This is a genomic window from Pantoea brenneri (genome assembly GCF_038594305.1).
In the GTDB taxonomy this organism is placed as follows: domain Bacteria; phylum Pseudomonadota; class Gammaproteobacteria; order Enterobacterales; family Enterobacteriaceae; genus Pantoea; species Pantoea brenneri.
This window is the reverse complement of record NZ_JBCGBG010000002.1, coordinates 230686-287390: the sequence shown is the minus strand read 5'-3', so window position 1 is coordinate 287390 and position 56705 is coordinate 230686. Positions and strand designations below refer to the sequence as shown.

The 56705-nt window shown below is 58.2% G+C and carries 56 protein-coding genes, 1 pseudogene and 1 riboswitch (2 of these 58 only partly in view); of the genes and pseudogenes, 32 read left to right on the top strand and 25 right to left on the bottom strand.

Features of this window, described 5'->3' with window-relative positions; translation table 11 throughout:
- Window positions 1-637 carry the 5' portion of a LysR family transcriptional regulator gene (locus tag AABB92_RS12155; RefSeq protein WP_031377581.1) on the bottom strand. Its footprint begins 260 nt before the window's first position, so the window shows 637 of its 897 coding nt (coding positions 1-637); it begins with the start codon at window positions 635-637; the stop codon falls past the left edge of the window.
- A 100-nt stretch (window positions 638-737) separates the two neighbouring features.
- On the opposite strand from AABB92_RS12155, the gene AABB92_RS12150 reads away from it, so the two are divergent.
- Window positions 738-1568, top strand: coding sequence for an SDR family oxidoreductase (locus AABB92_RS12150; RefSeq protein WP_082097613.1), 831 nt, complete (start codon window positions 738-740; stop codon window positions 1566-1568).
- 145 nt (window positions 1569-1713) lie between these two features.
- Here AABB92_RS12150 and AABB92_RS12145 read toward each other — a convergent pair whose 3' ends face one another.
- Together AABB92_RS12145 and AABB92_RS12140 are read right to left on the bottom strand one after the other, a co-directional pair.
- The gene (locus AABB92_RS12145; RefSeq protein WP_046289292.1) at window positions 1714-4803 is read right to left on the bottom strand and encodes an efflux RND transporter permease subunit; all 3090 of its coding nucleotides are present in this window, start codon (window positions 4801-4803) and stop codon (window positions 1714-1716) included.
- Window positions 4800-5909, bottom strand: coding sequence for an efflux RND transporter periplasmic adaptor subunit (locus tag AABB92_RS12140; RefSeq protein ID WP_031377580.1), 1110 nt, complete (start codon window positions 5907-5909; stop codon window positions 4800-4802). Before AABB92_RS12140 ends, AABB92_RS12145 begins: the two co-directional genes overlap by 4 nt.
- Before the next feature lie 248 nt (window positions 5910-6157).
- Here AABB92_RS12140 and AABB92_RS12135 point away from each other — a divergent pair, with 248 nt between their 5' ends.
- The 10 genes from AABB92_RS12135 (at window position 6158) to AABB92_RS12085 (ending at window position 14431) form a co-directional block, all read left to right on the top strand.
- Window positions 6158-6370: a hypothetical protein gene (locus AABB92_RS12135; protein ID WP_031377579.1), complete on the top strand. Its 213-nt coding sequence runs from the start codon at window positions 6158-6160 to the stop codon at window positions 6368-6370.
- A gap of 271 nt (window positions 6371-6641) precedes the next feature.
- Window positions 6642-7829 (top strand): M20 metallopeptidase family protein, encoded by a 1188-nt coding sequence (locus AABB92_RS12130; protein WP_031377578.1) that lies wholly within the window; start codon window positions 6642-6644, stop codon window positions 7827-7829.
- 18 nt (window positions 7830-7847) lie between these two features.
- Window positions 7848-8696 carry an ABC transporter substrate-binding protein gene (locus tag AABB92_RS12125; RefSeq protein WP_031377577.1) on the top strand — a complete coding sequence of 283 codons (849 nt, stop codon included), beginning with the start codon at window positions 7848-7850 and terminating at the stop codon, window positions 8694-8696.
- 6 nt (window positions 8697-8702) lie between these two features.
- A complete protein-coding gene (locus AABB92_RS12120; RefSeq protein ID WP_031377576.1) occupies window positions 8703-9428 on the top strand; it encodes an ABC transporter permease in 726 nt (241 codons plus the stop codon).
- Between the two features lie 9 nt (window positions 9429-9437).
- Window positions 9438-10124: an ABC transporter permease gene (locus AABB92_RS12115; protein WP_031377575.1), complete on the top strand. Its 687-nt coding sequence runs from the start codon at window positions 9438-9440 to the stop codon at window positions 10122-10124.
- Window positions 10121-10900, top strand: a complete 780-nt coding sequence (locus tag AABB92_RS12110; protein WP_031377574.1) for an ATP-binding cassette domain-containing protein — start codon at window positions 10121-10123, stop codon at window positions 10898-10900. The genes AABB92_RS12115 and AABB92_RS12110 overlap by 4 nt, the downstream gene beginning before the upstream one ends.
- Window positions 10901-11306: 406 nt before the next feature.
- Window positions 11307-11426, top strand: a riboswitch (TPP riboswitch).
- Between the two features lie 140 nt (window positions 11427-11566).
- The gene (locus AABB92_RS12100; protein ID WP_031377572.1) at window positions 11567-12505 is read left to right on the top strand and encodes an FAD-dependent oxidoreductase; all 939 of its coding nucleotides are present in this window, start codon (window positions 11567-11569) and stop codon (window positions 12503-12505) included.
- The gene (gene thiS / locus AABB92_RS12095) at window positions 12495-12692 is read left to right on the top strand and encodes a sulfur carrier protein ThiS (protein WP_031377571.1); all 198 of its coding nucleotides are present in this window, start codon (window positions 12495-12497) and stop codon (window positions 12690-12692) included. The genes AABB92_RS12100 and thiS overlap by 11 nt, the downstream gene beginning before the upstream one ends.
- A 2-nt stretch (window positions 12693-12694) precedes the next feature.
- A complete protein-coding gene (locus tag AABB92_RS12090) occupies window positions 12695-13453 on the top strand; it encodes a thiazole synthase (protein WP_031377570.1) in 759 nt (252 codons plus the stop codon).
- A gap of 9 nt (window positions 13454-13462) precedes the next feature.
- Window positions 13463-14431, top strand: coding sequence for a HesA/MoeB/ThiF family protein (locus AABB92_RS12085; RefSeq protein WP_031377569.1), 969 nt, complete (start codon window positions 13463-13465; stop codon window positions 14429-14431).
- A gap of 20 nt (window positions 14432-14451) precedes the next feature.
- Here AABB92_RS12085 and AABB92_RS12080 read toward each other — a convergent pair whose 3' ends face one another.
- Together AABB92_RS12080 and AABB92_RS12075 are read right to left on the bottom strand one after the other, a co-directional pair.
- Window positions 14452-14865 carry an ASCH domain-containing protein gene (locus tag AABB92_RS12080; protein ID WP_031377568.1) on the bottom strand — a complete coding sequence of 138 codons (414 nt, stop codon included), beginning with the start codon at window positions 14863-14865 and terminating at the stop codon, window positions 14452-14454.
- Between the two features lie 15 nt (window positions 14866-14880).
- Window positions 14881-15084: pseudogene (locus AABB92_RS12075) on the bottom strand (sulfate ABC transporter permease); the annotation flags it as partial.
- Between the two features lie 569 nt (window positions 15085-15653).
- Here AABB92_RS12075 and AABB92_RS12070 point away from each other — a divergent pair.
- The 3 genes from AABB92_RS12070 to AABB92_RS12060 all read left to right on the top strand — a co-directional run bounded on the left by AABB92_RS12070 (window position 15654) and on the right by AABB92_RS12060 (window position 17742).
- Window positions 15654-15923, top strand: coding sequence for a hypothetical protein (locus AABB92_RS12070; protein ID WP_031377566.1), 270 nt, complete (start codon window positions 15654-15656; stop codon window positions 15921-15923).
- Window positions 15924-16087: 164 nt separating this feature from the next.
- The gene (gene ahr, locus AABB92_RS12065) at window positions 16088-17104 is read left to right on the top strand and encodes an NADPH-dependent aldehyde reductase Ahr (protein ID WP_031377565.1); all 1017 of its coding nucleotides are present in this window, start codon (window positions 16088-16090) and stop codon (window positions 17102-17104) included.
- Window positions 17105-17214: 110 nt separating this feature from the next.
- Window positions 17215-17742: a sterol desaturase family protein gene (locus tag AABB92_RS12060; RefSeq protein WP_031377564.1), complete on the top strand. Its 528-nt coding sequence runs from the start codon at window positions 17215-17217 to the stop codon at window positions 17740-17742.
- Here the strand turns inward: AABB92_RS12060 and crtB are convergent.
- The 6 genes from crtB to AABB92_RS12030 form a co-directional block, all read right to left on the bottom strand.
- On the bottom strand, window positions 17681-18610 hold the full coding sequence (crtB, locus tag AABB92_RS12055) for a 15-cis-phytoene synthase CrtB (protein ID WP_031377563.1): 930 nt from the start codon (window positions 18608-18610) through the stop codon (window positions 17681-17683). The genes AABB92_RS12060 and crtB overlap by 62 nt on opposite strands.
- The gene (locus AABB92_RS12050) at window positions 18607-20085 is read right to left on the bottom strand and encodes a phytoene desaturase (RefSeq protein WP_031377562.1); all 1479 of its coding nucleotides are present in this window, start codon (window positions 20083-20085) and stop codon (window positions 18607-18609) included. Before AABB92_RS12050 ends, crtB begins: the two co-directional genes overlap by 4 nt.
- Entirely contained in the window at window positions 20082-21242 is a 1161-nt protein-coding gene (gene crtY / locus AABB92_RS12045; protein WP_031377590.1) for a lycopene beta-cyclase CrtY, read from the bottom strand. Before crtY ends, AABB92_RS12050 begins: the two co-directional genes overlap by 4 nt.
- The gene (locus AABB92_RS12040; RefSeq protein WP_046289293.1) at window positions 21229-22521 is read right to left on the bottom strand and encodes a glycosyltransferase; all 1293 of its coding nucleotides are present in this window, start codon (window positions 22519-22521) and stop codon (window positions 21229-21231) included. The genes crtY and AABB92_RS12040 overlap by 14 nt, the downstream gene beginning before the upstream one ends.
- 9 nt (window positions 22522-22530) lie before the next feature.
- Window positions 22531-23439, bottom strand: coding sequence for a polyprenyl synthetase family protein (locus AABB92_RS12035; RefSeq protein ID WP_031377561.1), 909 nt, complete (start codon window positions 23437-23439; stop codon window positions 22531-22533).
- Window positions 23440-23670: 231 nt separating this feature from the next.
- The gene (locus tag AABB92_RS12030; protein ID WP_031377560.1) at window positions 23671-24201 is read right to left on the bottom strand and encodes a YtfJ family protein; all 531 of its coding nucleotides are present in this window, start codon (window positions 24199-24201) and stop codon (window positions 23671-23673) included.
- Window positions 24202-24372: 171 nt separating this feature from the next.
- Here AABB92_RS12030 and AABB92_RS12025 point away from each other — a divergent pair, with 171 nt between their 5' ends.
- Complete coding sequence (locus AABB92_RS12025) at window positions 24373-24600, top strand: hypothetical protein (RefSeq protein ID WP_031377559.1); 228 nt, start codon at window positions 24373-24375, stop codon at window positions 24598-24600.
- A gap of 52 nt (window positions 24601-24652) precedes the next feature.
- On the opposite strand, the gene AABB92_RS12020 is transcribed toward AABB92_RS12025, so the two are convergent.
- The 3 genes from AABB92_RS12020 to AABB92_RS12010 form a co-directional block, all read right to left on the bottom strand.
- Entirely contained in the window at window positions 24653-25330 is a 678-nt protein-coding gene (locus tag AABB92_RS12020; protein ID WP_031377558.1) for a pirin family protein, read from the bottom strand.
- 134 nt (window positions 25331-25464) lie between these two features.
- On the bottom strand, window positions 25465-27195 hold the full coding sequence (locus AABB92_RS12015; RefSeq protein ID WP_031377557.1) for a DUF2534 family protein: 1731 nt from the start codon (window positions 27193-27195) through the stop codon (window positions 25465-25467).
- Between the two features lie 82 nt (window positions 27196-27277).
- Window positions 27278-27691, bottom strand: coding sequence for a DUF2946 domain-containing protein (locus AABB92_RS12010; RefSeq protein ID WP_046289294.1), 414 nt, complete (start codon window positions 27689-27691; stop codon window positions 27278-27280).
- A 230-nt stretch (window positions 27692-27921) separates the two neighbouring features.
- Here AABB92_RS12010 and AABB92_RS12005 point away from each other — a divergent pair, with 230 nt between their 5' ends.
- The gene (locus AABB92_RS12005) at window positions 27922-28863 is read left to right on the top strand and encodes a D-2-hydroxyacid dehydrogenase (protein ID WP_031377556.1); all 942 of its coding nucleotides are present in this window, start codon (window positions 27922-27924) and stop codon (window positions 28861-28863) included.
- Window position 28864: 1 nt separating this feature from the next.
- Here AABB92_RS12005 and glsB read toward each other — a convergent pair whose 3' ends face one another.
- From glsB to AABB92_RS11985, 4 genes are all read right to left on the bottom strand, one after another.
- Entirely contained in the window at window positions 28865-29785 is a 921-nt protein-coding gene (gene glsB / locus AABB92_RS12000) for a glutaminase B (protein WP_031377555.1), read from the bottom strand.
- Window positions 29786-29887: 102 nt separating this feature from the next.
- The gene (locus tag AABB92_RS11995) at window positions 29888-31087 is read right to left on the bottom strand and encodes a CynX/NimT family MFS transporter (protein WP_046289345.1); all 1200 of its coding nucleotides are present in this window, start codon (window positions 31085-31087) and stop codon (window positions 29888-29890) included.
- A 196-nt stretch (window positions 31088-31283) separates the two neighbouring features.
- Window positions 31284-31454: a hypothetical protein gene (locus AABB92_RS11990; RefSeq protein ID WP_162836823.1), complete on the bottom strand. Its 171-nt coding sequence runs from the start codon at window positions 31452-31454 to the stop codon at window positions 31284-31286.
- Window positions 31455-31559: 105 nt separating this feature from the next.
- Window positions 31560-31733, bottom strand: coding sequence for a GhoT/OrtT family toxin (locus AABB92_RS11985; protein WP_008924737.1), 174 nt, complete (start codon window positions 31731-31733; stop codon window positions 31560-31562).
- Between the two features lie 524 nt (window positions 31734-32257).
- Here AABB92_RS11985 and AABB92_RS11980 point away from each other — a divergent pair.
- On the top strand, window positions 32258-33901 hold the full coding sequence (locus AABB92_RS11980) for a dihydroxyacetone kinase subunit DhaK (RefSeq protein WP_031377554.1): 1644 nt from the start codon (window positions 32258-32260) through the stop codon (window positions 33899-33901).
- Window positions 33902-33915: 14 nt separating this feature from the next.
- Here the strand turns inward: AABB92_RS11980 and AABB92_RS11975 are convergent, their stop codons facing one another.
- Window positions 33916-34794 (bottom strand): LysR family transcriptional regulator, encoded by an 879-nt coding sequence (locus AABB92_RS11975; protein WP_031377553.1) that lies wholly within the window; start codon window positions 34792-34794, stop codon window positions 33916-33918.
- A gap of 241 nt (window positions 34795-35035) precedes the next feature.
- On the opposite strand from AABB92_RS11975, the gene AABB92_RS11970 reads away from it, so the two are divergent.
- Window positions 35036-35584, top strand: coding sequence for a YbhB/YbcL family Raf kinase inhibitor-like protein (locus tag AABB92_RS11970; protein ID WP_072051020.1), 549 nt, complete (start codon window positions 35036-35038; stop codon window positions 35582-35584).
- Between the two features lie 53 nt (window positions 35585-35637).
- Here AABB92_RS11970 and AABB92_RS11965 read toward each other — a convergent pair whose 3' ends face one another.
- Window positions 35638-36510 carry an alpha/beta fold hydrolase gene (locus AABB92_RS11965; RefSeq protein WP_046289297.1) on the bottom strand — a complete coding sequence of 291 codons (873 nt, stop codon included), beginning with the start codon at window positions 36508-36510 and terminating at the stop codon, window positions 35638-35640.
- 177 nt (window positions 36511-36687) lie between these two features.
- Between AABB92_RS11965 and AABB92_RS11960 the strand changes: the two genes are divergently transcribed.
- On the top strand, window positions 36688-37281 hold the full coding sequence (locus AABB92_RS11960; protein WP_046289298.1) for a CGNR zinc finger domain-containing protein: 594 nt from the start codon (window positions 36688-36690) through the stop codon (window positions 37279-37281).
- Window positions 37282-37329: 48 nt separating this feature from the next.
- On the opposite strand, the gene proP is transcribed toward AABB92_RS11960, so the two are convergent.
- Window positions 37330-38796 carry a glycine betaine/L-proline transporter ProP gene (gene proP, locus AABB92_RS11955; protein ID WP_046289299.1) on the bottom strand — a complete coding sequence of 489 codons (1467 nt, stop codon included), beginning with the start codon at window positions 38794-38796 and terminating at the stop codon, window positions 37330-37332.
- A gap of 314 nt (window positions 38797-39110) precedes the next feature.
- The gene (locus AABB92_RS11950; RefSeq protein WP_031377550.1) at window positions 39111-40289 is read right to left on the bottom strand and encodes an aminotransferase class I/II-fold pyridoxal phosphate-dependent enzyme; all 1179 of its coding nucleotides are present in this window, start codon (window positions 40287-40289) and stop codon (window positions 39111-39113) included.
- Between the two features lie 218 nt (window positions 40290-40507).
- Here AABB92_RS11950 and AABB92_RS11945 point away from each other — a divergent pair, with 218 nt between their 5' ends.
- The 11 genes from AABB92_RS11945 to AABB92_RS11895 all read left to right on the top strand — a co-directional run bounded on the left by AABB92_RS11945 (window position 40508) and on the right by AABB92_RS11895 (window position 51109).
- Window positions 40508-41320 carry a MetQ/NlpA family ABC transporter substrate-binding protein gene (locus AABB92_RS11945; protein WP_046289300.1) on the top strand — a complete coding sequence of 271 codons (813 nt, stop codon included), beginning with the start codon at window positions 40508-40510 and terminating at the stop codon, window positions 41318-41320.
- Window positions 41317-42342: a methionine ABC transporter ATP-binding protein gene (locus AABB92_RS11940; RefSeq protein ID WP_031377549.1), complete on the top strand. Its 1026-nt coding sequence runs from the start codon at window positions 41317-41319 to the stop codon at window positions 42340-42342. The genes AABB92_RS11945 and AABB92_RS11940 overlap by 4 nt, the downstream gene beginning before the upstream one ends.
- Window positions 42335-43003, top strand: coding sequence for a methionine ABC transporter permease (locus AABB92_RS11935; protein WP_031377548.1), 669 nt, complete (start codon window positions 42335-42337; stop codon window positions 43001-43003). The genes AABB92_RS11940 and AABB92_RS11935 overlap by 8 nt, the downstream gene beginning before the upstream one ends.
- 3 nt (window positions 43004-43006) lie before the next feature.
- Window positions 43007-45322 carry a molybdopterin-dependent oxidoreductase gene (locus AABB92_RS11930; RefSeq protein ID WP_046289301.1) on the top strand — a complete coding sequence of 772 codons (2316 nt, stop codon included), beginning with the start codon at window positions 43007-43009 and terminating at the stop codon, window positions 45320-45322.
- A gap of 134 nt (window positions 45323-45456) precedes the next feature.
- Window positions 45457-46479 (top strand): isopenicillin N synthase family dioxygenase, encoded by a 1023-nt coding sequence (locus tag AABB92_RS11925; protein WP_031377921.1) that lies wholly within the window; start codon window positions 45457-45459, stop codon window positions 46477-46479.
- 16 nt (window positions 46480-46495) lie between these two features.
- Window positions 46496-47299, top strand: coding sequence for a MetQ/NlpA family ABC transporter substrate-binding protein (locus tag AABB92_RS11920; protein ID WP_031377920.1), 804 nt, complete (start codon window positions 46496-46498; stop codon window positions 47297-47299).
- Complete coding sequence (locus AABB92_RS11915) at window positions 47292-48080, top strand: methionine ABC transporter ATP-binding protein (RefSeq protein ID WP_052720620.1); 789 nt, start codon at window positions 47292-47294, stop codon at window positions 48078-48080. The genes AABB92_RS11920 and AABB92_RS11915 overlap by 8 nt, the downstream gene beginning before the upstream one ends.
- A complete protein-coding gene (locus AABB92_RS11910) occupies window positions 48068-48736 on the top strand; it encodes a methionine ABC transporter permease (protein ID WP_031377713.1) in 669 nt (222 codons plus the stop codon). Before AABB92_RS11915 ends, AABB92_RS11910 begins: the two co-directional genes overlap by 13 nt.
- Window positions 48737-48745: 9 nt before the next feature.
- Entirely contained in the window at window positions 48746-49816 is a 1071-nt protein-coding gene (locus AABB92_RS11905; RefSeq protein ID WP_031377712.1) for an iron-containing alcohol dehydrogenase family protein, read from the top strand.
- A gap of 95 nt (window positions 49817-49911) precedes the next feature.
- Window positions 49912-50514 carry an NAD(P)H-dependent oxidoreductase gene (locus tag AABB92_RS11900; RefSeq protein WP_046289302.1) on the top strand — a complete coding sequence of 201 codons (603 nt, stop codon included), beginning with the start codon at window positions 49912-49914 and terminating at the stop codon, window positions 50512-50514.
- The gene (locus tag AABB92_RS11895) at window positions 50504-51109 is read left to right on the top strand and encodes a TetR/AcrR family transcriptional regulator (RefSeq protein WP_031377711.1); all 606 of its coding nucleotides are present in this window, start codon (window positions 50504-50506) and stop codon (window positions 51107-51109) included. The genes AABB92_RS11900 and AABB92_RS11895 overlap by 11 nt, the downstream gene beginning before the upstream one ends.
- An 87-nt stretch (window positions 51110-51196) precedes the next feature.
- On the opposite strand, the gene malG is transcribed toward AABB92_RS11895, so the two are convergent.
- The 3 genes from malG to malE form a co-directional block, all read right to left on the bottom strand.
- Window positions 51197-52087 (bottom strand): maltose ABC transporter permease MalG, encoded by an 891-nt coding sequence (malG, locus tag AABB92_RS11890; protein WP_031377710.1) that lies wholly within the window; start codon window positions 52085-52087, stop codon window positions 51197-51199.
- Window positions 52088-52231: 144 nt separating this feature from the next.
- Window positions 52232-53758, bottom strand: coding sequence for a maltose ABC transporter permease MalF (gene malF / locus AABB92_RS11885; protein WP_031377709.1), 1527 nt, complete (start codon window positions 53756-53758; stop codon window positions 52232-52234).
- Window positions 53759-53815: 57 nt separating this feature from the next.
- A complete protein-coding gene (gene malE / locus AABB92_RS11880; RefSeq protein ID WP_031377708.1) occupies window positions 53816-55006 on the bottom strand; it encodes a maltose/maltodextrin ABC transporter substrate-binding protein MalE in 1191 nt (396 codons plus the stop codon).
- Window positions 55007-55367: 361 nt separating this feature from the next.
- Between malE and malK the strand changes: the two genes are divergently transcribed.
- Both malK and AABB92_RS11870 read left to right on the top strand, forming a co-directional pair.
- Entirely contained in the window at window positions 55368-56477 is a 1110-nt protein-coding gene (gene malK / locus AABB92_RS11875; RefSeq protein WP_031377707.1) for a maltose/maltodextrin ABC transporter ATP-binding protein MalK, read from the top strand.
- Between the two features lie 42 nt (window positions 56478-56519).
- Window positions 56520-56705: the beginning of a maltoporin gene (locus AABB92_RS11870; protein WP_046289303.1), read on the top strand. It continues 1116 nt past the right edge of the window; 186 of the gene's 1302 nt are visible here — the first part of the coding sequence; its start codon is at window positions 56520-56522; its stop codon lies off the right edge, out of view.

Below are 56705 nucleotides of genomic sequence, written 5' to 3'. Positions count from 1 at the left end.
GTTGCTCATGCTGCTGATATTCCCAGTGATAACGTTTGCCGCCAGGCAGACGCTGGCGCAGACAGGTATGTTGCATAATGTCCTGCGGGTGGCGAATGTCAGGTCGTCCTGCCAGGTAACCGGGCGATGCTACGGTAACGAAACGCAGCGGCCCGCTCAGAGGAATGGCAACCATGTCTTTAGGCACATCTTCAATCAGCCGGATGCCCGCATCAAATCCTTGCGCCACGATATCCACCAGTTGACCTTGTGCAACTAAATCAATTTCGATTCCCGGCTTTTGCTGGATAAATGCTGGCAATACCGATTCCAGCAGAAGGCTGATTGCCGCATCGCTGGCGCTGATGCGCAACGTGCCGTAAGGCTGCTGACCGCTGGCGGTGACGTCATTCAGCAGTTCATCCATTTCCGCCAGTAACGGTGCCAGACGCGCAATCAGCATTTCACCCGCTTCGGTCAGCGCAACGCTACGTGTTGTGCGATGGAACAACTGCACGCCAAGTGTTGCCTCCAGCCCTTTAATGGTATGGCTGAGCGTTGAACGTTTAAGTCCGAGCACGTCAGCAGCGCGACTAAAGCTGCGCTGTGCGGCAATGACTTTCACCGCCTGCAGTTCGTTCCAGGAAGGACGCTTCATTGTTGGATATTTCCCACCACCCCATTCTGATTTGCGGAGATTATGCCACCAATAAACCGGTTTATGCTGTTATCCGGCTTACTAAACGGAGATGACCATAATGAAAACCTGGCTAATAACCGGCGCATCCAGCGGCCTGGGTCGCCTGATGTGTCAAAGTCTGCTGGACCGTGGCGATCGGGTGGTGGCAAGCGTCCGGCGTGAAGCAGCATTAGAAGATATGCGCGTGCAATACGGCGATAATTTGCAGGTGATGGTGCTGGATATCAGCAATACAGCAGCGATTAAGCCCGCGGTTGACGCTGCGTTCGCCTGGGCGGGGCAGATTGATATTGTGGTAAGCAACGCGGCGTACGGCCTGTTTGGCGCAGCCGAAGAGTTGAGCGATAAGCAAATTGAGCGCCAGATTGCCACCAATCTCATGGGTTCGATTCAGCTTATCCGCGCGGCGATTCCATTTTTGCGGCAGCAGGGCGGCGGGCGCATCGTGCAGTTGTCTTCGGAGGGCGGCCAGATCGCCTACCCTGATTTCAGTTTGTATCACGCCACTAAATGGGGAATCGAAGGTTTTGTTGAAGCGGTCCGGCAGGAAGTGGCGGCGTTCGGCATCGACTTTTTGCTGGTAGAGCCGGGGCCGACGGCAACGCAGTTCGGTGCGGGACTGGATATTGCTGATGCCCTGCCGGCTTATCGCAATACGCCGGCGGGCGAACTGCGATCGGCACTGCTATCGGGAGAGTTTGCGGTTAAAGGTGATGCTGAAAGATGCGTGACAGCAATAATAGCCGCAGCAGATGCGGCCAGCCCCCCATTACGTCTGCCGCTGGGCAGCACAGCCTATGACCATATTGAAGCCGCATTAAAAACGCGTCTGAACGCGCTGCAGGCAATGAAAGCTGTGGCATATGGCGCAGATCGCAGGGAAATGTAGGTAACTGAACGGGCGCAACGTCTGGCTAATGGGCGAACCTGTCACCGGGATAAAACCTCTCGGCGTAAGGTAAACCTCTTTATCCCATTCGATGGGGTAAAGGCCGTGATCGCTTATTCAGGGATCACGGCGACTTTCACAACCGTCAGGTCAGGGCTTTTTCATCAGCAGACCGCGGTTTTTCAGGGCGGATCCTGAACCAGATCGCGTACATCGCGGGCAGGAACACCAGCGTAATAACGGTGCCGCCCAACGTACCGCCAATCAGGGTATATGCCAGCGTTCCCCAGAACACCGAATGCGTCAGCGGAATAAATGCCAGAATGGCGGCCATTGCCGTCAGCAACACCGGACGGGCACGTTGTACCGTTGCCTCTACCACCGCATCAAAAGGCGCGAGTCCTTGCTGCTCATTGTGGTGAATCTGGCCTATCAGGATCAGGGTGTTACGCATCAGGATGCCCGACAGCGCAATCAGCCCGACCAGTGCATTGATGCCAAACGGCTGGTTAAACAGCAGTAACGTGGGCACGACGCCAATCAGTCCCAGTGGCGCGGTAAGAAAGACCATCACCATCGCTGACATCGACCGCACCTGCAGAATGATAATCAGCAGCGTCATGGCGATCATAATCGGGAACAGCGGTGCCATCGCTTTTGTCGCTTTACCGGATTCTTCTATCGCTCCCGCCTGCTCAATGCGGTATCCAGCCGGAAGATTGTCGATAACCGGCTGCAATTGTTTGAGCATGGCGGTGGAGACATCCGGCGGTTGCAGATGCTCAGCAATATCACCACGTACCGTAATGGTCGGAGTACGATCGCGACGACGCAGAATCGGATCTTCCATGCGGACGCTGACTTCCCCTATCTGTGACAGCGGAATACGCTGACCGGATGAGCCGACCAGGGTAAAGCCCGCTATTTTGGCCGGATCAAGCCGGATGTCGCCTGCCGCGCGTCCCATAACCTGCACTGAACGAATGTCTTCACGCACCGATGTGATCGGTACGCCTGAAAGCAGGAACTGAAGCTGCTGTGCCACCGCATTTGATGTCAGCCCCACGGCCTGCAGCCGATCCTGATTGAGCGTGAAATGCAGCGTTGGCACCCGCGGGCCCCAGTCGGTATTGACGGTTCTCATCATCGGGCTGGCCTGCATCACGGCCTCCACCTTGTCAGCAATCGCGCGCAGCGTGGTCGGGTCCGGACCCATGACGCGATAGGCCACCGGATAAGGCGAGTAAGGGCCAAACACCAGTTGTGTCACCCGGACGCGTGCCTCTGGTGCCAGCCCGTGAGCCGCCGCTTCTCGCAGCCGGAACTTCAGTGCCTCACGTGCCGCCTGACTGTCCGTCAGCACAACAATTTTGGCAAACGACGGGTCGGGGAGTTCCGGTGCCATGGCCAGATAAAAACGCGGTGACCCCTGGCCGATATAGGCGGTGACGATTTTTGCCTCTTTCTGCTGCTGAAGCCACGCTTCGACTTTTGCCGTCGTGGCGCTGGTCTCCTCAATCGAGGTGCCATAAGGCATCTGGACTTCTACCAGCACTTCCGGGCGGTCAGAGGTAGGGAAAAATTGTTTTTTAACCAGTCCCATCCCGAGAACAGCGACCGTAAAAATGGCAATAACCGATCCGGCTACCCACCATTTTCTCGCGATGACGCGGGACAGAACGCGCCGGAAGCGATTGTAATGACGGGTGTTGTAAATGGCAGCATGTCCTCCCGCCACGGTTTTGATTTCCGGCAGCATTTTCACGCCCAGGTAAGGCGTAAAGACCACCGCGACCACCCATGAGGCGATCAGGGCGATGCCCACTATCCAGAACATGTTGCTGGTATATTCGCCGGCGGTGGACTGTGCAAACCCGTTGGGCATGAAGCCAACGGCCGTAACCAGCGTACCCGCCAGCATCGGCGCAGCCGTGTGGCTCCAGGCATAGGCGGACGCTTTGATACGGTCGTAGCCTTCCTCCATTTTCACCACCATCATTTCTATGGCGATAATGGCGTCATCCACCAGCAAACCCAGCGCCAGGATCAGAGAACCCAGCGTGATACGGTCAAAGTTCTTACCGGAAGCCTCCATCACCACAAAAACGACAGCCAGCGTCAGTGGCACGGCGGCGGCAACGACGACGCCGACCCGCCAGCCCATACTGATGAAGCAGACCACCATCACCACCAGCAGCGCGACAAAGAATTTGACCATGAACTCATCAACGGCGGAACTGATGTTCACGGACTGATCGGTGACTTTGGTCAGCGTCATGCCCAGTGGCATACCCTGATTGATTCTGGCCGTTTCCGCATCCAGCGCCTTACCCAGATCCAGCCCGTTCCAGCCCTCACGCATGATGACGCCCAGCAAAAGGGCCGGTTCTCCCTGATTACGTACCATAAAGGTCGCTGGATCTTCATAGCCTCGTTCAACCGTTGCCACGTCCGAAAGCCGCAACGTTCTGCCCTGGACCACAACAGGCGTTTGGCGGATTTTCTCCAGTTTGTCGAAGGCGCCATCCAGACGAACGAACACCTGAGGTCCGTGAGTATCAATCGAACCGGCAGGGGTCAGAACGTTCTGGCTGTTTAGTGCGGAGAAGATATCCTGCGGAGAGATACCGAGCGTGGCCAGCCGGTCATGTGAGAAGGAGACAAAAATCCGCTCACTCTGCTCACCGATAATGTTGACCTTTTTCACGCCGGGCACGTGCAAAAGCTGCTGGCGCAACGACTCTGCATCGCGCGCCAGCACGCGCTGTGGTTCTCCCTTCGCCTTAAGCGCAAACAGGGCAAAAGTCACATCAGAGAACTCGTCATTTATCATCGGCCCGATCACGCCCGCCGGCAGATTTTTGGCTTCATCACCCAGCTTTTTACGCGCCTGGTAGAATTCCTCCTGTACTTCTGCAGGCGGCGTGCTGTCCTGCAGTGACAGCATGGTAAAAGCCAGGCCGGGACGGGTATAAGTCTCACTGCGGTCATACCACTTAAGCTCCTGCAGCCGCTTCTCAAGCGGCTCGGCAACCTGATCCTGCATCTCGCGGGCGGTTGCACCCGGCCAGGCAGAGATAATGGTCATCTGCTTGACGGTAAAAGGCGGGTCTTCAGCCCGGCCAAGTTCGAAGAAAGAGAGAATACCGGCGACGGTAATCAGAATGATCAGGAACAGGGTGATTGAGCGCTCGCGGACCGCCAGCGCTGAAAGGTTGAAGCGGCCGCTGCTCATGGCTGGCTCCCGGCAGCACTGACGCTGCTCTGAGGGGCGATCCGTACCGCTTCACCGTCATGCAGCAGATGCGCACCCAGCGCCACCACCTGATCGCCCGGCTTGATCCCACCGGTTACGCTGGCGGCATCGTCCCCCAGCCCGACCACCTGGACGGATCGCCAGGTGACGTTGGCCGGCTTGCCTGAAATAACCCAGACGCCAGCCCCTTTGCCGGGATCATAAATCGCCGCTAACGGCACCTGCAGGCGCTGACCGGGTGTTTTATCTTCTGCTATATGCAGCGTAACGGTGGCACCGAGCGGTGCGCTGGCCAGTGCGCCTTCAAGCACATATCTGGCTTCGAAAGTGCGCGTCACCGGATCGGCGGCATCGGAGAGGAGACGCAGCCTGGCGGTAACAGACTGTTTTGCGCTACCGTACAGTTTAGCCTGCGCCTCGCTGCCGATTGCCGGCCGCAGCGTCTCAGGCAGCTGCACGACGGCTTCACGCTGTCCCGCTCTGGCCAGCCTGATGACTGGCTGGCCTGCCGCAACCACCTGGCCGGGTTCGGCCAGCGTTTCCATCACCACACCGTCGGCATCCGCCAGCAGCACGGCATATCCGGTCGCATTCCGGGCGAGATTGGCCTGCGCCTGTGCCGCGCTGAGTTCGGCTCTGGCCGAATCCGCGGCGGCCTTTATCTGGTCGTAGGCTGACGCAGAAACAGCTCCTGTAGCGACCAGTCCCCGATAACGAGCCTCATCAGCCGTAGCCTGTCGGGCACGCGCCCGCGCAGCGGTAACAGCCTGCGTCTGCGCCTGTGCCTGGAGGCTCAGGTCAACCGGATCCAGACGCATTAATGGCTGACCGCGCTTAACGGTCTGGCCGGTATCAACCAGACGCTCAAGAATTTTGCCCTCTACCCGGAAGCCGAGGTCGCTTTGTGTGCGTGCAACAACAACGCCAGTGAAGGCGCGCGAGGTATCGGCAGCACTCACTACGGTGGCCGCTCTGACCAGAGGAGGCTGAGTCCGCGGATCGTCGGTGCCGGACGGGTCGCCGCAGGCTGCTAGGGCCAGCGGCAACAGGCAGACAGCAAGGGCGGCAGGTTTGAACCTGAGCATAGGTTACCTTATTCATTCATCAGCAGAGTAACCGCATTCTCAGACCAGTGACTAATAATGTCAATAGTCACAACCTCAGGGCAAACCATGTTTCTGCATCAGGATGATTACCGCACCGCTGAACCATTCGTGAAGTAAAGCGTCGCGTATCAGGTCATTGCTGCAACCGCATCCCAACGTAGCGAGATTGACAACCAGTGACCATTTAATAATGTGGTCACAATTCAGTATCGACTCAGGAGCTCTCCATGTTCGCCTCACCAATCCTCGCACTGATGGTCAGCGCCAGCCTGCAGGGCGGTTGCGCTGTCAGGGCCGATCGGGATTCGATAGCGGATAGGGTGACACCACTTCGTACAGTGGCTAAGCAGGTCAGCGCTGAAGCTCTGCTCAACTGCGGGGTTTTATTACTGATGAACAGCCGGGAAATGAGCGGAAATAGTAATGACTCTTTAATTTAGCTGAATCACTAAGCGACTTTCTGCTGCCGATAAGTAGTGAAAGTAATTTCATCTGGCGGATTATTAATATTATTGCTGATCCGCCCGCTTCTCATTCAATCTTCCTATGGTTATTCCTATCTCATTGATTTTAAACCGGCTGCGGCCGGCTTTTGCGCGTTGCTTTCTGCGCCATGCTGTGAATAAATAGTCGGTCGCAAATACCAGAAATCATGATCACATAAAAAAAGAGTCTGCATTACGATGCCGACCCAATATTGCCGGGGCTGCTATGAATCAGGATAAAGCACTGCTGGCCAGGGAAATAAAAGCCAGAACAGAACAACTGGAATCCCATTTAGTGGCGATTCGACGTGATATTCATGCCCACCCGGAATTAGGTTTCGATACGCTGCGTACCGCCAGCCTGGTGACGCAACAGTTGCAGGCGCTGGGGCTGACGCCAAAAACCGGTATCGGCCGCAGCGGCGTGATGGTGGATATCCAGGGCGCAGAGCCGGGTAAAACCCTGCTGCTGCGCGCTGATATGGATGCTTTACCGATCCATGAACAGACCGGACTGCCTTTTGCCAGCGTCTGGCCCGGCAAAATGCACGCCTGCGGACACGATATCCACACGGCCACCCTGCTTGGCGTGGCGGCGATCCTGCCACATTATCGTCAGCAGCTGAAAGGGACGGTGCGGTTGATTTTCCAGCCGGCCGAAGAGACGCCTGACAGCGGCGCGCAGGCGATGATCGCCGATGGTGCGGCAGAGGGCATCGACTGGGCAATCACCCTGCACAACAAGCCGGAACTGGCGGCTGGAGAAGTGGCGCTGACCCGTGGCGCCAGCACCGCCTCCAGTGACGAATTCGACGTGACGGTGCATGGCGTATCGACCCACGCCGCCCGTCCGCACATGGGCAGCGATCCGATTATCGCTACCGTGCATCTCATCAGTCAGCTACAAACCATCATTTCGCGTGAACGCGATCCGGCCCACTCCGCGGTGTTGACCATCGGTCATATTCAGGGCGGCACTACCCACAACATTATCCCCGACAGCTGCCTGTTTCAGGGCACCATCCGCACGAAATCGCCGGCGGTGCGTGCCGACATGGAAGCCGCGTTTAAGCGGATGTGCGAGGGCGTGGCGCTGGCCCAGAACGTGCGTGTGGAGGTCAATTTCCAGCGTGGCGTCCCGCCGTTGATGAATGACGATCGCCTGATTGATGCGCTGGAACCGATCCTGTCGCACCAGTTTGATAAGCCGATTATCGCGCAGCCCAGCGACAGTTTTGGCGCTGAAGATTTCTCGCTGTTTACCGAACGGGCTCCGGGTTGTCAGATCCACATTGGTTCTGCCACGCCGGGCCGTGACGATCACCTGCATAACTCCGACTATCAACCGGATGAACGCAGCATTGCCGCCGGGACGCAGGCGCTGAGCCGCCTTGCCATTGAGCTGCTCTCTTAATAATAAAATGAGGTTTCTATGATGATGCACAACCGTCTGTTTGCGGCTTCCCTGACCGTGGCGCTGCTGGCAACCTCCGTGGTCAGCCAGGCAAAAGATTTTGGCACCCTGAAATTCGCCACCGAGGCGGCTTATCCACCGTTTAACCAGACCACGCCGAGCGGCAAAATTGTCGGTTACGAGCCGGATATGGTGGCGGAGCTGGCTAAGCGCGCCGGTTTTAAATATGAAATCATCGCCCAGAAATGGTCAGGTATGATCCCGGGCCTGATTGACGGTAAATATGATGCGGTGATTGATGCGGTCACCGTCACGCCTAAGCGCGCCGAAGCGATCGACTTTACCCATCAGTACACCGTCAGCGTCTCCAGTTTTGTCACCTCTAAATCCTCGCCGCTGGCAACGCTGCCAGGCAGCGGCACGGTGGTTACCGCGGATGATGAAGCGGGCATGAAAAAAGCGATTGAGGATCTGAAAACCAGCTTTAAAGGTAAAACCATCGCGGTGCAGGTCGCCACCATTCAGGCCGATTTCCTGCAAAAATACCTTGGCGATGTGGCCACCATCCGCACCTATCAGGCTGGTCCGGAAACCTTCGCTGACCTGATGAATGGTCGGGTCGACGCGGTGATGGCCTCCCGAACTAACCTTAACGCCTTTGTGAAAAAACACGCTGAGGCGATCAGCAGCAGCGGCTACGGCTTCTCCGGCGGCGTACTGGGGGCGGGATCGGCTATTGGTCTGCGCAAAGGCAACAGTGAGCTGCAGCAGGCGCTGAATCAGGCGCTGGACTCAATGATCAAAGACGGCACGCTGAGCAAACTGTCAATTAAGTGGTTCGGCGAAGACGTCGCGCCCAAAGCGTAACCGCTGATGTTGATGAATATCGACTGGCAGATACTGGGCTTTGGCGACGAAGGATGGGGCGGGGTACTGCTGAGTGCCGCTGCCGTCACCGTCACGGTATCACTCTGTGCCTGGTTGCTGGGCGCGGTGCTCGGCAGCGTGCTGTGCTGGATGCAGATTGCCGGCTCGCGCTGGCAACAGCGGCTGGCGGCCAGCTACATCACCCTGTTTCGCGGCGTGCCTGAGCTGCTGGTGATCTACCTGTTCTATTTCGGTGGGCGACAGGTGGTCTCGACCGTCGGCACCGCGCTGGGTTTGCAGGGCCCGTTTGATGTGAACGGCTTTGTGGCCGGCGCGATTGCCATCGGGCTGATTTCCGGTGCCTATCAGAGCGGCGTGTTTCGCGGCGCGTTCTACGCCATCCCGAAGGGCACGCTGGAAGCGGCGACGGTCACCGGTATGGGGCGCTTAATGATGTTCCGCCGCATTATTGTGCCGCAGGCATTGCGCACCGCGCTGCCGGGAATGGGCAATCAGTGGCAATCGGTGATCAAAGAGTCGGCGCTGGTGTCGGTCACCGGACTGGTAGAAACCATGAATCAGGTATCAACTGCGGCTAACTCCACTCAGATGTCGTTTTTCTTCTACAGCGTCGGCGCGGTGATCTACCTGATCATCACCACCTGTTCTGACATGGTTTTCCGCTACGTGGAAAAATTTGCGATGCGCGGTCAACAACGCGTGAAGGCGTAAGGAGTCCACGTGGATATCACTTTTTTACAGCAAACCTTGCTGGCGCTGCTGAAAGGGTTGCCGCTGACGGTTAACCTCGCGCTGTTATCGCTGCTGGGCGGTGGCCTGCTGGCGCTGCTGCTCAATCTGCTGCGCATGACGCGGGTCGGCAGCCTGTTCTGTCGTTTCTATGTCTGGCTGTTTCGCGGTACGCCGCTGTTAATCCAGATTTACATGGTCTATTACGGACTCGGCAGCTTACCGGCAGTGCGCGAAAGCCTGTTCTGGCCGCTGCTACGCGATCCCTACTGGTGCGGCTTGCTGGCGCTGATCCTCAACGATGCCGCCTATACCTCTGAGATTCTGCGGGGCGGGCTGCGCGCCGTCAGTACGCAATCGCTGGAGGCGGCAAAAGTTTCCGGTATGGCATCACACAAAATCTTCACCCGCATTACCTTACCGATCGCCATTCGCCAGGCGTTACCGGCCTACAGCAACGAAATTATCTCGATGATTAAAGCCACCTCACTGGTCAGCACCATCAGCCTGATGGAGATGACCGGGATTGCCGATTCGATAGTCTCGTCGACTTTTCGGGCGCTGGAGGTGTTCCTCAGTGCCGCGGTGATTTACCTGATACTGACCATGCTGGTCAGCAAAGGCGTGTCGATGCTGGAACGTCGACTCTCACCTTACTACTTTGGAGCGCGCTCATGACGGCACCGACAATCATGCTGAGTCATCTCAGAAAGAGTTATGCGGGACATGAAGTGCTGCATGACATCAGCCTGACGGCGCAGGATGGCGATGTGATTTCGCTAATCGGTGCCAGCGGCTCCGGCAAAAGCACCCTGCTGCGCTGTATACCGTTCCTTGAAGTGCCGCAGGCGGGGGAAATTGCGGTCGGCGAGGTATCGGTTACGCTGGATAACGCCGACGAAAAACTGAACCGCGAGCAGCGTCGCCGTATCAAACTGATGCGGATGCAGCTCGGCTTTGTGTTCCAGAGTTTCAACCTGTGGCCGCACAAGACGGTGATGCAGAACATCATTGAAGCACCGATTCACGTGCAGAAACGCAGTCACAAAGAGGCGCTGGAAGAGGCTGAAGCGTTGCTGCATAAGGTGGGGTTGTATGCAAAGCGCGATGCCTGGCCATCGCAACTTTCCGGCGGTCAGCAGCAGCGCGTGGCGATTGCCCGGGCGCTGGCGCAGCAGCCGAAAGCGATTCTGTTTGATGAGCCGACTTCCGCGCTCGATCCCGAACTGGTGGGGGAAGTGCTGCGGGTGATCCGTAGCCTGGCGGAAGAGGGACGTACCATGATCATCGTGACCCATGAGATGGGCTTTGCGCGGGAAGTCTCCAACAAAGCGATTTTTCTGCATCAGGGCATGATTGAAGAGTCCGGCGCGCCGGAACAGGTATTCCTCGATCCCATCTCGCCGCGCTGTCGCGCCTTTGTGAACAGCCACTTTGAGCGTAATGCGGGTTAAGCCTGTGGGCCGCTGAAAGGAGCAGACATTGCGTCAGACCACTTTCAGCGGCCGCTCTGCGTTACTGCCGGCCATGACACACCGCACTGGACGCCACCGTTTCAGCTATTGATACTCCTTTCGGACCGCTCATCATTGGGCTGGTCACGCAATTTTGTTGCCTGAAGGAAAACACTCTCTTGTTTCCCGTTGAGAAACAGGCGTGATTAAAAGCCGGAAGCATAAGGGATTGCAGAGACTATACGAAAAAGGTGACACCAGCGGTCTGCAGGCAAAGGATATTGATCGGATCAGGCTGCGGCTGAGGGTGCTGGATAATGCCATGACAATTAATGAATTCAGCCATTTTCAGGACGGTTGATCATCGCCTCTTCACTTGACGAACCTGCCCGCTTAACTTAAAACTAGAACCCGTCAGGGGAGTCTCGCCAGAGAGACTGAGAGGCTAATAGCGCACTGCGCGGCTTAGCGACCCTTCGAACCTGACCCAGTTGATACTGGCGTAGGAAGACGGGCATCCGCTCTCTGCAGATGCTTGCCGCAAGGGCATCGCCATTCATGCTCTCGCCTTTTTCCCTTCTGGTATCCCGGGTCTTCGCGTAGTTACGACGAGGCCACTATGAACCATCCTATCCTGAATGACGCGACGCCCGCCCGGTGGGCAACATGAGCCGCTGGTCGGTACTCGGCAGCGGCGTGGCCGGGCTGTGTGTCGCCACGCTACTGGCAGAGCGGGGCGAAAAGGTTGAAGTGATTACCCGGTCCGACGTCCGTGCAGCCTCCCACTGGGCGGGCGGCATGCTGGCACCCTGGTGTGAAGCGGAAAGTGCGCCGCCGCAGGTGATTGAATGGGGCCAGCATTCGGCGGCCTGGTGGGCGAAACGCATTGAAGGCGTGACGCAGCACGGGACGCTGGTGGTGGCACCGCCGCGCGACAGTCGCGAGCTGACCCGCTTCGCCAGTCTGACCCATAATCATCAGTGGGTGGTTCCGGGCGAGGTCGAACCGGCGCTGGAAAATCGCTTTGCCCGTGGCCTGTTTTTTGCCGCCGAAGCCCACCTTGATCCGCGCCAGGCGCTGCGGCAACTGGCGCAACGTTTGCGCCAGGCAGATGTGCCGTTTCATCCCGGCGCACCCGGAGGTCAGATTATTGACTGCCGCGGCATCCACGCCGTCGCGGCGCAACCGGCGCTGCGTGCGGTGCGCGGCGAAATGCTGATCCTGCACGCGCCTGAACTGCATCTCTCCCGACCCCTCCGCCTGCTCCATCCGCGTTTTCCCTGTTATCTGGTACCGCGTGCCGACGGTATTTTCATGCTGGGCGCCACCATGGTTGAGAGCCACGACAGCAGCCCGATCAGCGCGCGCGCGATGATGGAACTGCTCAGCGCCGCCTGGTCTCTGCATCCGGCGCTGGCCGAGGCGCGCGTGCTGGAGAGCGGCACCGGGCTGCGACCGGCTTACCGCCATAATCTGCCGGAAGTGCGCTACGAAAACGGGGTCTTCTCGCTCAACGGACTCTATCGCCACGGTTTCCTGTTGGCACCGCTGATGGCGGAACAATTAATGCAGCAACTGACTCAGGAGGTGATTCATGCGGATTGAACTGAATGGACGTGTCATTGATACCACGGCGCGCACGCTGGACGAACTGTTGCAGGAGCAGCAGATCGATCCCGCCACGGTCGCGACGGCGCTCAACGGTGAATTTGTACCGCGCGCCCGCTATGCCAGCCAGTCGCTTGCGGCGGGTAACCAGATCGAAGTGCTGTCACCGATGCAGGGAGGATAACCATGTTTTATCAACACACCCCATCATCACGATTTTTGCTGGGCACGGCAGGCTATCCGTCGCCCGCGATCCTGCAACAGGCGATTGAGACCTCAGGCGCAGAGATTATTACGGTCAGTCTGCGGCGCGAGGGCAGCGCGGGCGGCGCTTTCCGTGAGCTGTTGCAACAGCTTAACACCCGCATTCTGCCTAATACCGCCGGTTGCCACACCGTGAAAGAGGCAGTAACCACCGCGCAGATGGCCCGCGAACTGTTCGGCACGCCGTGGATCAAGCTGGAGGTGATTGGTCACGCCGATACCCTGCAACCCGATCCGTTCGCCCTGGTTGAGGCGGCACGTATTCTCTGCGCTGACGGTTTCCAGGTCTTTCCCTACACCACCGAAGATCTGATTGTTGGCGAAAAACTGCTTGAGGCTGGCTGCGAAGTGCTGATGCCGTGGGGCGCGCCGATTGGCTCAGGGCAGGGGCTGCGTAATATCGAGGGACTGCGCAGTATGCGGGCCTGGTTCAACGATGTGCCGCTGATTATTGATGCCGGTATCGGCGCGCCTTCGCAGGCAGCGCAGGCGATGGAGATGGGCTTCGATGGCATTCTGCTGAATACCGCCGTGGCGAAGGCGCGCGATCCGGTGCGCATGGCCGCTGCGTTCGCAGCCGCCATTGATGCCGGTCACCAGGCGTTTCAGGCGGGTCTGATGGAGCAACGTGATATGGCCGCGGCATCAACCCCGATTTTTGGGCTGGCACAGTTCAGCTAAGGAGAGGTGATGGATCGTTATCAGCGACAAACCATACTGCCGGAGATCGGTGAGGTGGGGCAGCAACGCTTACGTGCGGCGCGGGTGCTGGTGGTCGGCGCGGGGGGACTCGGTTCAACCGTGCTGCCGTTGCTGGCCGGGGCGGGCGTGGGTTTTATCCGTCTCTACGATGGCGATCGGGTTGAGCTGCATAATCTGCACCGCCAGACTTTGTTCGGCATGGCGGATATTGGTGAGGCAAAAGTTTCAGCCGCCCGGCGCGCGCTGCTTCAGCGTAATCCTGACTGCGAGGTCGACGCCCGCCCGCAGGTGCTGAGTACCAGCCTGCTGCCGGACGCCCTCGACGCCATCGACCTGGTGATCGACGCGGCTGACAATTTCGCTATCACCTATCAGCTGTCGGACGCCTGTCTGCCGCGCGGTCTGCCGCTGGTCTGTGCGTCCGTACTGGGTCGCAAAGGCTACGTCGGCAGTTTTTGCGGCGGTGCGCCAGGCTATCGCGCACTGTTTCCGCAACTGCCGACCGCGGCGGGCAATTGCAACACGGCCGGGGTGATGGGACCAGCGGTGGCCACGCTGGGCGCGTTACAGGCGCAGATGGCGCTCAGCCTGTTGCTGAAACTGACGCCGTCACCGCTTGGCTGCATGATCCACTGTGATTTCATCAACTGGCACCTGCGACAGTTTCGTTTTGATGATGCGCCGGAACCGGAAAGTGCTGGCGTGCCGTTTATCGATCCGCCGATGCTGACCGCCGATGACTGTATCGTGGAATTGCGCAGCCGGGATGAAGCGCCGGTCAGCGTGGCAGAGCAGGTGCTGCGGATCCTGCCGCAGCAGATAGTGGACTGGCAGCCGCCGGCAGATAAACGCATCGTACTGGTGTGCGCCAGCGGAATGCGCGCCGCCCAGGCGGCTGAGATCCTGACGGCGCGCGGTTGTTCACGGCTAGCGCTGATGGCGGCAAACAGCCTGTAGCGTGGGTTGGCCGGAACGGTTCAGATCACTTCGACCAGCTGGAAGGTTTCAAACACCAGTTCCATTTCCGGATGGAAATAACCTTCGCGCTGGAAAAAGCGCTGATGCTCCTGCTGCCAGTATTCCAGGCTGAGATCGCCTTCGCCTTCCAGCATCGCCATTTCAGGCGTCACGCGGTCAAAGCGCGTCAGGAACAGCCCGGTGGTACGGATCACACATACCGGCCGCTGCTCGCCGTTGAGGATAATGCTGTAACGGCCCGGCTCAGGTTTATCCTCATCATCCTGCCAGCTGTGCAGCGAACCGCAGCTGGCTACTTTCTTACCGGCAATGACCAGCGTCGCCAGCTGGCTGGCGAGTTCCGGGGAGTCACCGAGCGATGCCGCGTTGGCATCCGGGTATTTGTCTTGCAGTTGTTCCAGCGTCATTGCCATCAGAAAATCCTCGATTCAGGGTTGCCGCTGACGGCTGTTTTGCGCCTGACGTCGGGTAAGCGCGAAGCAGGCCAGCGGGAGCGGTAAGGTAAGCAGCAGTAACCACAGCAGGACACAGACTGCATCCACGCCATCATTCTGCAAATTGTGGTACAGCTTAACCGGCATCTCCGGCGTAAAACAGGCAAAAATCATCACGATACCGAATTCGCCCGTCGCCTGGTCCTGAATCCATCATGCAGCCGATTAAGCGTGACTGGATCGCATTACTGGCCGTAACAGGCCGGCTCCGGACCGACCAATCCGGACAGATAAGATGGATGACTGTATCGCTATATAAACAAATCCATAGCGAATAATGGATCTGACGTCCGGGCGGATCAGTAAGCGATAGACTCAGTCTGATTGCCGCTGTCTGCGACTAAAGTGCTGTCAAATGACGCTAAATCCTGACGCTGTGGCTAAACCTCGTGCCGATCTGCGGCGAATCGTCCAGAAAGGGAGGCGGACATAGCAAAATCCCCGGCACATCAGCCAGTTAACCTGTCGCCACCACTGTTAAAAAAATCGACAGTCGAACGGCTCGGGCGGGTTAAAACGAGACAAAAATGGCCAAAAACATTTAAACTTGTCGGCTTTTAGAATTCTGACGGTGTAGCCCGGCGCAAGCGTGCAGAAACAGCTATAGTTATCACCAGACTTTAGAGCCATGACTTTGCAGACCCGTTGCTGCGATAAATTCCGCCGTTCATTTGCCCGGAGCCGATAAGCGTTAAAAGAGGTTAATTTTGCAGACAGAGCTCTCCTGGAAAACACTCCACCAGATTATTAATCAGACCATCTCTGACATGCTGGATGAACATCAGTCGATTAACGTCCTCTCTTTACGGGCGAGGCTGCGTGAACTGGCTGAGAAAGAGGAGGATGAAATGATGGTGCTGTGTTACTGGCAGGCGACTAAAATTCTGATGCGATTACCGACTACCGTAACGGCCAGCCAGCTAATGGCCGCGGCGCGCCATGCTTTCCGGACACCTCTCAATCACGATCCGCTTTAGCTGTCACCGCGCAGCATCCGCTGTGCGGCAGAAAAATTCCGCATTTAACCGATGAAAGCCCCGCATTTACAGCAGTTTATGACCGCTGCCTGTTGCTATGCTGCCGGTTGCGTTGCCGCTGTGATCGTCCGGCGACGCCTTCATCCGTTGATTGAGGAATGCGAATGGGTATTAAAAGTTATGCCGCGCTCCAGCCCGGCGAAGCGCTACAGCCTTATGAGTATCAGCCCGGACCGCTCCAGTCAGAAGACGCTGAGGTCGCGGTAGAATACTGCGGCATCTGTCACTCCGATCTCTCGATGATTGATAATGCCTGGGGTGGATCGACCTATCCGCTGGTGGCGGGACATGAGGTGATCGGCCGCATCGTGGCATTGGGCGACGGTGCGCAGCACAAAGGGCTGCATATTGGTCAGCGCGTCGGCATCGGCTGGACGGCAAAAAGTTGCCATTACTGTGATGCCTGCCTGAGCGGCGATCAGGTTAATTGCCGTCGCGGCAAAGTCTCCACCATCAATAATCACGGCGGATTTGCCGAGCGACTGCGGGCAAACTGGCAATGGGTGATCCCGCTGCCGGAGGCGCTGGATGCCGCCACCGCAGGCCCGCTGCTGTGCGGCGGCATGACGGTATTCAAACCGTTGCTGATGCACAACATCTCAGCGCTCAGCCAGGTCGGGGTGATTGGTATCGGCGGGTTGGGCCACATGGCGATCAAAATCCTGCGCGCGCTGGGGGCTGACGTGACCGCTTTCACCTCGAGCAGCGAAAAGACGCCATCCTTACTGGCGCTGGGGGCAAACCAGGTGGTCGACAGCCGCGATCCTCAGGCGCTGACGGCGCTGGCGGGACAGTTTGATTTAATCATCAACACCGTTGCGGTCGATCTTGACTGGCAGCCCTATTTCAGCGCGCTGGCGCCGCATGGAAAATTTCATACGCTGGGTGCGGTGATGACGCCGTTCAGCGTGCCGGCCTTTAGCCTGATTGTGGGCGATCGCAGCCTGAGCGGTTCTTCCACCGGTTCACCGGTTCAGCTACGGGCGCTGTTAAAGCTGGCGACCCGCGCTGATATTGCCCCGGTGGTGGAGTATTTCCCGATGTCGCAGATCAATCAGGCGCTCGACCATTTGCGCGCCGGGAAAGCTCACTATCGCATTGTGCTGAAGGCCGATTTTTGATTGTCAGACATTAGTTTGCGGCTGCCGGGTCCTGGCGCCGCTGTTTTTCCTGAACTCTGTTAAAATTAATCCTTTACGCCACTTTGCAGGATGCAGCTTCAGGAGAAACTATGTTGTGGATTTGGAACGCCCTGATTGTTCTGGCCACCGTTATCGGGATGGAGATAACGGCTGCGCTGGCGCACAGATATATCATGCATGGCTGGGGTTGGGGCTGGCATCTTTCACATCACGAGCCGCATAAGGGCTGGTTTGAACTCAACGATCTCTACGCGGTGTTGTTTGCCGGTCTGGCGATTTTACTGATCTATCTCGGCAGCGTTGGCATCTGGCCACTGCAGTGGATTGGTGCCGGCATGACGGTTTATGGTCTGCTCTATTTCATGGTACATGACGGGCTGGTGCATCAGCGCTGGCCGTTCCGCTACATTCCGCGTCGCGGCTATTTCCGCCGACTCTATATGGCGCACCGGATGCATCATGCGGTGCGCGGTAAAGAGGGCTGTGTCTCGTTTGGCTTCCTGTATGCGCCGCCGCTGTCAAAGCTGCAGGCGACGCTGCGCGAACGTCACGGCGCTAAAGCGGGCGCTGCCACAGATCGGCAGGACGAGGAGCATGACGCGCCAGCCGGGAAGTAATCGCCTGGCCTGAGGCCGCCACCAGCAGCGCCAGTTTCTCGGGTGTGCTGGTGGACTGGCGCTGATCCCACGCCTGCTGACCCGCTTCATCAACCTTCATGCCAATCTTACGATAAACCTGCTTCGCCGTGGCAATCGCCCATGCCGAGCGCAACGGTAATCCGCTCAGGCCCGCCGTGGCAGAGTGATAATAGGGTTCGGCGTGCTGCACCAGCCGCCGTGCAACCCGGCTCAGCGCCTGACGATGTTCCGGTGAGGCCAGGTTTTCCGTCGTCAATCCCTCTTCTGCCAGCCAGGTCGCCGGCAGATAACAGCGTCCCGCCTGCGCATCGTCGACGATATCACGCGCAATATTGGTCAGCTGAAAGGCGAGGCCCAGATCGCAGGCGCGATCGAGAGTAGCGTTATCCCGTACTCCCATAATCTGCGCCATCATCAGACCCACCACACCCGCCACGTGATAGCAGTAGCGCAGGGTATCATCCAGCGTCTGGTAACGAGCGCCACGCACATCCATCGCAAAGCCGGCCAGATGATCGAAGGCGTAGGCGGGCAGGATATCATGCGCCATGGCCACTTCCTGAAAAGCGGCAAACGCCGGCTCATGCATCTGCGAACCGGCGTAGGCCTGGCGCGTTTTCATCTCCAGCTGGGCCAGTCGCTGCTCGGGTGATTGCAGCGAGGGGGAATCGCTACTGAAACCCAGCTGCTGATCGTCAATCACGTCGTCGCAGTGGCGGCACCAGGCGTAGAGCATCAGCACGCTGCGCCGGGTTTTGGCATCAAACAACTTTGAGGCGGTAGCAAAGCTTTTCGATCCCACCTCCATGGTTTCTACCGCATGATCGAGTAATGACGCATTATTCAAGCCAGATCCTCCAGCATTAAACCTGCGGTTGCTTTAGCCGAACCAATGACGCCGGGAATGCCTGCACCCGGATGCGTCCCCGCGCCCACCAGATAGAGATTGTCGATGTGCTTATCGCGGTTGTGCGGCCGGAACCAGGCGCTCTGAGTCAGAATCGGTTCCACCGAGAAGGCCGATCCCTGATAAGCATTCAGCTCATCGCGGAAATCAAACGGCGTGAACATCCGATGGGTGACCAGCTGGCTGCGCAGACCCGGCATGTAATGCTGCTCAAGATAGTCAAAAATGCGATCGCGCAGCCGCGGACCTTCAACGGCCCAGTCAAGATTGGCCGTACCGAGATGCGGCACCGGTGCCAGCACGTAGTAGCTGCCGCAACCCGGCGGGGCCAGCGACGGATCGGTAACGCACGGCGCATGCAGATAGAGCGAAAAGTCGTCAGCCAGCGCATCGCGATTAAAAATCTCGTCGATTAACTCGCGGTAGCGCGGGCCGAAGCAAACGGTGTGGTGGGCGAGCTGATCGTGATGATGATTAAGGCCGAAGTAGAGCACAAACAGCGAGTTACTCATTCTTTTGCCCTGCAGCGTCCGGCCCTGTGCGGCGGATGCCGGGTGCTGACTCAGCAGATCAAGATAGGTATGCACCACATCAGCATTTGAGGCGACGGCGGTCGTCGGGAACACCCGTCCATCCTGCAGGTGTACGGCGGCAATGCTGTTATCCTGCGTCTCCAGCCGCGCCACTCTGGCGTTCAGTTCCACTTCACCGCCCAGATCTTCAAACAGTTTCACCATGCCCTGCACCAGTGCGCCGGTGCCACCGCGTGGGAACCAGACGCCCCATTCACGTTCCAGCGCATGAATCAAAGTATAAATTGATGAGGTGGCAAACGGATTACCGCCAACCAGCAGCGAGTGGAAAGAGAACGCCTGACGCAGATGTTCATCTTCGATGTAGCTTGCCACTTTACTGTAAACACTGCGCCACGCCTGCAGTTTAGCCAGCTGTGGCGCGGCGCGCAGCATATCGCGGAACGATAAAAACGGCACGGTACCGAGCCTGAGGTAACCTTCGGCAAACACCGCGCGGGAATAAGCCAGAAAGCGGCGATAGCCTTCAACGTCGCGCGGATTAAAGGCGGCAATTTGCGCCTCAAGCGCCGGTTGATCGTTGTCGTAGCTGAACACCTTGCCGGATTCCCAGCACAGGCGATAAAACGGTTTAACCGGCAGCAGTTCAACGTAATCGGACAGCTTTTTGCCGGCCAGGGTGAATAGCTCTTCAATCGCGCTGGGATCGGTGATCACCGTCGGGCCAGCGTCAAAAGTAAAACCCTGATCCTGATAAACATAGGCGCGGCCGCCCGGCTTATCACGCTGTTCCAGCAGTCTTGTCGGAATACCCGCGGCCTGCAGGCGGATTGCCAGCGCCAGGCCACCAAAGCCTGCACCAATTACTGTGGTTCTTTTCATTGCATCGCCTGTTGACGGTGAGGAGTCATAATAGCCTGTAACGCCGCCAGTACGGGAACCGGTGGCTTGCCGCTTAAAATGCGCAGCCGATCAGGCAAAGTGAGTTTTCCCGCATAAAAACGGGCGATCAGGTCCTCGGGCAGACCGTAAAACCGCTGCATTACCTGCCAGCGACTATCGGCCGGACCGGCCAGAAAAAGCATACGATTCAGCATGCGAAAGAAGCGCTGCTGTTGCCATGTCTGGCTGGCGAAGAGCTGAATCGTGGCGTGCAGGGTATCGGAATTAAACAGCGTCATCTGCGATAACCGATCGGCCAGCGCCACCGCCAGCGGTAACGAATAGCCGGTGGTGGGATGGAACAGACCGGCGCGTAACCCGCTGCACGGTCGATCGCGCTGTTGCCAGAAGGCATCAATGTCACCGGTCAGGGTAATCGGCAGCGCGCCCTGTTCTTCACGCAGCAGTCGCGTTAACTGCCATCCCTGGCGTTCAGCGTAGTCGCGGATATTCTGCCGGGCGCGATCGGCGCTCAGCGTGGCATCATCAATATAGTGGGTATCTTCAATCAGTAAGGTGTCGGCTGAAAATGGCAGGCTGTAGACAAAGCGATAGCCCGCCTGTTGATCGACCGTGGCATCCATGATGATCGGCGTGCTCAGGCCGTGCGGCTGGCTCAGTTGCCACTCCTGACCGACAAACGCCTGAAACCCCATGCGTAATGCCGCCTCCGGCTGATAACCCCGACCATCAATTACCGCGCTGGCCTCCAGCGACCGGCCATCGGCCAGCGTCACCGACCGTGAGGCCACGCTTTCCACCCGGGTGTCCAGCATCAGATCCTGTTGAAAGCGATCGTGCATCACTGCGGCGAAACGTTCCGCTGTGACGCAGAAGTAGCCGCTGTTGAGGCTGCGGGTGCGGTGCGGAAAACGGACCTGATAACCCGGCCAGTGATGAACCACCAGCGGGGCGATCCAGCGGTGCTGGGTTTCGCTGAGATCCTCGGCGTGGAACGACCAGGTATGTCCGGCACCCGGCTGGCGCTCAGCGTCAATCAGCAGGATGCGCAGCGAGGGATGCTGCTGGCGCAGACGTAAGGCTATTAAGCCATTAGCCAGACCGGCGCCGACCAGAATCAGATCATACGACGGCATAATCCCTCCGGCTCACTACCGGCCTGCGGGTCAGCACCGCCTGCTCAACAATCGCTGCCGCCAGCTTGCTGCCGCCGGCTTCGGCCACGGCGTTGCGCATCCGCAGCATCTGCTGCCGGTAGCGGTCGTCAGCCAGCAGCGCCTGCAGCTGCCGCGCCAGGGCATGGCTGGTGGTGAAGCGTGAGGCGCGACGTCCCACACCGTGATAGACAATGCGTGCGGCGACGCCGGGCTGATCAAAGGCCAGCGGGATCGCCAGCAGCGGGGTCAGATGATTAATCGCATCCAGCACGGTATTCATGCCGCCGTGGGTAATCGCCAGATCGGCCTGCGCAAGCGCCGCCGCCTGATCGGCAAAATCCACCACCTGCGTCTGGCTGGCGCGTGCCAGTTTCGCCGCCTGAAACGGCGTCAGGCGGCCGCAATGCGCCAGCAGCAGCTGTGCATCCAGCTCCTGACAGGCCCGGACGATGGTTTTGAACAGAGCGTAACGGTGTCCCTGCAGCGTGCCGAGCGAGGCGAAAATGCGCGGTTTATCGCCGTGCGGGAAGTAGTGCGGCGCAGAGGAAGACGACGGCTGAATGGCGCGCAGTGGCCCGACTGCGTGGAAATGGTCCGGTAACGACTGACGCGGAAAGTCGAATGCCGGGATCAGCTGGCTGATCTGTGCCAGCGGAGAGAAACAGTGGTGCAGTTTTTCCCGTGGCGCTAATCCCAGCGCATGGGCATTGCGGGCGATAACCCGGTCATGACGGCGCATCAGCCAGTCATAGATTTTTTCACTGGTGCGATAACGCTCCAGTGCCGCATCGCTGGTGCCATAGTCAAACGGCATCACCGCCAGCGGGAAATCAGCTTCACGGTTGAGCGGCAGGGCGCAGGCAACCGAGACATAAGGCAGATCCAGCGCTTCGGCTGCCAGTGCGCCGGCGGGCTCCATCTGATCGACGATCACCCCATCAACCGCCAGCGTGTTAAGCACCACCGGCAGCTCACGGCACAGCATATCGCTGGTGCGGGCCATTTCGTTGATTAGCTTCAGCATCGATGGACCCAGCGGATGCGCCGCCAGTTGCAGAGTATGCGCCAGGCTGCCGGCCGGATGGCTGGCTAATCCCAGCGGGAAAAAACCGATGTCGCTGTCGCTCAGTAGGGCCTTAACGTCGATCTGCTGGATAAACGTCACGCGATGTCCGCGTGCGATCAGGGCCTGGCTGAGATGCTGAAGCGCGCGAACATGGCTAAAGAAAGGCGGCGCAATCACCGCAAAGTGGCTCATGCAGCATCCTTAACTGACGGCAGCGAGTTTTTTCTCAAACCAGGCCTGAATGAAATGTTGAGTGGCATAGCCGTCCTGGCACGCCAGTAACAGATGTTCACTGGCGCAACGCAAATGGTCGCGCAGGCGGTTTTCCACCGCCTGCGCACCCAGCAGATTGACCAGCGTCGATTTGCCCGCATCCTGGTTACAATCCTTTCCGGTATCGCTCATGCCATCGGTTAAATCGTCCAGCAACTGAAACGCCTGGCCGAGATTGAGCGAGAACCGGTGCAGCTGTTCACGCACTTCATCCGAGGCACCGGCGGCAATCGAGGCCATCTGCATTGAGGCGCAGAACAGGGTGCTGGTTTTAAAGTGATTGGTCATCAGAATGGCATCAGCGCTGCGCGGTTTATCGCCTTCCGAGAGATCTTTAAACTGTCCCTGCACCAACCCCTGCATGCCAATCGCGTGGGAAAGTTCACTCACCGCCTGGGTTCGGGCGCTGGCGGACAGGCTCTCGGCCGTGGCGATCACCCCAAAGGCTTTACTCAGCAGCGCGACCGCCGCCAGAATCGCCACGTGTTCGCCATACTGACAGTGGATGGTAGGGCGTCCGCGCCGCATCTGCGCGTCATCCATGCAGGGCATATCATCCAGAATAAGCGAAGCGGCGTGGACCATCTCTACCGCGCAGGCGAGATCCAGCAAGCCGTGCGGACTTGCTTCACAGCCCAGATCGCGTGCCGCCAGCAGCAGCAGCATCGGACGAATACGTTTACCCGGTGCCAGCGCGCCTTCACGCATTGCCGCACCAACAAAATCACGTTCACCTTCAACCGGCAATAAAGAATCGAGCCGTTGTTCAATATCATTCAACAGGTGTGCTGCATCGCGGTGGGTGGAATTGACGTGTTTTTCTGCGCAGACCGTCATTAAGGCTGTCCTTATCTACAGAGGAATTCACAGCAGGTCGAAATTATTCGATGCCATCTTTAATAATCGTCCCCGGCTGCCATAGCATAGTTGGCAGGTTTTCAAAGAACGGCGGGTCAATCCATTCAAACAATAATAGTTGAGGATCGGGAAAAAGTTGGGGAATTCAGCAGCATTCAGCGTTTCTTTACCTGAATTTTCACCGCTGAGCGTCGCCTGATTCAGCCTGAATCATCCGAGTAAGCTGCGTAGCTGACTGATTATTCCGGCAACCTCGTCAGCGCTTAATGCGCCATCTTTAGCGAAACGGACAATGCCCTGGCGATCAATCACCGCTACCGCCGCGTTGCCCGGTTTTAGCTGCCAGCTGTGCGCTGTTACGCCGCTATTATCAATAATAAACTGCTGCCACGGTGCCGCTTTTTTGCTGGCTGCAATACTGCGAACCACAAACAGGCTGCTGCCGGGCAGGGCATCATCGGTATTGACGATGGTGGTGGTCTGGAAACCCTGATGCGGTAAATTCGCCTGCTGAATGGCCTCGATTAATCCCGCGCTCTGCTCTTTGGCCGACAGACGACCCGCGACATGAATAATTAACCTGACTTTGCCGGTCAGGGTCTGGCTATTCCAGCGCTGGTAATTCACATCGCCCTGATCAATCACCATTTCGCCTTTATCGGCAATATAAACCGAGGGCACGGGCTGACCGGGCACCAGAGTATGTGCGCCACTCAAGGCTGAAAAAAATAGCAGACTCATCAATCCATAACGGCGCACGGTATCCTCACTTCGTTGTCTGATTGTGGAGGGCAGATCACCTGTTTTCATTGGCAGGCAGATGATTAGTAACACATCCTTGTTTCAGATCAATAAATGCCGGTAAGAAATGGACCGAGAATGCAGGCTGATTTGTTGTTCAGGAGGTTGGAAATGAGTACAGCATTAATGACATTACCTGAATTTGCGCAGTATATCGGCATCGAAACGCCTGCGCTGGCGCGTGCGTTTTGCTGTCGCGGATCGCTGGCCGGCGTGCCGCTGCCGCAGGCACTGGATGACGCGCCCCTGACCCAGCGTCACTGGCTCCGCGATGATGTTCGCCAGTTTAAGCATGCGTTTAAGCGGGTTAAGGCGATGCAGCAGCAACAGCCGCAATAGCAGACTGGACAGAGCCGAAAATAAATAGCGCGGGAAAGGTTCCCGCGCTTTGTTATGCCGCACTGTCAGGTTTGAGCAGGAAGCAGATCAGATTGGCGTCGCGATCGCCGACAATTTCCATGTTCTCGTCCACGCCGCTCACCGCGTCACCGCGCGACAGTCGCTCCTCACCGATCCGAATCACGCCTTCCAGCACGGTAATGTAAGCGACAAAACCGGGCAGCGACGGCACCTCAAGCGTATGACCTCGCTCCAGCAGGGCGTCATAGATATAGGCATCCTGCCGCAGTTCCAGCGGCGCATCGGAGGTTTCCGGCCCCGCCAGTTCGGTCCAGCCGTTAGCCATAATGCCCTGGTCACGTTCCAGCACCTGCGTCATGCCTTCACCGCCGCGCTGAGCCGGTCGGATCACCGCCTGCAACAGTTCTGCTTCATACAGCGGAACCGACTCTTCATACTGCACGCCCTCACCGGCGTTCACCAGCATCACCCGTTTCGCGGAGAGTGAGGTGCTTTCGCCGTTGCTGTCCTGATGGCGCATTGAACCGCGCCACAGATAGGTAAAGACCTCTTCATCACGATGTTGCTGCATTGGAATGCGTGCATCGAGTTTCAGCGTCATCAGGTCAACGCTGACCAGCGGGCTTAAGGCCTCGCCTGGCCGCTGGCGGCGTACGGTAAACGGACCGTACTCAAACAGTTGTTCAGGATTCGCTCGCACGATGTTCATGATTCGCTCTTTCATCAAGGGGTCAATAATGACGATGATAACCGTTACGCAGGGAATGAGAAGCCGGCAGTTTTGCCGGGCCTCGTCAGTTAATTTGAATAACAAGCTGCCTGCCGGGAGGGCAGGCAGGACGCTTACTTGCCTTGTTCGTCGCTTTCGCCAAGGAAGAAATACCACAGCGGAATGGATAACAGGCCGGTAAATACCGTCGAGTAGAGCAGGATCATCATCGCCTGGGTGATGTACATGGTCAGCGACCAGCTGCTGAACGGAATCTGATACTGATCGATCACTCCGCCGATCATCGCATTTGCCATCACGGTGATCACAATCAGCGCCAGCACCGTCACGCTGCGCAGGAAATAGCGCATCTCTTTGCGTTTGACCGCGAAGCGCGCCTGAATAATCGCCAGCGGAGACTGTTTATCCGGCGCGGTATCGACACGCCGTTGCGCGCTGCGTTGCGCACTGCGCCAGCGCTGAATATCAAGCAGCACCAGCACCAGCAGGCTAATCCCCATCAGCGGCAGGGCATAGCCCAGCGCCAGCACCACGATCAGACTGACTCCCTGACCGTAACGCGGCAGCGCCAGCCAGGCTGACAACAGCGTTTGCGACGGGCTGAGCTGCGGCACCGCGGGACGGCGTATCCACCACATGCGGTAGCCCAGCACGATCATTGCGCACAGACCGAAACCAAACAGCGCCAGAATCAGCTGGTTAGGCAGGCCAAACAGCACGCCCATATGCGCATCTACGCCCCAGCGGGTCAGTTTTGCCACCAGTGGGAAATGGGCGAACTCCACCCGATCGACCAGGCTAAAATCGTTGGGATTAATCGAGACAGCATCGACCTGGCTCGGCCAGCTGCGATCAATCTCAGAGATGGTCCACGCCTGATTGGGGGTTTTCGGCTGACGTAACTCCAGCTTGTCAGCATGCAGACCGGCCTGACGCGCGGCGTCGAGGGCGCGATCCCAGTTGCCGTCCGGCTGATTTGGCAGCGCGGGCGCGGCTTTTCGGGCCGGCATCGCCATATCGCCCATGGTCATGCCTTCACCGTTGCCACGATGGTCAGCATGCGGATCGGCCGGTGCCGCCGGTGCGTCACCGTTCAGCGCAGTATTGACCTGCGGCGTCATCCAGCCGAGATCGCTGCGCATTTTCTCAATATTATTGCCCGCCCACTGTGACCAGGTCAGTCCGGTAACCGAAAAGAACACCAGCCCGACCGCCAGCACCAGCCCCAGCGTAACGTGCCAGTGACGCAGAGCGGTAAAACCACGGCGCGGTTTTCTGGCGGAACGGCGTGGCCGGGTGCCGAGCCATAACACCACGCCGCCGAGTGCCGCCACCCACAGCCAGGAGGCGGCCAGTTCGCTGTAGTTGCGACCGAAATCGCCTAACAGCAAACCGCGGTGCAATTGGTCGAGCCACATCCGCAGCGGCAATACGCCGCTGGTGCCGTAAACCGTCATGTCACCCTTCACCTGCAGGGTATAGGGATCGATAAACAGTGAACGCGATTCTGACGGGCCGAGGTTGCGCCCGGAGAACTGCACCCGGGTGGTATCCTGCGGACCCGGTGCCGGTCGAACGGCATAGATACGTGCGTTTTCCCCGGCACGCTGGCGGGCTGCGGCGATCTGCGCCGACAGCGGTTTCGCCACGCCGTGCGCGTCAGTGGTTAAGGCATCATGGTAGATCGCCTGCTCAATCTGCGGCGTCAGAACGTAGAGGGTACCGGTCAGCGCGGCGACAAAAATAAACGGCGCAATAAACAGGCCAATATAAAAATGCAGGCGGCGAAACAGATTTAACACCGCGCCGCGCGGTGCAGGGGTCATTTCCTGAGAAGAGGACATAGCATTCCACACTTTTCAAAAGACAGGACAAAGCTTCTGACGCCGTAACGCGTAAGAAGTACAGGTCAAAAAACAGTGAGGTTTACGCCAGCAGCGGGGGCGCACGCGGACGGTGGGTGCGCAGAGAGCGTCGCCGCCGCGGTGGAGCCGTGGCGGGCGGAGGTGGTGCCCGGGAGATCAGACACATCCACCAGATGAACGGGATAAACACCCATAACATCAGCGGCACATGAATCAGTAAATCGCAGTAGCCGCAGGCGAAACCGGGCGCCATCATCTCATGGCCGGCCATCGGCATGTCGCTGTGATGATCCATCATCGCCATCTCACCGTGATGGTCCATCATCACCCTATCGCCGCTGATGGCGGAGAGGCGCTGCAGGCTGGCGTGATGTTCCGCCAGATTTTTTGACACCATCGGCGCAACAAACAACAGCAGCACGGCCAGGATCGCAATACTGGCGGTGAGTCGTTGTCTGTCGGCAGGTGTTCGCATGATTTACATCAGAATAATGGGTCAGAATTCAGGGCGGCAGTGTAACGCGAAGGGGATAAAAGGGTTAAAGAAAGTGGCATAAATTCTGAAAAAATTCGCACAGTTTGAACATATTCACTTTAATTCTGCTGTCATTTAACCTGTTTGTTACTCTGGAAATACATAAGGCTAACATTGTTTCGCGCCAGAAGCGGGTCGGCTGCGTTTATTGCTGTCAAAAAGGATGAAAAATGAAAATTGTAATGCTGGATGGGGCTACGTTACCGGTTCCGTTGCCTGCGCTGCCGGGCTGCACAGACTGGCAGGTGCGGGAACAGACGGCGGAAGACGCCATCGTAAGCGCGCTGAAAGACGCCACCGTAGCGATCACCAATAAAGTGCCCCTGCGGGCGGCCACGCTTGAGCAACTACCGGCGCTGCGCTTTATCTGTGTTGCCGCAACCGGCTACGACTGTATCGATCTGGATGCCTGTCGGGCGCGTGGCATTGTGGTGAGCAACGTACCGGGTTATTCAACCCAGAGCGTGTCGGAAGGGGTCATTGCCGCGATTTTTGCCCTGCGGCGTCAGCTACCCGATTACGCCAGCACGACCCGGGCGGCGTGGCCAGAAGCGCAACATTTTTGCCTTCATCGTCAGCCGATTCAGGATATTGGCGGTGCGACGCTGGGTATTGTCGGCAAAGGCGATATTGGTCAGGCGGTAGCAAAACTGGCGCAGGCGTTAGGCATGAAGGTGCAGTATGCCGAGCGCAAAGGCAGCACGACGCTGCGTGACGGCTACGTCAGTTTTGAGCAGATGCTGGCCAGCAGCGATATCATCTCGCTGCATTGTCCCCTGAGTGAGCAGACCCGACAGATGATTGACCGCGAGGCGCTGAGTAAAATGAAGCCGCAGGCGCTGTTGATCAATACCGCACGCGGCGGGCTGATTCATGAAGCGGATCTCGCTATGGCGTTGCAGCAGGGCCAGATCGGCGGGGCAGCGCTCGACGTCCTGAGCAGCGAACCCCCGGCCGTCGACAATCCGCTGCTGCAACCCGGCCTGGCGAATCTGCTGCTCACGCCGCATATCGCCTGGGCCAGTCAGAGTGGGGTGCATAATCTGATCGAGGGCATTACCGCTAATCTCACAGCCTTTCGCCACGGCCAGCCGATCAATGTGGTGAGCTGACTCAGAAAATTGAGCGGCCCAGTTTATCGGTCAGACACTCCAGCGCGGCGGTTCCGGCCAGTGAATTGCCCGCGCTGTCCAGCCCCGGCGACCAGACCGCAATGCTCATTTCGCCGGGGATCACCGCAATAATCCCACCGCCAACCCCCGACTTGGCGGGCATCCCGACGCGCCAGGCAAACTCACCCGCACCGTCATACATGCCGCTGGTGATCATCAGCGCGTTAATCTGCCGCGCCTGACGCGGCGTAATCATCCGGCTGCCATCCAGCGTCAGCCCCTGGTTCGCCAGATAGACGAAACTGCGCGCCAGCTCAATACAGTTCATCGACAGCGAGCAGTAGTGGAAATAGGTCTGCATCACGCTGGTGACGTCGTTATCAAAGTTGCCAAACGATTTCATCAGCCAGGCGATGGCGGCGTTGCGGGCGGAATGCTCAAACTCAGAACGGGCGACGTGGCGGTCATAATTGATATCGGGCTGCTGACTGAGCTGACGCACAATCTCCAGCATCCGCTGACGTGGGGCGGTCAGGCGCGTTTCCAGCAGGTCGCAAATCACCAGCGCACCGGCGTTGATAAACGGATTACGCGGCTTGCCCTGTTCCAGCTCCAGCTGCACCAGCGAGTTAAACGGCTGACCCGAAGGTTCTTTGCCGACCCGCTGCCAGATTTCACTGTCGTCATAGCGGGTCAGCGCCACCGTCAGTGACAGGGCTTTGGAGATCGACTGAATCGAAAAGCGCGTTTCGGCATCGCCCGCCTGATACAACGTGCCGTCGCGCAGACAGACGGCAATGCCTAAATGATCGGCGGCGACTTCCGCCAGCGCCGGAATGTAATCGGCCACTTTTCCCTGATGCACCAGAGGACGTACCTGGTCCAGCACCTCCTGCAGCAGCTCATTACTCAGTTCGGACACGCACGCTTCTCCCGTCAATGAAAACTGGCCGGATAATGCGTGTCAGCGGCCAGTGAATCAAGGCTAATTTACTGCCATTGTGAGCCATGCAGAACCGCAGAGTCAGCTGATGGGCTTTGACTGCGCGGCCAGCGGTGCCAGCAGCATCTGCAGCAGGCTTAGTCCGGTCAGCACCGTGAACGGTAAGGTCCAGTTACCGCTGTAATCATGCAGCACGCCAAAAAACAGCGGGCCGAGCGCCGCCAGCGCATAACCGACACACTGAGCCATCCCCGATAACTGAGAGGCCTGACGATGGTTGCTGGCCCGCAGATTAAACAACGACAGGCAAAGTACCAGCGAGGCACCTGCGCCCAGACCGGCCAGCGTCAGCCATGCGAACGCCGCCTGTGGCAACATCAGCAGGCCAAGCATGCCGAGGAAAATGGCGCCAGAGGCGATAAAGGCGGTCAGCCGGGCATCTTTCACCCGCTTCAGCGCCACCATACAGCCGAGGTTGGCGACGATCGCTATCGCCTGATACCAGAACAGCAACCAGCCAGCGGCCGCCTGACTAAAGCCACTGGCCTGGGCATACAGCGTGAACCAGTCAATCAGGGTATAGAATGCCAGCGATTGCAGCGCCATGAACAGCGCAATCTGCCAGCCGCCGGGCGACCGCCAGGGATGACGATGCGCGACCGTCTCTGACGAGGTCGGCAGCGTGGTGACGTGACGGCGTAACAGTGGCAGCCAGGCAATCAGCGCTATCAGCCCCGGCAGCGCCCAGACCACCAGCGACAGACGCCAGCCCGCCGGTGACAGCTGGCTGAGCGGCACCGCAACGCCTGAGGCCAGGCTGGCGGTAATCGACATCGTGGCAGCATAGAGACCGATATATTTGGCGGTCTGGGCGGTGAAGTCGCGCTTTATCAGCGGCGGAAGCAGCACATTGGCCGCTGCGATGCCGGCACTCAGCAGCAGGGTTCCGCCCCATAACGCCGCTTCGGCAGGTAGCCAGCGCAGCAGCGAGCCCAGGGTAATCAGGCACAACGCGCCCCACAGGCTGCGCTCCAGCCCGATCCGATTGCCCAGCCAGGCTGCCAGCGGTGCCAGCAGGGCAAACAGCATCAGCGGAATGAAGTTAAACAGGCCCGCCTGACCGGCACTGAGGCCGAACGTCAGGCGGATATCCTGCAGTACCGGGCCAACGGCGGTGATCGGTGCGCGCAGGTTGGCTGCGGTAAGCAGCAGTACAAACAGAAAAAAAGCGGTGCCAGAAAACCGCGAATGAGATTTTGCAGGATGTTGAACAGGGGTCATCAGAATGATCATCACAGGCAGCAGTGCTGCGGGGGCGTTGGTTGACGTTAACGCTTACGCATCAGATTTGATGTCTGGGCGTTACTCTACTGACCACGCTGTGAAGTGTAAAGCCTTGTTATCAATTCATATTTGCGCCGTCACGCTTTAAGCCACCTGCAGGCTATTGTGACGCAGCAGGTGGCGGCGTAGCGCTTCAGTGAAATTCAGGTTCCGGGAAGTGGCCGCAGTCGTTTTGACTGGGATTGGTACCGGGCGGGCAGGTTTGCTGGCGGGTTTCACCGGCAGGAACCGGTTTTTCGCTGCCCCACGGTGAGCTGCAGGCAGTTAAGGCAGTGACCACAATGATCAGGCTGAGAAAACGCATATCCGCTCCTTGTTGGGATTATCATGAGCAAACAAACGTCGGTGGCCACGTTTAGCCGGCCAGAGGCGTATTACCTGAGTGTGGTGGGAAAGGCGAAATTGTCAATTAAAACAGGGCAAACATCAGTGCGACCGGGAAACTCATCGGCCAGGTAGCGCCGACTAAAAATGCACTCAGCAGCTTAATGCTCAGCTTATCTTTAGCAATAAAGAAGGTGATCAGCGTAGCGACCAATGCAACAACGGCATAAAAAATTAGCATACCCTGGTACAGTGTCATTGATATCTCCGCGGCGTCATTAAGGTTTTCGCTGCGCATGATGCGGATTTTTGTGATCCAGATCAAGTCGAACGCTGTTAAAAATCTAAAGTAACTGCATGCTGTAGCTGATGTTTTGTGGGTGGACGTAGGCGTGATTAATGGGCGATTTCAGCCTGAAACCGGCAGGGATAAAAGCAGCTCAGGCGTTGCGGGCAGCGGTTGATCGCCCTGCTGGTGCCCTGGCGAAACAGCAGGTCCGGCTAAACCGCGCGGAGCAACAATATACCCTTTCACTGCCTGCATCATGCGGCAGTCATGTTGCAGTCACCGTACCCTGCAGTTCCGCCGGCCAGCTTGATGCCAGTGCCGGAATCGTCCAGTGCGCCAGTCTGTGTAATCTGTAACCTCACTCGATGCAGGCCGGGCGGTTGACAGCCGAACTGTCTGATTTCTGTCTGTCAGAGGGCGAAATTCCCCACAGCGCCGATTGCTGTGCAACACTTCCTGATGAGCAAACTGACCCATTCAGAAGAGGAAAAACCATGACCCGGTTCGTAATGAACAAAAAGGATGACCTTGTCGACAGCGCGCTGGATGGCATGATCTATGCCAGTCCGTGGGAAAATCTGGTGCGGCTGGCGGTTGCGCCACGCATCCGTATCGTGATGCGTAAGGACTGGAAAAAGCAGCAGGTCGCGCTGATTTCCGGCGGCGGATCGGGCCATGAGCCAGCGCACGTCGGGTTTATCGGTAAAGGTATGCTGACGGCAGCGGTCTGCGGCGATGTGTTTGCCTCGCCCAGCGTCGATGCGGTTTATAACGCCATCATTAATCTCACCGGAGAGGCGGGCTGTCTGTTAATCGTCAAAAATTACACCGGTGATCGGCTCAACTTTGGTCTGGCGGCGGAGAAAGCGCGCAAGGCCGGCTTTAAGGTCAATATGGTTATTGTGGGCGATGATGTCGCGCTGCCGGAGAATCCGCAGCCGCGCGGCGTGGCCGGTACGCTGCTGGTGCACAAAGTAGCGGGTTTTGTCGCCGAACGCGGTGACGATCTGGCGGCGGTGACCGGGGCGGCTGAATCGGCCAGCCAGGCGATCTCGACCATGGGCGTCGCGCTGTCGAGCTGTCATCTGCCTGATGAGCAGACGGCACAGCGGGTGCCGGAAGGCAGTGTCGAAATGGGGCTGGGTATCCACGGTGAACCGGGCGTGGACGTGCTGAAAACCCAGAACAGCGAGCAAATCGTCCAGCATCTGCTGGAAAAAGTGATGCAGAAGGGCGATGCGCAGCAGCCACGGGCGCTGCTGGTGAACAATCTGGGCGGCATGTCGGCGCTGGAGATGAGTCTGGTGACCCGCGATCTGATCGCCTCGCCGCTGAGCCAGCAGGTCAACTATCTGATCGGGCCTGCACCGCTGATGACGGCACTGGATATGAAAGGTTTCTCGGTGACCAGCATGATCCTGACCCCGCTGTTTGAACAGGCGATTTGCGCGCCGGTCGAAGTCACCGGCTGGGTTAACGCCGTCAGGCTGAGCGCGTTGCAGCCGGTGACAGCCAAAAAGCAGGTGACGGAACATCCGGCCACGCCGTCGGAAAACCCGGCGGTCGCCCGCATAGTGAATATTCTGTGCGAAACCCTGATCGCCTGTGAAAGTGAGCTGAACCAGCTGGATGCGCAGGTGGGCGACGGTGATACCGGATCGACTTTCGCCGCCGGTGCCCGTCAGATCCAGCGCGAATGTGCCGACAACCAGCTACCGCTCAACGCGTTACCCGATCTGCTGGCGGTCACCGGTGAACGTCTGGCGACGGTGATGGGCGGTTCCAGCGGCGTGCTGATGGCGATCTTCTTTACTGCCGCCGCGCAGCAACTGGCCGCGGGCGAGGCGCTGCCCTCCGCCCTGCAACAGGGACTGGAAAAAATGAAGCAGTATGGCGGCGCGCAGCTGGGCGATCGTACCCTGATCGATGCGCTGCAACCGGCTATCGAGGCGATGGTTGCCGGCAAATCACTGGCGGAGGTGGCGGAAGCGGCGCAGCAGGGCAGTGAAGCCACTGCCAGCATGGGTCAGGCCAAAGCGGGACGGTCCTCCTATCTCAACAGCGATAACCTCAACGGCGTGCCCGATCCGGGTGCGGTGGCGGTGGCGCGGGTGTTTGCCGCTCTGAGTAACGGTTAACGCGACAGGCGCGGTTAAGTAAGTAATCGCGCCTGTAAAAAGGCCAGAAACTGACGGTTTACTTCGCTGCGCTGACGGTGCTGCGGGTAAACCGCATTCAGCGCTAGCGATGGCGGATGAAAAGAGTCCAGCACCGTCACCAGTTTACCACGCTGCAGCGCCGGACCGACGATAAATTCCGGCAGCAGCACCAGCCCCAGCCCGGCCAGCGCCGCGTCACGTAATACTTCACCGTTATTGCTCACCATCGGTCCCTGTACCGCCAGCAGTTTTCGTTTGCCGCTGACCTGCAACTCCCAGCCATTCTGACCTTCACGGCCATAGCGCAGACAGGCATGTTGCAGCAACTCGTCCGGCTGTTGTGGCGTTCCGGCCCGGGCTAAATAGGCCGGGCTGCCACAAATCACCCGTTTCAGTTCGCCTAACGGACGGGCAATCAGCGTGGAGTCGGCCAGCGCGCCGATGCGGATTGCCATATCCACCCCTTCGCCAATCACATCGACATAGCGATCGGCCAGTTCAATCTGGAACTGCAGCGCCGGATGCTGACTGAGAAACTCGGCGATCAGCGGCGAAAGATGATTCATCCCGAATGACATCGGCAGGTTGATACGAAAACTGCCGCGCAGGATCTGACGCTGTTCCGATACCGCCAGCTCCGCTTCCTGAATGTCATCGAGAATGCGCTGGGCGTGCTGAGCAAACAGCGAACCGGCATCGGTCACCGACAGTTTGCGGGTGTTGCGAACCAGCAGTCGTGCGCCAAGCGACGCTTCCAGCGCGGCCATCCGACGGCTTACATACTGCTTCGATAACATCAACTGGTCAGCCGCGGCGGTAAAATTACCGGCATGAATGACGGCGACATAAATCCGGAGGTCTTCGATCTGCATAAGGTCTGCTTTCTGGTGACCCTGCTGCGCACGGTCACTGATGAGGGATCATAAGCGTTAACTTATAACGATTAACGCGTCAAAGGACAACGTAGCGCTAAGGCGAGCGGCTCTTCGGGTAGATAGCGGGGTAAAAACCGTTAAATCGTGCAAAACAGTTATATTTAACAGGCAGCATTCGGCAGCAGACCGTTAATCTGCCGCAATTTACCCTGATAATGACCCTGTAAAGGAGTGGCTGGTGAAGAAATTACTCTGTGCAATGATGCTGGCGACACTGCCTGCAACCACCCTGGCAGCATCCGTGTTTACCCTGCAATCCAGCGACTTCAGCGATAATGCGCTACTGGATAAAAAATTTGCCGGTGCTAATAAAAGTAATCCGGCCTGCACCGGCGAAAATATCTCACCGCAACTTAACTGGTCTGCCTTACCCGCCGGCACCCGCAGTCTGGCGCTGCTGATCACCGATCCGGTCGGTGCCAAAGGGCTGGGGGTGACGCATATGGTGGCGTATAACATCGCACCGACGCGCAGCGCCTTTGCGCAGGGCGAGCTGACGCAGGGCAAAGGCTATACCGGCGGCAAAAACACCCCCGGCACCGCTCACTATTATGGGCCGTGTCCACCGGCTGGCAGCGGTCTGCACCACTACAATTTTGTGTTGATCGCTACCGATCTGCCGGCGGGGCAGTTAAAAGCGGGATTAACCCAGACGGAATTGTTGAGCCAGCTCAAGGGACACGCGCTGGGCGCGGCCAGTACCGTGGGTCGTTTCAGTAATGAATAACCCGGCGTGAAGCTGTTCCCGCAGGCGTATCAGCCCTGCGGGAACAGCGGCGGTCACACGGCGCTGAACATCTCGCGGATGCGCTGAGCGATGTAAGCCGTATGGGTTTCCAGCGCAAAATGGCCGCTCTCCAGCATCTCAACCACTGCCTGCGGATTATCCCGTTGCCAGGCCGCCGCGCCAGGCGGAATGAAAAACGGATCGTGCTTGCCCCATATCACCAGCGTGGGCGGCTGCTGCTGACGGAAGAAGGCCTGAAAGGCGGGATAGAGCTTCAGATTACTGGCGTAATCCAGAAACAGCGCCAGCTGAATTGCTTTATTGCCGGGGCGATCCATCAACAGTGTGTCGAGGGTATAGCTCTCCGGTGCGATCAGCTGAGGATCGCTGACGCCATGCAAATATTGCCACTTAATGCCTTCCGGCGTCAGGATGGCGTCGCGGATCACCTTGCCATTTGCTTCACTCGGATTGTCCCAGTAAGCCCGCACCGGCGCCCAGGCGTCACCCAATCCCTCAAGATAAGCATTGCCGTTTTGTGAAATCAGCCCACTGACGCGTTCCGGATAGGCCAGCGCCAGTCGCAGCCCGGCAGGCGCACCGTAATCGAACACATACATCGCATACCGTTCCAGCCCCAGAGCATCCACCAGGGCAGTCAGCGTCTGGCCGAAGGCATCAAAGGTCCATTGATAATTGCGTTCCGCAGGAACGTCGGTAAAGCCGAAGCCGGGCAAATCAGGGGCGATAATGTGGAATTTATCGGCCAGCAGTGGAATCAAATCGCGGAACTGATGGGAGGAAGTGGGGAAGCCGTGCAGCAACAACAGGACAGGCAACGCGGGATCGCCCGCTTCACGATAAAAAATATTAACGCCGTCGGCCTGCTGATAACGGTATGAGATCGGGTGCGGTTGAATCGACATAGTCTGCTCCTGTAACTGTTAAAATGGATTTTAGTGGTTACCTGAAGATCATTATGCGCCAGTTATGTAACCAGTAAAGACATATTTAAGAGGTTACAAAAAGCCATGGTAACTGTTCAAAGGTAATTTTATCGGTTACATTAAGCGCAGATAAGGGTGTCGGCACAGGACAAAAAGATGGCGAACAAACAATCAATCAACCCGCAGGGCCCGTGGTTTCTGGCCGATCATCCGGCGCTGGATTTCATCAATACGCTGGCGTTAGTTGACGGCAAGCCGCACGATTTCTGGCAAACCGATGGCGATGTTGAGGCGTGGCTACAGCAGGCCAGGCTGGCACCGGATACGCCCCACGGCCGCTATGAAGTGGGCGCGCTGTTGCAGGCGGCGCGGCAGTTACGGCAGATTATTCGTGATGCGGTGCAGCAGCGTAAAGCGGGCGCTGCCGTTGATCCGCAGGCGCTCAATGCTTATCTCAGCGAGGCGGACAGCCATCTGCAGCTGGTTAATGACGATAACGGTGCGCTACAACTGCGGCGGGTCTATGCGGATCACACTGCGGCGCAGCGGCTGGGGCAGGTCGCGGAACAGGCCGCGACGTTGCTGACCGGGGAAGAGATGAGCCGGATACGGGCCTGCGAACATCCGGCCTGTATCCTGTGGTTTTACGATCGTACCAAAGCGCATCGTCGTCGCTGGTGTAGTATGGCGCTGTGCGGAAACCGGGCTAAAGTGGCACGGTTCAGGCAGCTGAATCCGGCGGGAAAGTAACGGACGGCAGATAAAAAAACACCCTGCAAAAGCAGGGTGTGGGTCAGGTTATTTAGCGGGTGCCGCTGTGGGCTTAGAGCGTTTACGCAGCTTATCAATCAGGCGCTGCGCTTCCGCTTTGGTTGCCACTGCGGGTGACGAACCGTTCAGCGGCTGGCGGGCGGTTTCATGCACCGTGAGGATAGTAATCAGACCAATCACGCCGGCACCCATCATGTAATAAGCGGGCATCATGTTGTTTTTGGTGGTATCCACCAGCCAGGCGGTGATCAGCGGCGTGGTGCCACCGAACAGCGAGACTGACAGGTTGAAACCGATCGCCAGTGCGCTATAGCGAATGTCAGTGGTAAACAGCGCTGGCAGGGTAGAGGGCATAGTGCCGCTAAAGCAGGTGTGCAGCACGCCCAGAATCAGCAGTCCGCCGAATACCGCCCACATATTGCCGGAACCGATCAGCATAAAGCTGGGGATCGCCAGCAGAATCAGACCGACCGCGCCAAAACCAATCACCGGACGACGTCCGATTCGGTCCGTCCAGCGACCCCACAGCAGCGTCAGCGGCATCATCACAAACATCGCCACCATCACCAGCAGCAGGCCGCTCAGTTCAGGCAGGCCCAGCACGCCGGTCAGATAGCTCGGCATGTAGGAGGTCAGCATGTAGTTGGAGACGTTAAACAGCAGCACCAGGCCAATACATTTCAGCATCGGTGCGCGGTATTTGCTCAGCATCTGCATCAGCGTCAGACGCGGCTTGCTCTGCTCCAGCGCCTCCTGTTTTTCCATGTGCTGCTGGAATGCCGGCGTCTCTTCCAGTTTCAGACGGACATACAGCCCAAACAGGCCGAGTGGCGCGGCGATAAAGAACGGTACGCGCCAGCCCCATGACATCATCGCGTCATTCGACATCAGGGTGGTCATCACCGTCACCAGGCTGGCGCCCAGCAGGTAACCGCCGATGGTGCCAAACTCAAGGAAGCTGCCCATAAAGCCACGGCGTTTATCGGTGGAGTATTCGGCGATAAAGGTTGCCGCACCGCCATATTCACCGCCGGTGGAGAAGCCCTGAATCAGACGCGCCACCAGCAACAGGATCGGAGCCATGATCCCTATCGACGAATACGCCGGGATCAGTCCGATACAGAAGGTGCCGATCGACATCATAATCATGGTCATCGCCAGCACTTTTTGTCGGCCGATTCGGTCGCCAAGCGGACCGAACACCAGACCCCCAATCGGGCGCACCAGGAAGGCGGCAGCAAAGGTACCAAAGGTCGCGATCAGCTGAACCGCGTTATTGGCATCCGGGAAGAAAACTTTGCCGATAATCACGGCGAGATAGCTGTACACGCCAAAATCAAACCACTCCATCGCATTACCCAGCGCGGCAGCGCCAACGGCACGCTTCAGCATGTCGTTATCGATCACGGTAATGTCATCAACAGTCAGCTCTTTTTGCTTCCTGTTCCAGAAGTGCTTCTTTGGATGTTCAGACGATGAGTTTCTGGTGTCCATATTCTCCTCAAGTGCTTCAATGAAGGAGTCTTATAGCTTTCGCAGCCGCAAAATAATGTTCAGAAGAAACCGTGGAAATGAAAGCTATAAGAAGCCGAATAATATTTAAGTGAAGCGGCAAGTAACCGCAGCCGCCAAACCTTAGACCATTATTGTAAGTTATTGCAAGTTTTCGGGGGAAATAACCGCAATTCTTGACAAATGCAGCACGCTGCGCTTGTTCATCGGTTCTTACGCTTATCAATATTTTGTTACCTGATTGGAGAATTTATTATCAGAATGGCTGGCGCTGATTATTATTATTGCGGCTCGCGTCAGCCAAATAATTTCAGCGCTGCGATGCGATCGAGGGCACGCATAATTAAATCCGTCTCTGCCGTCAGGCTGATGCGAATATAGTGCTGACCTGCCGGGCCAAATCCTTCGCCAGGCGCAACCAGCAGATGCGCCTGCTCCAGTAGCAGGGCGGCAAACTGCTTGCCGGTCATGCCTGGCGGGGCCGCCAGCCAGAGGAAAAAGGTGCCCTGCGCGGCGCGTACCGGCCAGTGCAGGGCGGCCAGTTTAGCCAGCACCTGCACCCGCCGCTGATGCCAGCAATCGGTCAGCTGCGCGATCTGTTCAGACGGCAGTCCCAGTGCGGTGATGGCCGCATCCTGCACTGCGCCAAATACCGTGCTGTAACTGTGGGTGTGCAGCTTTTTAAACGCCGCAATAATCGAGGCATTACCGACCGCAAAGCCGACCCGCCAGCCCGCCATCAGAAAGCTTTTCGACAGGGTATAAACTTCCACTCCCCAGGCTTTGGCGTCGGGTTGGGCCAGCAGGCTGATCGGCTGCTCGCCGCGCTGACTGCCGACGGTGGCATAGGCGAAGTCGTGCACCAGCGGAACGTGATGCTGGCGGGCGAACGCCAGCGCATCAGCAAACAGGTCGGGCGTCGCCAGCGCACCGGTCGGGTTATGTGGATAATTAAGCAGCAGCAGTCCGGCACGGGCCGCTATCTGAGGCGGAATGCGGCTGAAATCGGGCAGAAAAGCGTTGCGTTCCTCCAGCGGAATGCCATAAAAGTCGGCATTCGCCTGGCGCGCCGCAGAGCGATAAAGTGGATAGCAGGGATCGGTTGAAATCAGCACCTGGCCCGGATTCAGCAGGGCGCGCGGCAGGCCGGTGACCGCAATGTGCGCCCCCTGAAATACCGCGACTTCGCTTTCAGCATCGAGCGTCACGCCATACTGGCGCTGATAAAAGGCGGCAATAGCCTGGCGCAGCGCCGGTTTGCCCCAGAAAGAGGGATATTCATGATTATCAGGCTGCGTCACTGCCGTCTGCAGTGAGTCAATTATCGCGGGCGGCGTCGGCTGACGCGGGCTGCCTGACGAGAGATCGATTAACGGCAGGCGCGGATCATCCACCTGCGCTGCCTGCTTTTCTAACCGGCTGAAAAGGTTTTCCTCCAGCCCTGCTACCAGTTCTGATGCTGCAAACTCCGCCATAATGTCCCCGAAAATCGCCTGCTAAGCGGCAGAGCATGACACAGCCGGGTGATCAATATTTAGCAGAAATAACGCTATCGATTGCCGTTAAATGAATTTCCAGCAGGCAACTATCGTTAGCATAAAAAAGCCAAAGCGACGGGCGGATTTTAACTATTCCTGGTTATCGCGGCTGTGATTAAATCGATTTTTCTCACAATAATGAAGAAGGTTTTTTTATGCGCATCAGTGTTAAGGGAACGCTTTATTTACTGGCCGCCGCCGTAACGTTAATTTCTGCCGCCCAGGCAGCCGAAGAGAAAGTGATTCGGATTGGCTTTAATCCCGGACCGTATAAAGAGCAGTTTGAACAGGGTGTCGCGCCCTGGTTAATTAAGCAGGGATATAAAATCGAATATAAAGATTTCAGCGATGGTATTCAGGTTAATGACGCGGTACACCGCGGGTCGATTGACGCCAATATCATGCAGCATCCGGTCTATCTCAAATCGGTGAATGACCGGCTCGGCATAGATAACGTCGGCATTGTTCAGGTGCCGACTCCGCCGATGGGGCTCTATTCTGAGCGGGTTAAACAGCTGCCAACCCCGACGCCGGGCACCACCGTCTCGGTGCCTAATCAGCCCTCTAATGAATATCGCGCGGCGCTGCTGTTGCAGAGCATCGGCTGGCTGAAGATCAGCCCTGACAGTGACGCAGCGACCTTTTCACAGAAAAATATCAGCGACAATCCGTATAAAATCGTGCTGAAAGAGATGGACAACGCGCAGCAGGTACGCGCACTGCCAGACGTCGATTTTGGCGTGATTCAGGGAAATTTCGCCGTATCAAGCGGCATGAAACTGAGTTCAGCGCTGAAGCTGGAAGCGCCGACCAGCCAGTTTATTAACGTGGTGACGGTAGCTGGTAAAAATAAACAGGCGGCGTTTGCCCGCGATATTATTGCCGGTTATCACTCCCCGGAATTCAGGCAGTATATTGTCAGCCAGCCAAAATATAGCGGCTATCTGCTGCCAGACTATTTCAAATGAGTCAGCCGGCTATTGTCTTCCGCCAGCTGAGCAAAACGTTCTCGCGCAATGGCGTTGAGGTTCGGGCACTGGATAACATCAACCTGACCATTAATCAGGGGGATATTTTTGGCGTCATTGGCACCAGCGGTGCGGGAAAAAGTACCCTGCTGCGAATGATTAATCATCTGGAAACGCCGACCGTGGGCACGGTTGAGGTGCAGGGTGAAGCGCTGCAGGGCATCAGTAAATCGCGGTTAATCCAGGTTAAAAAGCAGATCGGCATGATCTTCCAGCACTTCAATTTACTGAATGCCAGAACGGTGTTTCACAATGTGGCTATCCCGCTGATTTTACAGGGACGGGATAAGGCTTTTATTCGCGCACGGGTCGACGAGCTGCTGGCGTTCGTCAACCTGAGTGACAAAGCCCACAGCTACCCGGATGAACTCTCCGGCGGCCAGAAGCAGCGCGTCGGGATTGCTCGCGCGCTGGCAACCAACCCGGCGATCCTGCTGTGTGACGAAGCCACCTCAGCGCTGGACCCGCAGACCACGGTTCAGATCCTGTTGCTGTTACAGGAGATCAACCAGCGTTACGGCATCACTATCGTTCTGATTACCCATGAAATGTCGGTGGTGCAGAAGATTTGCAACAGGGTGGCGGTGATGGCGCAGGGCCAGATTGCTGAACAGGGCGACGTGCTGGCGGTGTTTGCCGATCCGCAACAGCCGGTCAGCGCCAGTTTCGTGCAGTCAGTGATCCACGATCGTCTGCCACAGCAGACGCTGGCGCTGCTGAGCCAGCAGCCGAACCTGCAGTCGCTGCGGCTGGAGTTTGTCGGCAGCACCGCCCAGCAGCCGATTATTCATCGGCTGATCCGGCACTACGCGGTGGAGGTCAACATCCTGTTCGCCAATATGTCCGAAGTGCAGAGCACCATCCTCGGCTTCATGATCGTGCAGCTCAGCGGGGAACCGGCGCAGATCGCGGCGGCGAAGGATTTTCTGACGGAAACAGGAGTGAAAATCAGCCATGTCTGATCTGTTTGAAACGGCGGTGACCGGCGACCAGTTTCTGATCGCCTTGCAGGACACTCTGGTGATGGTCAGCGTATCGCTGGGGTTTGGCGCGCTGCTCGGCCTGCCGCTCGGCGTGATTCTGGTGATTTGCCGTCCCGGTGGCATCATGCCGCACCGGCTGGTGCATCAGATACTGAATCCGCTGGTGAACATTATCCGTTCGCTGCCGTTCATTATCCTGCTGATTACTATTCTGCCGCTGACGCGCCTGCTGGTGAATACCACCATCGGCACGGCCGGGGCGATCGTGCCGCTGGTGATTTTTATTGCGCCCTATATTTCGCGGCTGGTGGAGAGCGCGCTGCTGGAGGTGGATGAGGGCATTCTTGAATCCGCCAACGCCATGGGGGCCACCACGTTGCAGACCATCTGGTACTTCATGCTGCCGGAAGCCGCCTCGTCGCTGGTGCTTGCCCTGACCACCGCCACCATCGGATTGCTGGGTGCTACCGCTATGGCCGGAACGGTCGGCGGCGGCGGGATCGGGGATCTGGCCATCACCTACGGCTATCAGCGCTTTGATGCCTTTGCCACCATCACCACCGCGCTGGTGCTGATCGTTATCGTTCAGCTGTTACAAACCCTGGGGACGCGCCTGTCGCGTCGTATTCGCCGCGAGTAGCCGATGAAAAACAATGATTTAGCTGTGATGCACTGGGGCACCTATCACGTCACCACCGAACAGGGACGGCTGACGGCGGTCAGACCGGTGGCGTGGGATCGTAATCCTTCTTTGATCGGCCAGTCACTGCCGGAGGCGGTACAAGGCAACAGCCGGGTAAAATATCCGGCGGTGCGGCTGGGTTATCTGCAGGGCAAGCCCGCGTCGCGCCAGTCGCGCGGCAAAGAGCCGTTTGTTGAGGTGAGCTGGGATCACGCGCTGCGGCTGGTGGCGGACGAGCTGGCACGGGTACGACAGCAGCACGGCAATCAGGCGATTTACGCCGGGTCATATGGCTGGTCGAGCGCCGGACGTTTTCATCATGCGCAGAGTCAGCTGCATCGCTTTTTTAACGGCTTTGGTGGCTATACTGCCAGTACCAACACTTACAGTATTGCCGCCGGTGAACGCACCTTGCCGCATATCCTCGGCGATCTGGACACTCTGCAACGTCAGCACACTCACTGGCCGGTGCTGGCGCAGCACTGTGAGCTGTTTGTGGCCATCGGCGGGCTGCCACTGCGTAATGCTCAGGTGAATGGCGGCGGAGCCAACGATCACGCGCTGTCGCACTGGCTGACCACGTTGCGCCGCAACGGCACCCGCTTTATCAACATCAGCCCGGTCAGAAACGATCTGTCGGCGGTAGCGGATGCGGAATGGCTGGCGATTCAGCCGGGTTCCGATACCGCCCTGTTGCTGGCGATAGGTCAGGTATTGATTGCCGAATCCCGTTACGACGCCCGCTTTGTTGCCCGCTGCACGGTGGGATTCGATCACTATGCCGCTTATCTGAGCGGCGCGCGGGATGGAGTGGTCAAATCGCCGGAATGGGCCGCGCCGCTGACCGGCCTGCCGGCGGCGCAGATCCGCCAGCTGGCACGGCAGATGGCGGAATGCAAAACAATGATCAATATTGCCTGGTCGGTGCAGCGTGCGCGGCAGGGCGAACAGGCTTTCTGGGCGGCGGTGGCCACTGCCGCGCTGCTGGGTCAGATTGGCACGCCGGGGGGCGGGCTGGGTTTTGGCTATGCTTCGACCAATCTGGCGGGGGCAGCACGGCGTCAGTTTTCCGGTCCGCGACTCCCTGCCGGTCACAATCCGGTGCAGCAGAACATTCCGGTGGCGCGTATTGCTGACATGCTGCTGAACCCCGGCGGCGGCTACGCGTTTGATGGCCAGCAGCGGACCTATCCCGATATCCGCCTGGTCTACTGGGCGGGCGGCAACGTTTTCCATCACCATCAGGACCTGAATAAGCTGGTGCGCGCCTGGCAACAGCCAGAGACCATTATCGTGCATGAGCAGTTCTGGACCGCGCAGGCAAAGTTCGCCGATATTGTGTTGCCCGCCACCACCTCGCTGGAGCGCGAAGATATCGGCAGCGCCAGCAATGACGGTTTTATCATCGCCATGCCGCAGCATCTGGCACCGCTGGCGGCATCGCAGTCTGACTATGCGATTTTTGCCGCCCTGGCGCAGCGGCTTGGCTTTGCTGACCGCTTCACCGAAGGACGCGATGAACGGCAATGGTTAGCGGCAATCTACGATCAGGCCCGACCCCGCGCCGCAGAGCAGGGCATCACGCTGCCCGACTTCGAGACGTTCTGGGCGAGCGGCAAGCTGGAATATCCGTTACCTGACACGCCGCAGGTGCTGTTGCAGGCGTTTCGTGACGATCCTGAAGCGGCACCGCTAACCACCCCGTCAGGCCGTATTGAGCTGTTTTCGCAGGCGGTCGCCGATTACGGTTACGCCGAAGCGCCGGGTTTCGCCTGGTGGGACCCGGATGAATATCAGGCGCAGCAGCAGGAGAAGCAGCAGTGGCCGTTGCATCTGCTCTCCAGCCAGCCGCGTACCCGACTGCACAGTCAGTACGATCATGGCCGCATTAGCCAGCAGACTAAGATTGCCGGACGCGAGCCGCTGTGGATGCATCCGGATGACGCCAGCCCGCGCGGCATTGGCGAAAACAGCATCGTGAAGGTGTTTAATGCGCGCGGAGCGGTGCTGGCGGGCGTCCATCTGACGCGGGATATCCGGCCTGGCGTCGTGCAGATGTCGACCGGTGCCTGGTATGACCCGCTGGAGCAGGACGGCGAGCTGCCGCTGGATAAACACGGCAATCCCAACGTGCTGACCCGCGATTGTGGCAGTTCACGGCTGGGGCAGGGATGCAGTGCCCAGACCTGCTTTGTCGATATCGCGCTTTATAGCCAGCCACTGCCTGCTATTACCGCCTGGCAGCCGCCGGAGTTTGTTCACTGGCCGGCAGAATAACCGTTGAAAATTGAGCGGCTTAAGAATAATCGGGATATTCCCGCCGACTGAATATCGATAGCAGGATTAGTTGGTAGTTAAACACCCGGTGAACTGGCAAGGTTAATTCATTCCATGCCAACAGGGTGTCAATAATGAGTAAGATAGCGCCGTCAGAATTACCGATAATTGATTTCGCGTTATTGTCCGGTAATAAACAGCAGCAACAACAGTGTCTGGAAAAATTAGGCCAGGCAGCACGTGATGTCGGCTTCTTTTATTTAATTAATCACGGTATTGATGCTGAATTATTAAATGCGGTACAGCGTGTTGCCCGGGATTTTTTTGCGCTGCCCGAGCAGGAAAAATTATCGGTACAAATGGCCAACTCGCCCCATTTCCGCGGCTATAACCTTGCCGGTGTGGAAATTACCCGGAGCCAGCCTGACTTCCGCGAACAGTTTGATATTGGTGCAGAACGCGAAGCTCTGCCGGTGACCGCCGATTCACCCGCCTGGCTGCGGATGCAGGGACCCAATCAGTGGCCCGCCGCGCAGCCCGAGCTGCAAACGGTGGTGACCCGCTGGCAGCAGGAGATGACCGCGGTTGCGCTGGAGCTGCTGCGGGCCTTTGCCGAGGCGCTGGATCTGCCGCGTCACGCCTTCGACAATCTGTATGGCGACTACCCCAACGAGCATATCAAACTGATCCGCTATCCCGGCCGCACCGATGGCGAGTCACGCCAGGGCGTGGGTGCGCATAAAGATTCCGGTTTCCTGACGCTGCTGTTGCAGGACGACCAGCCGGGATTGCAGGTTGAGGTCACGCCTGACCACTGGATTGACGCATCGCCGTTGCCAGGCGCTTTTGTGGTGAATATCGGTGAACTGCTGGAGCTGGCCACCAACGGTTATCTGCGTGCCACCGTACATCGGGTGGTGTCGCCTCAGCAGTCCAGCGAGCGGTTATCGATCGCCTTCTTCCTCGGTGCACAGCTTGATGCGGTGGTGCCGGTCTATCAGCTGCCGCCTTCACTGGCGCAACAGGCGCAGGGACCGAGCAGCGATCCGCTTAATCCGCTGTTACGTGAGGTCGGCTGGAACTACCTCAAAGGGCGCTTACGTTCCCATCCTGAAGTCGCGCAGCGTTTCTATCCCGAACAACTTCAACACTCATAATCCTAAGAGAAAAATGATGATCAAAAAGCGCGTTTTAGCCCTTGCCGGGCTGACTTTACTGATTGCACAGAGTTTACAGGCGGCACCTTTACGTGTGGCCGCCGATCCGGTGCCGCACGCGGAAATTCTGGAATATGTCAAAACACTCGATCCGAAACTCGATTTTAACATCGTCGAGCTGAGCGGAGGCGTTAATGCCAACGAGCTGCTGGCGTCCGGTGACGTTGACGCCAACTACTTCCAGCATCTGCCTTATCTGAAAGATCAGGAAAAAGCGCTGGGGAAAACCTTCGCGGTAGCGGCCAGCGTGCACATTGAGCCGCTGGGCATTTACTCCCATAAAGTGAAAAGCCTGTCGGCCCTGCCGCAGGGAGCCAGCATTGCGGTGCCCAATAACACCACCAACCTGAGCCGGGCGCTGTGGCTGTTGCAGGATAAAGGGCTGATTAAACTTGGCGCGCAGGGCGAAGCGGGTTCAACGCTGGTGACGCCGAAAGATATCAGCGACAACCCGAAACAGATCAAAATTATCGAGATCGAGTCACCGCAACTGCCGCGGGCGCTGGATGATGTCGATGCGGCGGTCATCAACGGCAATTACGCGCTGGAGGCGGGACTGACGCCAGCGAAAGATGCGCTGGGACTGGAGTCTGCCAGCCACAATCCTTACGCCAACCTGCTGGTTACCACGCCAGCGCTGGCAAAAGATCCGCGTATTCTGCAACTGGCGAAAGATCTGCGCTCGCCACAGGTGGCCGACTTCATCCGTAAAAACTATCACGGCTCGGTGATACCGGTAGCGGACCCGCAGCATGATTAAACTCTCGCATCTCAGTAAACACTACCCCGGCGCGGCGACCCCCGCGCTGGATGACCTGTCGCTGACCATCGAAGAGGGAACGATTTTTGGCATTTTAGGCCGCAGCGGTGCCGGAAAGAGTACCCTGCTGCGTTGCCTGAACCGGCTGGAAAGCCCCTCCAGCGGCCAGATTGAGATCGACGGTCAGGACATCGCCGCCATGAGCCTGGCGCAGTTGCGCCAGCAGCGGCAGCAGATGGGCATGATCTTCCAGCACTTCAATCTGCTGCACTCGCGCAATGTACACGACAACATCGACCTGCCGCTGGAGATCGCCGGCGTGCCGGCGGCGGCGCGGCGTCAGCGGGTCAGCGAACTGCTGCAACTGGTCGGGCTGGAGCACTTTGCCCGCGCCTGGCCGTCGCAGCTCTCCGGCGGACAGAAGCAGCGGGTCGGCATTGCCCGCGCGCTGGCCGCCCGACCGCGTTATCTGCTGTGTGATGAAGCGACCAGCGCGCTCGATCCTGAAACCACCGGCTCGATTCTGGACTTACTGGCTGATATCCAGCAGCAGCTCAATATCACTATCGTATTAATCACCCACGAAATGACGGTGGTCAAACGCATCTGCGAAGGTGCCGCGCTGCTGGAGCAGGGGCGGCTGGTGGAGAGTGGTTCCCTGAGCCAGATCATGTCACGTGAAGAGGGACGCCTGCGGCAGATGCTGCTGCAGGATGGCGCAGCGGATCGGGCATTTATCGAGAAATATCAACGTGGAGCCGTAACACGATGCGTAGCCTGACCAGCGAACGTTTTCAGCAACTGCTGCTGAACGCCACCGCAGAAACGCTTTACATGGTGCTGCTGGCCGCGCTCTTTACTGTGGCAATCGGTTTGCCGGTCGGGGTCGTGCTGTTTCTGACCCGCCCGCAGGGCATTCTGCCTAACCGGGGCGTGTCATGGCTGCTGAATGCACTGGTTAACATTGGCCGGGCGCTGCCGTTTGTGGTGCTGTTGATCGCGTTGATTCCGTTTACCCGCTTGCTGGTCGGTACCACGCTGGGCAGCACGGCGGCGATCGTGCCGATCACCCTGGGCGCTTTTCCCTTTTTTGCCCGCATCGTTGAAAACGCGCTGGATGAGGTGGATCGAGGACGGATTGAAGCGGTGGTATCGATGGGCGGCACCCTGTGGCATATCGTCAGCCGCGTGCTGCTGCCGGAAGCCTTACCGGCGTTGGTGGCGGGCATTACCCTGACGATTGTGATGCTGATTGGCTTCTCGGCAATGGCCGGTGTGGTCGGCGGTGGGGGATTGGGCGATCTGGCGATCCGTTACGGTTATCAGCGTTTTGATAACCAGATTATGGCCGCCACCATCGTGGTGCTGCTGGCGCTGGTGATGCTGATTCAAAAACTGGGCGATCGGCTGGTCCGCTCGCTGGCCTATCGTCGCTAAGGGGGATTGATGTTTCGTGTGATGTCGCCGAAAGGCTATCTGCAACGTCCCGGCCTGCGGGCAGAGGTGGGTGAAATCATCCGGCCGCTGGCCACACATATTCACATCCTGACCTCGCCGCGCGCCTGGCAGGCGGTCAATCCGCAGCTGAGTATCAGCCTGGAGCGGGCCGGCATACGCTGGCAGCTCGACGTTTTAAACGGCGAATGTACCGAGGCGGCGATTGCCGGGCTACAGCAGCAGGTGCAGACGCACGGCGCATCGCTGATTCTGGCGATTGGCGGCGGGCGGGTGCTGGACTGCGCTAAAGCGGTCAATGATGCGCTGCCGCAGGTCCGGCTGGTTAACATGGCGACCGTAGCAGCGACCTGTGCGGCCTGGTCACCGCTGGCGATTGTTTACAATCAGCAGGGCGGTCATCTGCGCAGCCAGCCGCTCAGCAGCATGCCGGAGTGGATTCTGGTCGACAGCGAGGTGATTGCCGCCAGCGATGTACGTTATCTGCGCGCCGGAATGGTGGATGCGCTGGCGAAATGGATTGAGTTTGAACCCTATCAGCGGCAGACGCCGCATCAACTGGCACTGGATTTGAAAGTTAACGCCGCCAGGCAGGCGCTGGAGTGGTGCGATCGCTGGGGCGAGGAGGCGGTGGCAGCCAACGTCGCGCAGCAGGTGACGCCCGCGCTGGAAAAGATTATCGAAGCCAATATTGTGCTGGCCGGGCTGGCGAACAGTATTCAGGACAGCCTGGCCACGCCAGGATTTGCTCATGTTATTCATGACCGTCTGACGCATCAGCCTGAGCTTCACCACTGGCTGCACGGTGAAAAAGTCGGCTTCAGCCTGCTGGTACATTCTCTGATCGAGCAGGATAACGGGCAGGTCGAGCCGACGCTGTTATCGCTGCTGCGGCGTTTCAACAGCCCGCTGACGCTGCCCGCCGGGATCGACGACGCCACGCTGCAACAGATCGCCCGTGAGATTCATTTCCCCGACGCCAGCCTGGCGGATCTGCCCTTTACTATCGACCCGTACAAGCTGGAACAGGCGCTACGGGCGACCGCGACCTTTAAACCGTAAATGCGGTCTGCACCATTGCCGGTAAACATCGCTTGCTAACCTACTAATCGTAACCTACCTTTAGTAACTTAATAGTGATGAAGGAGGTGACGACCATGCACGCATTAATTGTGACGGCCCATCCCGATCGGGATGCACATACTCACCGCGTTGCGGAGCAGCTTGCGCGCGGCATCATTGCCAGCGGTCAGCATAGCGTTGAACAGGCTGACCTGGCGGCTGAAGGGTTTGATCCGCGTTTTACTCTTCATGACGTGCGGCAGTTTAAAGGCCAGGCTGCTTCGCCGCCTGATGTGCTGGCTGAACAGCAGCGGGTGGATCGCGCCGACGCGCTGGTACTGGTCTATCCGATCTACTGGTGGTCATTTCCGGCGCAGCTGAAAGGCTGGATTGATCGGGTCTTTACCCAGGGCTGGGCTTACCAGGAGCAGGAAGGGAGGATAGTGAAACGTCTCGGCCATCTTCCGGTTCATCTGCTGGCGCTGGGGGCGGCCGATACGCGGACCTATCTGCGGCACGGCTACTTCGCCAGCATGCGCAATGAAATTGAGCACGGCATCTTCGATTACTGCGGCGCACCGGTGGTGACCAGTGAACTGTTGCTGACCGGCGATGAGGGCTATCCTGAGTCGCACTATCAGCAGGCCCGACAGTTGGGTCAGCGTTTGTTTGTCGATCGGAGATCTCATGACCAGTGAAAAGTCCGCCAGGCCGCGCCTGTCGCGTGAAGCCCGGCGCAGACAGTTGTTAGACGTTGCATGGCAGTTAATGCAGGCCGAAGGCAGTGATGGCCTGACGCTGGCGCGGGTCGGTGATGCCGCCGGGGTCAGTAAGCCGGTGGTATACGACCACTTCACAACCCGTCATGGTTTGCTGGCGGCCCTGTATGCTGATTTTGATCGTCGCCAGACCGAACTGATGGAAGCGGCCATGCGCGCCGCGTCACCGCGGTTGCAGCAAAAAGCGGCGGTGCTGGCCGCCTGTTATGTGGATTGCGTGATGACGGAGGGACGTGAAATCCCTGAATTGTTATCAGCACTCAGCACCTCGCCTGAACTTGCCGCCGTTAAACGTCATTATCAGCTCGACTTTATTGCCCGCTGTCAGCAGTGGTTTGCGCCTTTCAGCGGCGAAAACCGGATTGCTGACGCCGCAATGTGGGGAATGCTGGGGGCGGCAGATGCGATAGCCGGCGCGGTGGTACGCGGCGATATCAGTCAGGCAGAAGGTGAGCAGACGTTAACCGCGATCATCCTGGCGCTAGTGGCAGGCAGCGGCGGGTCCGGTTGCTGACAGCATAAAAATGGCGGCCCGCAGGCCGCCTAATCCTCAACCACAACGGATGTTGTGTAAGCAGTGGCAACGTACAATGATGATCGTTTACCCTTTCACGCCGCCGGCGGTTAAGCCGCTGACCAGCCAGCGCTGTGCCAGCAGGAAGACCAGGGTGATAGGAATGGCCGAGAGCACCGCCGCCGCGGCGAAATCGCCCCACAGGTAGTTCTGTGGATTAAGGTATTGTTGCATCCCCACCGCCAGGGTGTAACTGTTGACATCGCGCAGCAGCAGCGACGCAACCGGCACCTCGGTGACGGCGGCGATAAACGCCAGAATAAATACTACTGCCAGAATCGGTACCGACAGCGGCAACAGCACCAGCCGGAACGCCTGCCACGGCGTGGCGCCGTCCAGCGCAGCGGCCTCTTCCAGCGAACCATCGATGGTTTCGAAATAGCCCTTAATGGTCCAGACATGCAGTGCGATACCGCCCAGATAGGCGAAAATCACCCCACCGTGAGTATTCAGCCCGATAAAGGGCAGATACTGGCCGAGTCGATCAAACAGGGCATACAGCGCCACCAGCGACAGCACCGCCGGGAACATCTGGAAAATCAGCATCCCCTTCAACAAACTGGCGCGACCGGTAAAGCGCATGCGGGCAAAGGCATAAGCGCAGGTGGTGGAGAGCGCCACAATGCCCAGCGCACTAATGGCCGCAATCTTGACCGAGTTCCACAACCACAACAGCACCGGAAAGGGCGGTGGCGTCACCCGACCATCGGCGTGTTCAACGCTGAAGCCCAGCGCCAGCCGCCAGTGCTCCCAGGAGATCTGCTCCGGGATCAGGCTGCCGGTGGCGAAGTTACCGGCGCGCAGTGAAATAGCGATCACCATCAGCAGTGGAAACAGGATGGCGGCAATAAATAACAGCAGCAGCAGATGCGTCGTCAGCAGACGCAGCCGTTGCGATTTTGGTTGTACCATAGCCATAACAACTCCTTAGCACCTGGTCCATCAGGCTATTTTATGTGTCACTCTGCAGCCGGGCAGTGCGCACAATCCTCACGTACTACCTGTACGCTCCGGTTGTTCCGCGCCTGCCTGCAACGATTACGCCTGGTGGGGCCAGGCTCCTTAGTCGAATTTCATCCGTGACGCTTTCAGGTTAATCACCGCCAGCGCACCCACCAGCAGGAAGATCAGGGTGGCAATGGCCGCCGCCAGACCAAAGTCCTGTCCGCCGCCGCCTTCAAAGGCGATACGCCAGGTGTAGTTGACCAGCAGGTCGGTATAGCCCGCCGGGGTAGTGGTACCGATCCGATCCGGCCCGCCGTTGGTCAGCAGTTGTACCAGCACAAAGTTGTTAAAGTTAAAGGCGAAGCTGGCGATCATCAGCGGCATCAACGGCTTCAGCAGCAGTGGCAGGGTGATCAGGAAAAAGTTTTGCAACGGTCCGGCCCCGTCCATCGCAGAGGCTTCATACAGATCGTCAGGAATCGCCTTCAGCAGTCCCATGCACAGGATCATCATGTAGGGATAACCCAGCCAGGTGTTGACGATAATCAGCATGGTGCGCGCCAGCGTCGGATCGCTGAACCAGGCGGGCTTCACGCCAAACAGCGCGCTGAGCATCACGTTGATCTCACCGAAACTCTGGTTAAACAGTCCCTTGAAGATCAGAATCGAGATAAACGCCGGTACCGCATAAGGCAGGATCAGCATCACCCGGTAAACCGCTTTGCCGCGCAGCGCCTCCCACTGCACCAGACAAGCCAGCACCATACCGACCGCCACGGTCAGCACCACGGTGATCAGCGAGAACAGCAGCGTCCAGCCGAAGATCGCCAGGAACGGCTTCTGAATACCTTCATCGGTAAACACCCGCAGGAAATTCTTCCAGCCGGTATTGACGGTGAAGCCAGGGCTCAGGGTTTCATTCGCCCAGCTACCATCGGCGTTAATCGCCTGATAGAAACCGGTTTGCGGGTTAGCGCGATAGTGCGTTCCGCTCTGCTGGTTAGTCAGCTCATCCTGCGCGCCAACCTGATACAGCGGCTGGGTGCCGGAGAACTGCCGCAGTGAACTCATGCGTAACTGACGGCCATCCGGCAACACCGCACTGATCTGACTCAGCGCCTGTCGATTGCCGGTGATCACCCGCAGCGTGGCGCGCTCGCCAGCCGGTTGCGCGGCGGGCTGCATTTTCAGCTGCTGTTCACCGCCAAAGCGGAACGGCGGCGAGACAAAATGGTTGCCATTTTCATCCAGCCTCAGTTGCCAGCGATCGCCCGCCGGATAGAGCGAGAAACTGACAGCTTCACCCGACTGGAAGGAACGGCTCAGCAGTACCTGCTGCGCCCGCTCAAAGGTGAGCTGGTTGGTGCTGCTGTAGTTGGTAAAGGCGATGGCGATGGTACAGGCGAGCGGAAACAGCACGAACAGCGCCATCCCCGCCACGCCGGGATAAACATAGCGCCAGGCATAGGCGCGACGATTCGCGTAGATCCACAGGCCGAGCGCACTGAGGATCAGCGTCAGCAGCGCAAACAGATATTCACCCTGCGCATACATCAGCACCAGCAGATAGCCGACCAGCAGACAGCAGATCCCGATGAGAACGCTTTTAATCAACAGACCTGGCGTTTTCGGTTTTCCTGACATGATGCGGTTTTCCTTAACGGTCACTCAAGCCGGGTTGCCCCGGCTGTAAAGGGAGGATTACTTTTTCAGGCGCGCCTGGGCATCTTTCAGGGCAGCGTCAACGCTCTGACGACCGCCCAGCGCATTCAGGGTAGCGGTGCGCATGGCGTACCAGAACGCTGCCATCTGCGGGATGTTCGGCATGATATCGCCGTGGCGGGCGTTGCTCATGGTGGCGGCGATACGGGAATCTTTCTCCAGCGTCTGCTGGAATGATTTCAGCGCCACGGCACCCAGCGGCTTGTCTTTGTTAACCGCGTCCAGTCCGGCGTCGGTCAGCAGGTAGTTTTCCAGAAACTCTTTTGCCAGTTCTTTATTGGGGCTGGCGGCGTTGATACCGGCACTCAGCACGCCGACAAAGGCTTTCGACGGTTTGCCGTTCAGCGTCGGTAACTCAGCAACGCCATAGTCGATGCCGCTTTTATCGATGTTGCTCCACGCCCAGGGACCGTTAATGGTCATGGCGGTTTGACCCTTGTTGAAAGCGGCTTCAGCAATCGAGTAGTCGGTATCGGCGTTGAGGGTTTTGGCCTTGACCTGATCGACCAGGAACTGCATGCCCGCTTTGGCCCCGGCGTTATCCACTCCGACATCCTTCACGTCATAACGGCCGTCATTCAGCTTAAAGGCATAAGCGCCACCGGCGGCCAGCAGCGGCCAGGTGAAATAGGGTTCCTGCAGGTTAAACATGATGGCGCTTTTGCCTTTGGCGCGCATTTGCTTGTCGAGCCCGGCAATCTCTTCCCAGGTTTTCGGCGGTGTCGGCAGCAGCTTTTTGTTGTAAATCAGCGACAGCGACTCAACCGAAATCGGATAGCCGATTAGCTTGCCGTCAAAGCGCACCGCATCCCAGGTGAAGGGGAAGATTTTTTGCTGGAAGCTGGCGTCAGGCGTGATCTCAGCCAGCAGGCCCGACTGTGCGTAGCCGCCAAAGCGGTCGTGAGCCCAGAAAATGATATCCGGGCCATCGCCGGTGGCGGCCACCTGCGGATATTTCTCTTCCATCTTATCAGGATGCTCCACCGTCACTTTAATGCCGGTCTCCTGTTCAAACTTCTTACCGACCTCGGCAAGGCCGTTATAGCCCTTGTCGCCGTTGATCCAGATGACCAACTTGCCTTCCTCAATTTTTGCCACTGCGGATGCTGAAAACAGCACGGCAGAGAGGGCAGAGAGGGCCAGAATTCGTGCACCGGTTTTCATCGTCATAAGTCCATCCTGTTTGCGGAAGCGGTGATTGCTCTACCGGCAACATTGTGCGCATCCGTCACCGCTTCTCATCCTCCTTCGCTCTACGCCCTGTGGCTGAGGGGTGTGATCGCGCTGGCAAAAAGCGGGCGAAGCGGCCGGTTACGGGCTAAAAAATCCGGCAGGTCTGCGTTAGCGATCACAAAAAACCGCCGCCGCCCGCCCGCCGCCGCGTCAGCCCGCCTTTCTCCTCCTCCCGCCTCCTCCCCCAGCAGGTTGCGCTGCGGCGGAGGATGTTAGCCCCGCCATCCTTGCGCATAGTGAGCCCCGGAACCCGTCTGCCGAGAGCAGACACGAATGAGCAGCTAAGAGGGAAGGGATCATGGCGAGCGTTGTGCTACGCAATGTCACAAAAGCCTGGGGCGATACGGTGGTGTCGAAAGATATCGATCTCACTATTCGTGAAGGGGAATTTGTCGTTTTTGTTGGCCCATCAGGCTGTGGCAAATCAACACTGCTGCGCATGATTGCCGGACTGGAAACCATCACCAGCGGGGAGCTGCTGATTGGTGACCGCCGCATGAATGAGGTGCCGCCCGCCGAGCGCGGTATCGGCATGGTATTTCAATCCTATGCGCTCTACCCGCACCTGTCGGTGGCGGAAAACATGTCTTTTGGCCTGAAGCTGGCCGGGGTAAAAAAAGCGGAAATCCATCAGCGGGTCAACCAGGTGGCGGAAATCCTGCAACTGGCGCACCTGCTGGATCGCCGTCCTAAAGCGTTATCGGGTGGACAGCGTCAGCGCGTGGCAATTGGCCGCACGCTGGTGGCGGAACCGCGGGTTTTCCTGCTGGATGAACCGCTCTCTAACCTTGATGCGGCGCTGCGCGTCCAGATGCGGATTGAGATCTCCCGTCTGCATAAGCGCCTGAAGCGCACCATGATTTACGTCACCCACGATCAGATCGAAGCGATGACGCTGGCCGATAAGATTGTGGTGCTCGACGCCGGGCGCATCGCGCAGGTCGGCAAGCCGCTGGAGCTTTACCACTATCCCGCCAACCGCTTTGTGGCCGGCTTCATCGGCTCGCCAAAAATGAATTTCCTGCCGGTCAAAGTGACCGCCACCGCCATCGATCAGGTGCAGGTCCGGCTGCCGAATCAGCAACTGGTCTGGCTGCCGGTCGACAGTGCGGGCGTGCAGGTCGGCAGCAATATGTCTCTGGGCATCCGCCCTGAACATCTGCTCTCCAGCGATATCGCCGATGTCACCCTTGAGGGTGAAGTGCAGGTGGTAGAGCAGCTGGGGCATGAAACACAGATCCATATCCAGATTCCCGCCATTCGTCAAAACCTGGTCTACCGCCAGGAAGACGTCGTGCTGGTAAAAGAGGGCGCCATCCTCGGTATCGGCCTGCCGCCCGAGCGCTGTCACCTGTTCCGTGAGGACGGGAGCGCCTGTCGCAGGCTGTATCAGGAGCTGGGTGTATAGCCCTGCCAAAACAATAAAAGCAATGACCTCAGGAGATAGAAAATGTTAACTCTGCGCAAACTTCCCCTCGCCGTTGCCGTCGCGGTGGGAACCCTCTCCGCCCCGACGATGGCGGTCGATTTTACCGGGTACGCCCGTTCCGGCATTGGCTGGACCGGCAGCGGTGGTGAACAGCAATGTTTTCAGGCCACCGGTGCTCAAAGTAAATACCGTCTGGGTAACGAATGC

Coding starts and splice junctions, on each gene's coding strand:
- AABB92_RS12150 (WP_082097613.1), top strand. CDS start 738: ATGAAAACCTGGCTAATAACCGGCGCATCCAGCGGCCTGGGTCGCCTG.
- AABB92_RS12145 (WP_046289292.1), bottom strand. CDS start 4,803: ATGAGCAGCGGCCGCTTCAACCTTTCAGCGCTGGCGGTCCGCGAGCGC.
- AABB92_RS12140 (WP_031377580.1), bottom strand. CDS start 5,909: ATGCTCAGGTTCAAACCTGCCGCCCTTGCTGTCTGCCTGTTGCCGCTG.
- AABB92_RS12135 (WP_031377579.1), top strand. CDS start 6,158: ATGTTCGCCTCACCAATCCTCGCACTGATGGTCAGCGCCAGCCTGCAG.
- AABB92_RS12130 (WP_031377578.1), top strand. CDS start 6,642: ATGAATCAGGATAAAGCACTGCTGGCCAGGGAAATAAAAGCCAGAACA.
- AABB92_RS12125 (WP_031377577.1), top strand. CDS start 7,848: ATGATGATGCACAACCGTCTGTTTGCGGCTTCCCTGACCGTGGCGCTG.
- AABB92_RS12120 (WP_031377576.1), top strand. CDS start 8,703: ATGTTGATGAATATCGACTGGCAGATACTGGGCTTTGGCGACGAAGGA.
- AABB92_RS12110 (WP_031377574.1), top strand. CDS start 10,121: ATGACGGCACCGACAATCATGCTGAGTCATCTCAGAAAGAGTTATGCG.
- AABB92_RS12100 (WP_031377572.1), top strand. CDS start 11,567: ATGAGCCGCTGGTCGGTACTCGGCAGCGGCGTGGCCGGGCTGTGTGTC.
- thiS (WP_031377571.1), top strand. CDS start 12,495: ATGCGGATTGAACTGAATGGACGTGTCATTGATACCACGGCGCGCACG.
- AABB92_RS12090 (WP_031377570.1), top strand. CDS start 12,695: ATGTTTTATCAACACACCCCATCATCACGATTTTTGCTGGGCACGGCA.
- AABB92_RS12085 (WP_031377569.1), top strand. CDS start 13,463: ATGGATCGTTATCAGCGACAAACCATACTGCCGGAGATCGGTGAGGTG.
- AABB92_RS12080 (WP_031377568.1), bottom strand. CDS start 14,865: ATGGCAATGACGCTGGAACAACTGCAAGACAAATACCCGGATGCCAAC.
- ahr (WP_031377565.1), top strand. CDS start 16,088: ATGGGTATTAAAAGTTATGCCGCGCTCCAGCCCGGCGAAGCGCTACAG.
- AABB92_RS12060 (WP_031377564.1), top strand. CDS start 17,215: ATGTTGTGGATTTGGAACGCCCTGATTGTTCTGGCCACCGTTATCGGG.
- AABB92_RS12050 (WP_031377562.1), bottom strand. CDS start 20,085: ATGAAAAGAACCACAGTAATTGGTGCAGGCTTTGGTGGCCTGGCGCTG.
- crtY (WP_031377590.1), bottom strand. CDS start 21,242: ATGCCGTCGTATGATCTGATTCTGGTCGGCGCCGGTCTGGCTAATGGC.
- AABB92_RS12040 (WP_046289293.1), bottom strand. CDS start 22,521: ATGAGCCACTTTGCGGTGATTGCGCCGCCTTTCTTTAGCCATGTTCGC.
- AABB92_RS12035 (WP_031377561.1), bottom strand. CDS start 23,439: ATGACGGTCTGCGCAGAAAAACACGTCAATTCCACCCACCGCGATGCA.
- AABB92_RS12030 (WP_031377560.1), bottom strand. CDS start 24,201: ATGAGTCTGCTATTTTTTTCAGCCTTGAGTGGCGCACATACTCTGGTG.
- AABB92_RS12025 (WP_031377559.1), top strand. CDS start 24,373: ATGAGTACAGCATTAATGACATTACCTGAATTTGCGCAGTATATCGGC.
- AABB92_RS12020 (WP_031377558.1), bottom strand. CDS start 25,330: ATGAACATCGTGCGAGCGAATCCTGAACAACTGTTTGAGTACGGTCCG.
- AABB92_RS12015 (WP_031377557.1), bottom strand. CDS start 27,195: ATGTCCTCTTCTCAGGAAATGACCCCTGCACCGCGCGGCGCGGTGTTA.
- AABB92_RS12010 (WP_046289294.1), bottom strand. CDS start 27,691: ATGCGAACACCTGCCGACAGACAACGACTCACCGCCAGTATTGCGATC.
- AABB92_RS12005 (WP_031377556.1), top strand. CDS start 27,922: ATGAAAATTGTAATGCTGGATGGGGCTACGTTACCGGTTCCGTTGCCT.
- AABB92_RS11995 (WP_046289345.1), bottom strand. CDS start 31,087: ATGACCCCTGTTCAACATCCTGCAAAATCTCATTCGCGGTTTTCTGGC.
- AABB92_RS11990 (WP_162836823.1), bottom strand. CDS start 31,454: ATGCGTTTTCTCAGCCTGATCATTGTGGTCACTGCCTTAACTGCCTGC.
- AABB92_RS11985 (WP_008924737.1), bottom strand. CDS start 31,733: ATGACACTGTACCAGGGTATGCTAATTTTTTATGCCGTTGTTGCATTG.
- AABB92_RS11980 (WP_031377554.1), top strand. CDS start 32,258: ATGACCCGGTTCGTAATGAACAAAAAGGATGACCTTGTCGACAGCGCG.
- AABB92_RS11975 (WP_031377553.1), bottom strand. CDS start 34,794: ATGCAGATCGAAGACCTCCGGATTTATGTCGCCGTCATTCATGCCGGT.
- AABB92_RS11965 (WP_046289297.1), bottom strand. CDS start 36,510: ATGTCGATTCAACCGCACCCGATCTCATACCGTTATCAGCAGGCCGAC.
- AABB92_RS11960 (WP_046289298.1), top strand. CDS start 36,688: ATGGCGAACAAACAATCAATCAACCCGCAGGGCCCGTGGTTTCTGGCC.
- proP (WP_046289299.1), bottom strand. CDS start 38,796: ATGGACACCAGAAACTCATCGTCTGAACATCCAAAGAAGCACTTCTGG.
- AABB92_RS11950 (WP_031377550.1), bottom strand. CDS start 40,289: ATGGCGGAGTTTGCAGCATCAGAACTGGTAGCAGGGCTGGAGGAAAAC.
- AABB92_RS11945 (WP_046289300.1), top strand. CDS start 40,508: ATGCGCATCAGTGTTAAGGGAACGCTTTATTTACTGGCCGCCGCCGTA.
- AABB92_RS11940 (WP_031377549.1), top strand. CDS start 41,317: ATGAGTCAGCCGGCTATTGTCTTCCGCCAGCTGAGCAAAACGTTCTCG.
- AABB92_RS11935 (WP_031377548.1), top strand. CDS start 42,335: ATGTCTGATCTGTTTGAAACGGCGGTGACCGGCGACCAGTTTCTGATC.
- AABB92_RS11930 (WP_046289301.1), top strand. CDS start 43,007: ATGAAAAACAATGATTTAGCTGTGATGCACTGGGGCACCTATCACGTC.
- AABB92_RS11925 (WP_031377921.1), top strand. CDS start 45,457: ATGAGTAAGATAGCGCCGTCAGAATTACCGATAATTGATTTCGCGTTA.
- AABB92_RS11920 (WP_031377920.1), top strand. CDS start 46,496: ATGATCAAAAAGCGCGTTTTAGCCCTTGCCGGGCTGACTTTACTGATT.
- AABB92_RS11915 (WP_052720620.1), top strand. CDS start 47,292: ATGATTAAACTCTCGCATCTCAGTAAACACTACCCCGGCGCGGCGACC.
- AABB92_RS11910 (WP_031377713.1), top strand. CDS start 48,068: ATGCGTAGCCTGACCAGCGAACGTTTTCAGCAACTGCTGCTGAACGCC.
- AABB92_RS11905 (WP_031377712.1), top strand. CDS start 48,746: ATGTTTCGTGTGATGTCGCCGAAAGGCTATCTGCAACGTCCCGGCCTG.
- AABB92_RS11900 (WP_046289302.1), top strand. CDS start 49,912: ATGCACGCATTAATTGTGACGGCCCATCCCGATCGGGATGCACATACT.
- AABB92_RS11895 (WP_031377711.1), top strand. CDS start 50,504: ATGACCAGTGAAAAGTCCGCCAGGCCGCGCCTGTCGCGTGAAGCCCGG.
- malG (WP_031377710.1), bottom strand. CDS start 52,087: ATGGCTATGGTACAACCAAAATCGCAACGGCTGCGTCTGCTGACGACG.
- malF (WP_031377709.1), bottom strand. CDS start 53,758: ATGTCAGGAAAACCGAAAACGCCAGGTCTGTTGATTAAAAGCGTTCTC.
- malE (WP_031377708.1), bottom strand. CDS start 55,006: ATGACGATGAAAACCGGTGCACGAATTCTGGCCCTCTCTGCCCTCTCT.
- malK (WP_031377707.1), top strand. CDS start 55,368: ATGGCGAGCGTTGTGCTACGCAATGTCACAAAAGCCTGGGGCGATACG.